This window comes from Nonomuraea montanisoli (assembly GCF_013363975.1).
Lineage (GTDB): Bacteria > Actinomycetota > Actinomycetes > Streptosporangiales > Streptosporangiaceae > Nonomuraea > Nonomuraea montanisoli.
The window spans coordinates 629,216-686,039 of sequence record NZ_JABWGN010000002.1; the positions used below are offsets into that span (position 1 = coordinate 629,216).

At 73.8% G+C, this 56,824-nt stretch carries 52 protein-coding genes (2 of these 52 cut by a window edge); 35 read left to right on the forward strand and 17 right to left on the reverse strand.

Annotated features, from left to right (window positions below):
- The 3 genes from cutA to HTZ77_RS06340 all read left to right on the forward strand — a co-directional run.
- A protein-coding gene (cutA, locus tag HTZ77_RS06330; protein WP_175588454.1) for an aerobic carbon-monoxide dehydrogenase large subunit crosses the window boundary here: on the forward strand, nt 1-372 show its 3' portion. 1,992 nt of this gene lie to the left of the window's left edge; the window shows 372 of its 2,364 coding nt (coding positions 1,993-2,364); its start codon lies off the left edge, out of view; the stop codon is at nt 370-372.
- A 97-nt stretch (nt 373-469) separates the two neighbouring features.
- On the forward strand, nt 470-1,627 hold the full coding sequence (locus HTZ77_RS06335) for a leucine-rich repeat domain-containing protein (RefSeq protein WP_175588455.1): 1,158 nt from the start codon (nt 470-472) through the stop codon (nt 1,625-1,627).
- A gap of 106 nt (nt 1,628-1,733) precedes the next feature.
- The gene (locus tag HTZ77_RS06340; RefSeq protein WP_175588456.1) at nt 1,734-2,210 is read left to right on the forward strand and encodes a hypothetical protein; all 477 of its coding nucleotides are present in this window, start codon (nt 1,734-1,736) and stop codon (nt 2,208-2,210) included.
- A 35-nt stretch (nt 2,211-2,245) separates the two neighbouring features.
- Here the strand turns inward: HTZ77_RS06340 and cydB are convergent, their stop codons facing one another.
- Together cydB and HTZ77_RS06350 are read right to left on the reverse strand one after the other, a co-directional pair.
- Nucleotides 2,246-3,142 (reverse strand): cytochrome d ubiquinol oxidase subunit II, encoded by an 897-nt coding sequence (gene cydB, locus HTZ77_RS06345; RefSeq protein WP_175588457.1) that lies wholly within the window; start codon nt 3,140-3,142, stop codon nt 2,246-2,248.
- Between the two features lie 10 nt (nt 3,143-3,152).
- Nucleotides 3,153-4,499: a cytochrome ubiquinol oxidase subunit I gene (locus HTZ77_RS06350; protein WP_175588458.1), complete on the reverse strand. Its 1,347-nt coding sequence runs from the start codon at nt 4,497-4,499 to the stop codon at nt 3,153-3,155.
- Between the two features lie 268 nt (nt 4,500-4,767).
- On the opposite strand from HTZ77_RS06350, the gene HTZ77_RS06355 reads away from it, so the two are divergent.
- From HTZ77_RS06355 to HTZ77_RS06365, 3 genes are all read left to right on the forward strand, one after another.
- Complete coding sequence (locus HTZ77_RS06355; RefSeq protein WP_175588459.1) at nt 4,768-5,493, forward strand: SRPBCC family protein; 726 nt, start codon at nt 4,768-4,770, stop codon at nt 5,491-5,493.
- A gap of 156 nt (nt 5,494-5,649) precedes the next feature.
- The gene (locus HTZ77_RS06360; RefSeq protein WP_235994340.1) at nt 5,650-6,486 is read left to right on the forward strand and encodes a hypothetical protein; all 837 of its coding nucleotides are present in this window, start codon (nt 5,650-5,652) and stop codon (nt 6,484-6,486) included.
- Between the two features lie 53 nt (nt 6,487-6,539).
- Nucleotides 6,540-7,208, forward strand: coding sequence for a DsbA family oxidoreductase (locus HTZ77_RS06365; protein WP_175588461.1), 669 nt, complete (start codon nt 6,540-6,542; stop codon nt 7,206-7,208).
- A 13-nt stretch (nt 7,209-7,221) separates the two neighbouring features.
- Here HTZ77_RS06365 and HTZ77_RS06370 read toward each other — a convergent pair whose 3' ends face one another.
- Entirely contained in the window at nt 7,222-7,857 is a 636-nt protein-coding gene (locus tag HTZ77_RS06370; protein ID WP_328808446.1) for a thymidine kinase, read from the reverse strand.
- Between the two features lie 112 nt (nt 7,858-7,969).
- On the opposite strand from HTZ77_RS06370, the gene HTZ77_RS06375 reads away from it, so the two are divergent.
- From HTZ77_RS06375 to HTZ77_RS06385, 3 genes are read left to right on the forward strand one after another with little or no spacing between them, the layout of a single operon-like run.
- Complete coding sequence (locus tag HTZ77_RS06375) at nt 7,970-9,973, forward strand: hydantoinase/oxoprolinase family protein (protein WP_175588463.1); 2,004 nt, start codon at nt 7,970-7,972, stop codon at nt 9,971-9,973.
- Nucleotides 9,966-11,774, forward strand: coding sequence for a hydantoinase B/oxoprolinase family protein (locus HTZ77_RS06380; RefSeq protein WP_175588464.1), 1,809 nt, complete (start codon nt 9,966-9,968; stop codon nt 11,772-11,774). Before HTZ77_RS06375 ends, HTZ77_RS06380 begins: the two co-directional genes overlap by 8 nt.
- The gene (locus HTZ77_RS06385; protein ID WP_328808447.1) at nt 11,771-12,325 is read left to right on the forward strand and encodes an NUDIX hydrolase; all 555 of its coding nucleotides are present in this window, start codon (nt 11,771-11,773) and stop codon (nt 12,323-12,325) included. The genes HTZ77_RS06380 and HTZ77_RS06385 overlap by 4 nt, the downstream gene beginning before the upstream one ends.
- A 33-nt stretch (nt 12,326-12,358) precedes the next feature.
- Here HTZ77_RS06385 and HTZ77_RS06390 read toward each other — a convergent pair whose 3' ends face one another.
- Complete coding sequence (locus HTZ77_RS06390; RefSeq protein WP_175588465.1) at nt 12,359-12,889, reverse strand: uridine kinase family protein; 531 nt, start codon at nt 12,887-12,889, stop codon at nt 12,359-12,361.
- A gap of 76 nt (nt 12,890-12,965) precedes the next feature.
- Between HTZ77_RS06390 and HTZ77_RS06395 the strand changes: the two genes are divergently transcribed.
- The gene (locus HTZ77_RS06395; RefSeq protein ID WP_175588466.1) at nt 12,966-14,201 is read left to right on the forward strand and encodes a CaiB/BaiF CoA transferase family protein; all 1,236 of its coding nucleotides are present in this window, start codon (nt 12,966-12,968) and stop codon (nt 14,199-14,201) included.
- A 70-nt stretch (nt 14,202-14,271) separates the two neighbouring features.
- Complete coding sequence (locus tag HTZ77_RS06400) at nt 14,272-15,762, forward strand: carboxyl transferase domain-containing protein (protein ID WP_175588467.1); 1,491 nt, start codon at nt 14,272-14,274, stop codon at nt 15,760-15,762.
- A 199-nt stretch (nt 15,763-15,961) separates the two neighbouring features.
- Here HTZ77_RS06400 and HTZ77_RS06405 read toward each other — a convergent pair whose 3' ends face one another.
- Both HTZ77_RS06405 and HTZ77_RS06410 read right to left on the reverse strand, forming a co-directional pair.
- A complete protein-coding gene (locus tag HTZ77_RS06405) occupies nt 15,962-16,357 on the reverse strand; it encodes a hypothetical protein (RefSeq protein WP_175588468.1) in 396 nt (131 codons plus the stop codon).
- Nucleotides 16,354-16,800, reverse strand: coding sequence for a hypothetical protein (locus HTZ77_RS06410; RefSeq protein WP_328808448.1), 447 nt, complete (start codon nt 16,798-16,800; stop codon nt 16,354-16,356). The genes HTZ77_RS06405 and HTZ77_RS06410 overlap by 4 nt, the downstream gene beginning before the upstream one ends.
- A gap of 138 nt (nt 16,801-16,938) precedes the next feature.
- Between HTZ77_RS06410 and HTZ77_RS48050 the strand changes: the two genes are divergently transcribed.
- Nucleotides 16,939-17,385 carry a helix-turn-helix domain-containing protein gene (locus HTZ77_RS48050; protein ID WP_328808449.1) on the forward strand — a complete coding sequence of 149 codons (447 nt, stop codon included), beginning with the start codon at nt 16,939-16,941 and terminating at the stop codon, nt 17,383-17,385.
- Nucleotides 17,285-18,046 carry an RNA-guided endonuclease InsQ/TnpB family protein gene (locus tag HTZ77_RS06415; RefSeq protein WP_328808450.1) on the forward strand — a complete coding sequence of 254 codons (762 nt, stop codon included), beginning with the start codon at nt 17,285-17,287 and terminating at the stop codon, nt 18,044-18,046. The genes HTZ77_RS48050 and HTZ77_RS06415 overlap by 101 nt, the downstream gene beginning before the upstream one ends.
- Here the strand turns inward: HTZ77_RS06415 and HTZ77_RS06420 are convergent.
- From HTZ77_RS06420 to HTZ77_RS06430, 3 genes are read right to left on the reverse strand one after another with little or no spacing between them, the layout of a single operon-like run.
- A complete protein-coding gene (locus HTZ77_RS06420; protein WP_175588469.1) occupies nt 18,043-18,846 on the reverse strand; it encodes a carbon-nitrogen hydrolase family protein in 804 nt (267 codons plus the stop codon). The two genes, HTZ77_RS06415 and HTZ77_RS06420, sit on opposite strands and share 4 nt — an antisense overlap.
- Nucleotides 18,806-19,741 (reverse strand): DUF418 domain-containing protein, encoded by a 936-nt coding sequence (locus HTZ77_RS48055; RefSeq protein WP_205302108.1) that lies wholly within the window; start codon nt 19,739-19,741, stop codon nt 18,806-18,808. The genes HTZ77_RS06420 and HTZ77_RS48055 overlap by 41 nt, the downstream gene beginning before the upstream one ends.
- 25 nt (nt 19,742-19,766) lie before the next feature.
- Nucleotides 19,767-21,620: an alpha/beta hydrolase gene (locus HTZ77_RS06430; RefSeq protein ID WP_175588470.1), complete on the reverse strand. Its 1,854-nt coding sequence runs from the start codon at nt 21,618-21,620 to the stop codon at nt 19,767-19,769.
- Between the two features lie 154 nt (nt 21,621-21,774).
- Here HTZ77_RS06430 and HTZ77_RS06435 point away from each other — a divergent pair, with 154 nt between their 5' ends.
- Nucleotides 21,775-22,941 (forward strand): pyridoxal phosphate-dependent aminotransferase, encoded by a 1,167-nt coding sequence (locus HTZ77_RS06435; RefSeq protein WP_175588471.1) that lies wholly within the window; start codon nt 21,775-21,777, stop codon nt 22,939-22,941.
- A 6-nt stretch (nt 22,942-22,947) separates the two neighbouring features.
- Here HTZ77_RS06435 and HTZ77_RS06440 read toward each other — a convergent pair whose 3' ends face one another.
- Nucleotides 22,948-24,105 (reverse strand): FUSC family protein, encoded by a 1,158-nt coding sequence (locus HTZ77_RS06440; RefSeq protein WP_328808451.1) that lies wholly within the window; start codon nt 24,103-24,105, stop codon nt 22,948-22,950.
- 124 nt (nt 24,106-24,229) lie between these two features.
- Between HTZ77_RS06440 and HTZ77_RS48060 the strand changes: the two genes are divergently transcribed.
- Nucleotides 24,230-24,787: a TetR/AcrR family transcriptional regulator gene (locus HTZ77_RS48060; protein WP_175588472.1), complete on the forward strand. Its 558-nt coding sequence runs from the start codon at nt 24,230-24,232 to the stop codon at nt 24,785-24,787.
- A gap of 90 nt (nt 24,788-24,877) precedes the next feature.
- On the opposite strand, the gene HTZ77_RS06450 is transcribed toward HTZ77_RS48060, so the two are convergent.
- Entirely contained in the window at nt 24,878-25,546 is a 669-nt protein-coding gene (locus HTZ77_RS06450; RefSeq protein ID WP_205302109.1) for an alpha/beta fold hydrolase, read from the reverse strand.
- 227 nt (nt 25,547-25,773) lie between these two features.
- Here HTZ77_RS06450 and bar point away from each other — a divergent pair, with 227 nt between their 5' ends.
- Entirely contained in the window at nt 25,774-26,868 is a 1,095-nt protein-coding gene (gene bar, locus HTZ77_RS06455; RefSeq protein ID WP_175588474.1) for a barbiturase, read from the forward strand.
- Nucleotides 26,869-26,896: 28 nt separating this feature from the next.
- Here bar and HTZ77_RS06460 read toward each other — a convergent pair whose 3' ends face one another.
- The 3 genes from HTZ77_RS06460 to HTZ77_RS48070 all read right to left on the reverse strand — a co-directional run bounded on the left by HTZ77_RS06460 (nt 26,897) and on the right by HTZ77_RS48070 (nt 29,994).
- Nucleotides 26,897-27,325, reverse strand: a complete 429-nt coding sequence (locus HTZ77_RS06460; protein WP_175588475.1) for a response regulator — start codon at nt 27,323-27,325, stop codon at nt 26,897-26,899.
- A gap of 66 nt (nt 27,326-27,391) precedes the next feature.
- Complete coding sequence (locus tag HTZ77_RS48065; protein WP_175588476.1) at nt 27,392-28,096, reverse strand: response regulator; 705 nt, start codon at nt 28,094-28,096, stop codon at nt 27,392-27,394.
- Complete coding sequence (locus tag HTZ77_RS48070) at nt 28,093-29,994, reverse strand: sensor histidine kinase (protein WP_175588477.1); 1,902 nt, start codon at nt 29,992-29,994, stop codon at nt 28,093-28,095. The genes HTZ77_RS48065 and HTZ77_RS48070 overlap by 4 nt, the downstream gene beginning before the upstream one ends.
- Before the next feature lie 169 nt (nt 29,995-30,163).
- Between HTZ77_RS48070 and HTZ77_RS06475 the strand changes: the two genes are divergently transcribed.
- The 6 genes from HTZ77_RS06475 to HTZ77_RS06500 all read left to right on the forward strand — a co-directional run bounded on the left by HTZ77_RS06475 (nt 30,164) and on the right by HTZ77_RS06500 (nt 38,726).
- Nucleotides 30,164-31,180, forward strand: a complete 1,017-nt coding sequence (locus tag HTZ77_RS06475; RefSeq protein WP_175588478.1) for an SPFH domain-containing protein — start codon at nt 30,164-30,166, stop codon at nt 31,178-31,180.
- 455 nt (nt 31,181-31,635) lie between these two features.
- Nucleotides 31,636-32,109, forward strand: a complete 474-nt coding sequence (locus HTZ77_RS06480; protein ID WP_175588479.1) for a hypothetical protein — start codon at nt 31,636-31,638, stop codon at nt 32,107-32,109.
- Nucleotides 32,106-32,717 carry a hypothetical protein gene (locus HTZ77_RS06485; protein WP_175588480.1) on the forward strand — a complete coding sequence of 204 codons (612 nt, stop codon included), beginning with the start codon at nt 32,106-32,108 and terminating at the stop codon, nt 32,715-32,717. The genes HTZ77_RS06480 and HTZ77_RS06485 overlap by 4 nt, the downstream gene beginning before the upstream one ends.
- Nucleotides 32,718-32,725: 8 nt before the next feature.
- Nucleotides 32,726-34,462: a ThiF family adenylyltransferase gene (locus tag HTZ77_RS06490; RefSeq protein ID WP_235994428.1), complete on the forward strand. Its 1,737-nt coding sequence runs from the start codon at nt 32,726-32,728 to the stop codon at nt 34,460-34,462.
- Nucleotides 34,463-35,730: 1,268 nt separating this feature from the next.
- Nucleotides 35,731-37,989, forward strand: coding sequence for an ATP-binding protein (locus tag HTZ77_RS06495; RefSeq protein WP_175588482.1), 2,259 nt, complete (start codon nt 35,731-35,733; stop codon nt 37,987-37,989).
- Nucleotides 37,986-38,726 carry a hypothetical protein gene (locus tag HTZ77_RS06500; RefSeq protein ID WP_175588483.1) on the forward strand — a complete coding sequence of 247 codons (741 nt, stop codon included), beginning with the start codon at nt 37,986-37,988 and terminating at the stop codon, nt 38,724-38,726. The genes HTZ77_RS06495 and HTZ77_RS06500 overlap by 4 nt, the downstream gene beginning before the upstream one ends.
- 347 nt (nt 38,727-39,073) lie before the next feature.
- Here HTZ77_RS06500 and HTZ77_RS06505 read toward each other — a convergent pair whose 3' ends face one another.
- A complete protein-coding gene (locus HTZ77_RS06505; RefSeq protein WP_235994342.1) occupies nt 39,074-39,784 on the reverse strand; it encodes a B3/B4 domain-containing protein in 711 nt (236 codons plus the stop codon).
- Between the two features lie 476 nt (nt 39,785-40,260).
- On the opposite strand from HTZ77_RS06505, the gene HTZ77_RS06510 reads away from it, so the two are divergent.
- The 6 genes from HTZ77_RS06510 (at nt 40,261) to HTZ77_RS06535 (ending at nt 45,319) form a co-directional block, all read left to right on the forward strand.
- Complete coding sequence (locus HTZ77_RS06510; protein WP_175588484.1) at nt 40,261-40,803, forward strand: SseB family protein; 543 nt, start codon at nt 40,261-40,263, stop codon at nt 40,801-40,803.
- 168 nt (nt 40,804-40,971) lie between these two features.
- Nucleotides 40,972-41,745, forward strand: a complete 774-nt coding sequence (locus HTZ77_RS48075) for a prepilin peptidase (protein WP_175588485.1) — start codon at nt 40,972-40,974, stop codon at nt 41,743-41,745.
- Nucleotides 41,746-41,792: 47 nt separating this feature from the next.
- Nucleotides 41,793-42,974 (forward strand): chorismate synthase, encoded by a 1,182-nt coding sequence (gene aroC, locus HTZ77_RS06520; RefSeq protein ID WP_175588486.1) that lies wholly within the window; start codon nt 41,793-41,795, stop codon nt 42,972-42,974.
- Nucleotides 42,971-43,471, forward strand: a complete 501-nt coding sequence (locus tag HTZ77_RS06525) for a shikimate kinase (RefSeq protein WP_328808452.1) — start codon at nt 42,971-42,973, stop codon at nt 43,469-43,471. The genes aroC and HTZ77_RS06525 overlap by 4 nt, the downstream gene beginning before the upstream one ends.
- On the forward strand, nt 43,468-44,544 hold the full coding sequence (gene aroB, locus HTZ77_RS06530; RefSeq protein WP_175588487.1) for a 3-dehydroquinate synthase: 1,077 nt from the start codon (nt 43,468-43,470) through the stop codon (nt 44,542-44,544). The genes HTZ77_RS06525 and aroB overlap by 4 nt, the downstream gene beginning before the upstream one ends.
- Before the next feature lie 7 nt (nt 44,545-44,551).
- Entirely contained in the window at nt 44,552-45,319 is a 768-nt protein-coding gene (locus HTZ77_RS06535; RefSeq protein ID WP_175588488.1) for an SGNH/GDSL hydrolase family protein, read from the forward strand.
- Between the two features lie 251 nt (nt 45,320-45,570).
- On the opposite strand, the gene HTZ77_RS06540 is transcribed toward HTZ77_RS06535, so the two are convergent.
- Complete coding sequence (locus tag HTZ77_RS06540; protein WP_175588489.1) at nt 45,571-47,619, reverse strand: ATP-dependent DNA helicase; 2,049 nt, start codon at nt 47,617-47,619, stop codon at nt 45,571-45,573.
- 229 nt (nt 47,620-47,848) lie between these two features.
- Between HTZ77_RS06540 and HTZ77_RS06545 the strand changes: the two genes are divergently transcribed.
- Nucleotides 47,849-49,264, forward strand: coding sequence for a chromosomal replication initiator protein DnaA (locus HTZ77_RS06545; RefSeq protein ID WP_175588490.1), 1,416 nt, complete (start codon nt 47,849-47,851; stop codon nt 49,262-49,264).
- Nucleotides 49,265-49,456: 192 nt separating this feature from the next.
- On the forward strand, nt 49,457-51,031 hold the full coding sequence (locus HTZ77_RS06550; protein ID WP_175588491.1) for a Na+/H+ antiporter: 1,575 nt from the start codon (nt 49,457-49,459) through the stop codon (nt 51,029-51,031).
- 9 nt (nt 51,032-51,040) lie between these two features.
- Here HTZ77_RS06550 and HTZ77_RS06555 read toward each other — a convergent pair whose 3' ends face one another.
- Nucleotides 51,041-51,298, reverse strand: a complete 258-nt coding sequence (locus tag HTZ77_RS06555; protein WP_175588492.1) for a ubiquitin carboxyl-terminal hydrolase 14 — start codon at nt 51,296-51,298, stop codon at nt 51,041-51,043.
- A 122-nt stretch (nt 51,299-51,420) separates the two neighbouring features.
- Between HTZ77_RS06555 and HTZ77_RS06560 the strand changes: the two genes are divergently transcribed.
- From HTZ77_RS06560 to HTZ77_RS06580, 5 genes are all read left to right on the forward strand, one after another.
- Nucleotides 51,421-52,182 (forward strand): ABC transporter ATP-binding protein, encoded by a 762-nt coding sequence (locus HTZ77_RS06560; RefSeq protein ID WP_175588493.1) that lies wholly within the window; start codon nt 51,421-51,423, stop codon nt 52,180-52,182.
- Nucleotides 52,179-52,955, forward strand: coding sequence for an ABC transporter ATP-binding protein (locus HTZ77_RS06565; protein ID WP_175588494.1), 777 nt, complete (start codon nt 52,179-52,181; stop codon nt 52,953-52,955). Before HTZ77_RS06560 ends, HTZ77_RS06565 begins: the two co-directional genes overlap by 4 nt.
- A gap of 34 nt (nt 52,956-52,989) precedes the next feature.
- Nucleotides 52,990-54,846: an AMP-dependent synthetase/ligase gene (locus HTZ77_RS06570; RefSeq protein ID WP_175588495.1), complete on the forward strand. Its 1,857-nt coding sequence runs from the start codon at nt 52,990-52,992 to the stop codon at nt 54,844-54,846.
- Nucleotides 54,843-55,730 carry a branched-chain amino acid ABC transporter permease gene (locus HTZ77_RS06575; RefSeq protein ID WP_175588496.1) on the forward strand — a complete coding sequence of 296 codons (888 nt, stop codon included), beginning with the start codon at nt 54,843-54,845 and terminating at the stop codon, nt 55,728-55,730. The genes HTZ77_RS06570 and HTZ77_RS06575 overlap by 4 nt, the downstream gene beginning before the upstream one ends.
- A gap of 62 nt (nt 55,731-55,792) precedes the next feature.
- Nucleotides 55,793-56,824, forward strand: partial view of a branched-chain amino acid ABC transporter permease gene (locus tag HTZ77_RS06580; RefSeq protein ID WP_175588497.1) — the 5' portion only. Its footprint extends 69 nt past the window's final position; 1,032 of the gene's 1,101 nt are visible here — the first part of the coding sequence; the start codon lies at nt 55,793-55,795; the stop codon falls past the right edge of the window.

Sequence of the window (56,824 nt, forward strand, 5' to 3'; positions counted from 1 at the left end):
ATCCACGACTGCGGGCGGCTGGTCAACCCGATGATCGTCGAGGGGCAGATCCACGGGGGCGTCGCGCAGGGAGTCGGCGGGGCGCTGTACGAGCGCATGGTGTACGACGGCGACGGGCAACTGCTCAACGCCTCGTTCATGGACTTCCTCATGCCGTACGCCACGGAGATCCCCCGGATCGAGACCGGGCACCTGGAGACGCCGTCGCCGCTGAACCCCCTGGGCGTGAAGGGCGCGGGGGAGGCGGGGGTCATCCCGGTGTCGGCGGTCATCGCCTCGGCCGTCGAGGACGCCGAGGGCTTCCCCGTGGACCGGATGCCGATCTCACCGTCGGAGCTGTTCGACCTGCGGCGCCGGCACGCGGGCGACTGACGGCCGCGCACGGGCCGGCGCGGGCGACCCCGGCGTTGCCGGTGAGGGGCCGGAGGCCGCCGCGGGGACGTCCGGCCGCGTGAGATGATCGGCCGTCATGACGACGCAGGCCGGGCATGGCACGCCCGCACGGGACGACAGCGGCGCGGGGGAGACCCCGCTGACGGGGCCGGATCTGACGGGGCCGGACGACGACGGCGCGTTGATCGGGCTGCGCGCCCCCGGAGCGGGGCTGACCGAGATCCCTGCCACGGCCGGCGACCTGGCCCGGGTGCGCGTGCTCGACCTGGCGTGGAACGAGCTGTCCGAGCTGCCCGGCTGGGTCGGCGGCCTGACGCGCCTGCGCGAGCTGAGGCTCGACGGCAACCACCTGACCTCCGTGCCCGCCCTGACCGGCCTGGCCGGGCTGCGCGCGCTGCACCTCGACGGCAACCGGCTGACCGCCGTCCCGGACTGCCCGCCCGGCCTGGAGACGCTGTTCCTGTACGGCAACGCCGTCGAAGCCCTCCCGGAACGCTTCGGCGGGCGGCTGCGGCACCTGTCGGTGGGCGGCAACCGGCTGACCGCCCTCCCGGCGGGACTGTGGGAGGAGACCGGGCTGGAGTCGCTCAACGTGGCCGAGAACCGGCTCACCGAGATCCCGCCCGCCATCGGCCGGCTGACCCGGCTGCGCATGCTGGACCTCGGCCACAACCACCTCACCTCGCTCCCGTCCGAGCTGGGCGACCTGCCCCTGACCGACTACCTCTACCTCAGCGACAACCGGCTCACCGAGGCGCCCGCCTGGCTCGGCCGGCTCGACCGGCTCGCCTACCTGGGCCTCACCGACAACCGGCTGACCCGCCTGCCCGAGGAGATCGGCGGGATGGCGGCGCTGGTGGAGCTGCGGCTGTACGGCAACCGGCTGGAGGAGCTGCCCCGCTCCATCGGACGGCTGGGACGGCTGCGCGAGCTGCACCTGCGCGGCAACCGGCTGACCGCCCTGCCCCCGGCGGTCGGCGGCCTCGCCGGGCTGCGCCATCTCGACCTGCGCGACAACCACCTCGCCGGGCTGCCGGAGGAGATCGGCCAGCTCGACCGGCTCGCCACGCTCGACCTGCGCAACAACCGCCTGAGAAGCCTGCCGGACGGCCTCGCCGCGCTGCCCGCGCTGGAGAAGCTCGACCTGCGCTGGAACAAGCTCGACCCGGAGGGGGACGGCGAGCCGGAGCCGCTGCGCCGGTTGAGGGAACGCGGCTGCGTCATCCTGAGGTGAGCCCGCCGCGCCCCCGCCGCGGCGAGGGCGCGGTGGGGGCACGGCGGGGGCGATTTCTGTGCGGAACAGGCTGAACCATCCCCGCAAAGGGTGCGTATCTCGGCACATGACGACACTTCCACGTCTGGCCGCCTCTGCGCTGCTGGTCGGACTCGTCGCCGCCTGCTCGCCCGGCGGGGCCGGGGACGGCGGCCGGCTCGCCGCCGGGGCCCAGCAGGGCGGCGCCCAGGCCGCCGCGCCCGCGAAGATCTACACAGTGGAGCAGCTCGCGGCCAAGGTCGGCTGCAAGCCCAAGATGCAGGTCGACGCCTCCGACATCCGCACCGGCTACTGCAAGACCAAGGTCGGCGAGTTCTTCGTCAACACCTTCAGCACCGAGGAGGGCAAGGACGAGTGGATGGACCGGGCGCCTGAGTACAACCCGCACCTGGTCGGGCCCCGGTGGACCGTGCTGTCCAGCCTCAAGGTGCTGCGCGCGCTGCAGAAGCCGCTCAACGGCGACCTGCACCTCAAGGACCACCGCACCAAGTCGCCGTCGCCGTCGCCGCCGGCGCAGGACGACGGCGGCGACAGCGGCTACTGACGGGTGAGGCCGGTGCCGGGCCCGCGGCCGTGAGGTCAGCGCGGCAGGGCGACCCGCTTGCGGAACACCCAGTACGTCCACGCCTGGTAGGCGAGCACGAACGGCAGCGTGATGAGGCCGATCCAGGTCAGCATGGTCAGGGTGTAGGGGGCGGAGGCGGCCTCGGCCAGCGTGAGGCCGGGCAGCGGCGCCTGCTTGAGGCGGAGGAACACCGCCGCGGAGGTCAGCGCGATGCCCGCCGCCGTGGCCGTGAACGCCCAGCCCTCGCGCCGTCGCCAGATCAGCGCGGCCGCCGCCGCCAGCGCCGCCATGGCCGCCAGCGCCGGCACCGTGGCCGCGCCGGACACCGAGGCCAGCGTGGACAGGGCCACCACGGCCAGCGGCAGCGCCACCGCGCCCGTCGCCAGCGCCGCGACGCGGGCCCGCCGGCGTACCCGGCCCTCGGTGCGCAGCGCCAGGAAGACCGCGCCGTGCAGCAGGCTCAGCACCAGCGTGAACGCCCCGCCCAGCAGTGCCGGGAGCGCGCCGTCGAGCAGCAGGTCGGCGAAGATCGCGCCCCACAGGAACGCGGGCAGCGCGCTGCCGACCACGATGCCGAGGTCGCACCACGCCGGGTTGGCGACCTTGCCGCGCCACTCCAGCCCGACGCCGCGTACGATGAGCCCGGCCAGCACGAGCACCACCGGCAGGTAGAACGAGCTGAGCAGCCCGGAGTACCAGGCGGGGAAGGCGGCGAACATCGCCCCCACCGCGGTGATCAGCCACACCTCGTTGCCGTCCCACACGGGGCCGATCGTCTGCAGGCTCTGCCGCTGCTCGTCGTCGTCGCCGCCCACGAACGGCGCCAGCATGCCGACCCCGAAGTCGAAGCCCTCCAGCACGAAGTAGCCGGTCCACAGGAAGGCGATGACCAGGAACCACAGGTCGATCACGGTCTTCTCCTCAGTACATCAGGGACGGTTCGAGCCGCTCGGCGGGGACCTCGGCGGGCGCGGGCTCCTCGGGGCCCCGGCGGACGTGCCGCACGAGCAGGACGGCCTCGGCCACGGCGAGCCCGCCGTACAGGAGGGTGAACAGCGTCAGCGACAGGGCGACCTCGGTGAGGCTCACGCCGGGCGAGACGCTGGCGGCGGTCAGCAGCTCGCCCGCGACCGTCCACGGCTGGCGGCCGATCTCGCTGAACAGCCAGCCCGCGATCACCGCGAGCAGCGGCAGCGGCAGCGCGAGCACGAACAGCCGGGCCAGGAGGCGGGGCATCGGGCGCCGGCGCCGGGTCAGCCACAGGCCGAGCACCGACAGCCCCACGGTGCTCAGGCCGAAGGCGAGCATCACCCGGTAGGACCAGAACACCACGCTCTGGTCGGGGCGGTAGTCGCCGGGGCCGAACTTCTCCTCCAGCCTGCGCTGGACGTCCTCGGTGCCCTGGACGGTCGCGTCGAAGTCGCCGGCCGACAGGAAGCTGAGCACCTTGGGGATCTCGATCCCCGGCACGAGGGTGAACCCGGCGCCCGCGGTGTCGCGCTCCAGGCCCTCGGCGGAGGCCAGCTTCATCGGCTGCTGCTCGTAGGCGAGCTTGCCGGACAGGTCGCCGCTGCCCGCCACGACGAGCCCGGCCACCGCGGTCATGACGAGCGCGGCCCGTGCCGCCCCGCGCCACATGCCGTCGCGGGTGCGCAGCAGCCACCAGCAGCTCACCGCCAGCACGAAGCCGCCCGCCACGATGAACGCCGCCCCGATCACGTGGGGCACCTGGGCGAGCGCGGTGGAGTTGGTCAGCACGGCCCACAGGTCGGTCATGCGGGCCCGGCCGTCGACCACCTCGTAGCCCACCGGGTGCTTCATCCAGGCGTTGGCCGCGAGGATGAAGTACGCCGACAGGTTGGAGCCGATGGCGGCGGCCCAGATGCACGCCAGGTGCACCCGCTTGGGCAGCCGTTCCCAGCCGAAGATCCACAACCCCAGGAACGTGGACTCCATGAAGAACGCCAGCAGCGCCTCCATGGCCAGCGGCGCGCCGAACACGTCGCCGACGAAGGTGGAGTACTCACTCCAGTTCATGCCGAACTGGAACTCCTGCACGATGCCGGTCACCACGCCCATGGCGAAGTTGATCAGGAAGAGCTTCCCGAAGAACTTGGTCAGCCGCAGGTAGTGCTCCTTGCCCGTGCGGTGCCAGGCGGTCTGCGATCCCGCCACGAACACGCCCAGGCCGATCGTCAGCGGCACGAACAGAAAGTGGTAGACGGTGGTCACCCCGAACTGCCACCGCGCTAGATCAAGTGCGTCCATCTTCCCCTCGCCGGTCCCGGCGCTCTACAGGCTGTAGTACATCTACTTAAAGTAGTACTACAAGCTGTAGAGCAACGTGCTGCGATCTTCGTCACAGCGCGTTCTCCTCTCGGTGTCTTCGAGGATGTCGCAGCAGGCAGGGGCTCCGCGTCAGCCCGTGGGCTGATTCCCGGCTAACCCCCGCGACGGACCCCGGCAGCGCGACGCGTACAGGTGTCTGGCAGGTCTTGCCCTTATCCCGGGGGAGGTCCGTGCTTAGGGTGGCGATGTGAAGGTCGCAGGTAGCGCCGTGATCGGCGTCGAGAGAGATCGGGTGTGGGCCGCGCTGCGGGACCCGGCGGTGCTGGTGCGCACCATCCCGGGCTGCGAGCGGCTGGAGGAGAGCGGGCCCGACACGTACCGGATGACGGTGAACGCGGGCGTGGCCTCGGTCAGGGGCGTCTACCAGGGCGAGGTGGCGCTCGCCGACCCGCTCGCGCCGGAGAGCTTCGTGCTGCGGGCGCGCGGGCAGGGCGCCCCGGGGACGGTCGACGCCACGGTGCAGGTACGGCTGAGCGAGGTGGACGGGGGCACCCGGGTCGACTACGACGCCGACGCCGTGGTGGGCGGCATGATCGGCGGAGTGGGGCAGCGCATGCTGGGCTCGGTGGCGCGCCGCACGGCGGGGGAGTTCTTCGCGGCGGTCGACCGGCTCCTGCGCGGCCCCGCCGAGCCGCCCGCCGCCGAGCCGCCCGCCGCGGAGGTGCCCGCCGGGGAGCTGTCCGGGGGCAGGCCGCCCGCCGGGGTGCCGTCCGTGACCGGGCCGTTTGCCGGTGAGGCATTCGCCGGGGTGCCGGCTGTCTACGAGCGGCCCGCGGGGGAGCGCGCCGCCGGGGCCCGCACGGAGACGCGGCCGTGGGTGATGCTGGCGTCGTTCGGGACGGGCGCCGGGGTGGCGCTGACGGGCGTCGCGATCGGCTGGCTCCTCGCCCGCTCGGGGCGCCGCCACCACTGACCCGGCGGCGGGCGCGGAGAATCGGAGCGCGGGGGCCTGCGGGTATGGGGGGTTTCGGCTCTCGCGGAAAAGGATCTCCGGGCGTAGCGTGGCGGTATGCGGCAGGCACATGCTGAAGACGCGAGGACCGAGGCCAGGAGAGTCGTAAGCAACCTGTTGGGCGCGGAGCGCCCCACGGCCGAGGCGCTGGTCGCCGACGCCCGCGCCGAGCTCGGTGACGAGCGCACCGGCCGCTGTCTCGACCTCGCGCTGGGCGCCGGCCTGACGAGGAGGTCGGCCGAACTGGCCGCCGTCGCCGCGCTGCTGGTCGGCACGCGCGACCTGGGCGCGCAGTGGTGGGGACGGCCACGCGGCGGCAAGCTCCCGCCGCCGGACGAGGTGCTCGGCACCGCTGTGGCGATCGAGCCGTGGACCGACCTGACCGCCCTGGAGATGCTGGCCGCGTGGATGGCGGACGACGCCGCCGACGCGGTCTGGGGACCACCCGTCGCCGAGGTGGACCTGAACTCGTGGCAGGCCGAGGACCGGTTCGACCTCCCCGGCGGGGTGCGGCCGGGAGACCGGCTGGTCGTGCACTTCGACGCCGGCGGGCGGCTGGACGCGGTGGTCACGCGCCGGCCCGACGACGAGCTGGGCTCCAACCTCGACTTCCAGTCGCTGCGCTACTCCCGTCCGGCCGAGGCGCAGTGGAGCTGGGGCGTGGCCGCCGGGCTGGGGCCGCACCGGCTGCCCGGCGAGGATCCCGACCCGTACGCCCGGGAGGTCGACGCGGACGCGGCCCGGATCCTGCGCGACTGGGCCGTGCGGCACGGGGCCACGCTGGAGCAGGCGGGCGAGCCGTGGCGGACGGTCGGCGACGTGGTCGCGGCCATCGAGCGGGCCGACTGGATGTGGCGCAGCGGCGAGTGGTTCGGCTGGTGGCGCGGGGCGTCGGCGCTGGTGGACGACTCGGCGTACCTGCCGTTCCGGCTGGAGGAGCTGGCCTCCGGCTGAGCTCTGGGACGAGCTCCGGAATGACCGCGCCCGCGGGGCGGTTGGCGATGTGCATGAAGGTGGAAATATTCTCCGACGTCGCCTGCCCGTGGTGCTACATCGGCCACACCCGCTTCGCCCGCGCGGCCGAGCGCTTCCGTGCCCGCGGCGGCACGCTGGAGATCACGATGCGGCCGTTCCAGCTCAACCCCGACGCCCCCGCCGAGGGCGAGCCGCTGCTCGGCGCGCTGGCGCGCAAGTTCGGCCCGAACGCGGCCCAGATGACCGGCCGCGTCACGGAGGTGGCCGCCGGCGACGGCCTGGAGCTGCGCTTCGACGACGCGGTCAGCGCCAACACCTTCGAGGCGCACCGGCTGGTCGAGCTGGCCACCCGCCAGGGCCGCGGCGAGGAGATGGCCGAGCGGCTGTTCCGCGCCCACTTCACCGAGGGACTCAACGTCGGCGATCCCGACGTGCTCGCCAAGCTGGCCGCCGAGGCCGGGGTGCAGGACACCGGCGAGGGCGCCGACGAGGTGCGGGAGCAGCTCTCCCGGGCCGCCGGGCTCGGGATCAGCGGGGTTCCCCTCTTCCTGTTCGAGGGCACGTTCGCCGTGTCGGGCGCCCAGCCGGAGGAGACGTTCGACGCCGCCATCGCCGAGGTGGCCGAGCGGATCGGCCAGACCCCTCTCACGCTGCTCGCCGCCCCCGCCGACGGCTGCGACGACGGCTCCTGCGCCGTCTGACCCGGCGGGCCTGTTACGCGGTGCCCTCACCCAGCAGGCCGGAGCGGTGGTGGCGGCGGCAGAGCACCTGGTAGCGGACCGGCGAGCGGTCCGTGTCGCCGATCACCACCTGCTCGCCGGTCCGCACCAGCTCGCCGCCCACGATCCGCCCGTTGAGCAGACCGGGCCGCCCGCACCAGCACAGCACCTCGACCTGGAGCCGGCACACCTCGTCGGCCAGCTCGAACAGCCGCTGCGCCGCCGGGAACATCACCGACCGGAAGTCCGAGGCGAGCCCGAACGCGTACACGTCCACCCCGTGGTCGTCGACCAGGTCGGCGAGCTGCTCGATCTGCGCGACCGTGTAGAAGCACGCCTCGTCGCAGATGAGATAGTCGACGGAGTCGTACGCGGTGACCAGCGTGACGAGGTCCAGGGAGTCCTCGACCTCGATCGCCTCCAGGCCGAGCCCTATCCTGCTGGTGACCTGGGGTCCGCCGGACCGGTCGTGCTTGGTGAGCACGAGGCCGCGCCTGCCCTGGCGGCTGTGGTTGTAGTTCATCTGCAGGGCCAGCGTGGACTTGCCGCAGTCCATGGGGCCGAAGAAGAACTTGAGCACCGCGTCGCGGGCACCAGGAGGAACGGGGGACAAGGCAGACAGGTCGGTCACGGGGTGACACCTTAGCGGGCTTGGCGTGCTCCCTGACCTCATGGGAGATTTCTCCCCTGAACCTCAGGAGGAAGCGTGGTCACAGACAGGGGCCGGCCGGTGCGGGGGCGGCATGCGTAACGTGCGCATCGGCGTCGACACCGGCGGGACCTTCACCGACGTCGTGGCGGTGGACGAGGGCACCGGTGAGATCGTCACCACGAAGACGCCCTCCACGCCGGCCAACCCGGCCGACGGCTTCGTCACGGGCGTGCGCAAGCTGGGCGAGCTGGACGTGACCTCGGTGGTCCACGGCACCACGGTGGCCACCAACCAGCTCCTGGAGGAGCGCGTCGAGGGGCTCGGGTTCGTCACGACCGAGGGCTTCGAGTTCGTCCTGGAGATCGGCCGGCAGAGCGTGCCCGACGGCTACGGCAACTCCTACTTCTGGGTCAAGCCGCCGCGCATCGTCCCCGTGCACCTGGTGCGGACCGTCGGCGGGCGGCTCGACCACACGGGCGCCGAGGTGCGCCCGTTCGCCGAGGAGCAGGCCGTCGAGGTGGCCCGCTGGTTCCGGGCCCGCGGCGTCACCGCGATCGGCGTCTGCTTCCTGCACTCCTACGCCAACCCGGAGCACGAGCGGCGCATGCGCGAGGTGCTGGCCCGCGAGCATCCCGACGCGGTCGTGTCGATCTCCAGCGACGTGCTGCGCGAGTACCGCGAGTACGAGCGGTCGGTCACCACCCTGGTGGACGCCGCGGTCAAGCCGGTCATGCGCCGCTACATCGCCGACCTGTCGCAGCGCCTCGGCATGCCGTTCTCGGTGATGAAGTCCAACGGCGGCTTGCTGTCGGCCCGCGAGGTCGTCCACCAGCCGATCAGCACCGTGCTGTCGGGGCCGGCCGCGGGCGCGCTCGGCGCCGCGATGCTGGCCGCCAACGCCGGGCACCCGTCGGTGATCACGCTGGACGGCGGCGGCACCTCCACGGACGTCGCCGTGGTGATCGACGGCGAGCCGTCCGTCACCACCGAGGGCACGGTCGGCCGCTTCCCGGTCAAGATCCCGATGATCGACATCGTGACCGTCGGCGCGGGCGGCGGCTCGATCGCGTGGATCTCGCCCGAGGGCACGCTGAAGGTCGGCCCCCGCTCGGCCGGCGCCGATCCCGGGCCGCTCTGCTACGGCCGGGGCGGCACGGAGGTGACGGTCACCGACGCGCACGTCTTCCTCGGCCGCGTCCCGCCGCACCTGCTCGGCGGCGAGATCCCGCTGGACGCGGACGCGGCCCGGAGCGGCGTCGAGGCCCTGGCCGGCAAGCTCGGCCTCAGCCCCGAGCGCACCGCGACCGGCATCCTGGAGATCAGCGCCTTCAACCAAGCCAACGCGATCCGGCAGATCACGGTCAAGCGCGGGCTCGACGTGCGCGACTTCCCGCTCGTGACGTTCGGCGGGTCGGGCCCGCTGCTGGCGTGCCGGCTCATCGACATCCTGGGCCTGCCCGCCGTGATCGTGCCGCCCGAGCCGGGCAACGTCTCCGCGTTCGGGCTGCTCACGGTGGACGTCAAGAACGACTACGTGCGCACGCACGTCACCCGCGACCTGTCGCCGCAGGCCGCGGCGCGGATCTTCGGCGAGCTGGAGGGCGAGGCGGCGGAGGCCCTGGAACGCGAGGGCTTCGACGAGCCGGTCCACGCCCGCAGCGCCGATCTGCGCTACTACGGCCAGGCGTACGAGGTGCGCGTCCCGGCCCCGCCGGGGCCCATCGACGAGGCGTGGCGCGCGCAGGTCGTCGAGCGCTTCCACGACGCCCACGAACGCCTGTACGGCTACGCCTACCGCGACGACCCGCGCCAGGGCGTCGAGTGGGTCAACCTGCGGGTGTCCGGCATCGGGCCGATCGCCCGGCCGCCGATCCGGCGCCGGCCGTACCCGGAGACCGAGGCGGTGAGCGCGACGCGGAAGGTGCGCTTCGAGGACGAGCACGACACGCCGATCCTGCGGCGGGCCGCGCTGGAGGAAGGGGCCGTGGTCGAGGGCCCGGCGGTGATCGAGGAGTACGGCTCGACCATTCCCGTCCATCCGGGGTTCACCGCGACGGTGGACGCGTACGGCAACGTGGAGGTGCGGCGTGGCTGACCCGATCCTCGTCGAGATCGTCGAGGGCACGCTCGCGTCGGTGGAGAGGGAGGTCGAGACCGCGATCGCCCGCACCGCCCGCTCGCCGATGATCCGCGACGCCCACGACTTCCGCGCGGGCATCCACGACGTGCGGCTGCGCAAGCTGACGGGCCGCTCCTACAGCGCGCTCGTCCAGCCCGTCGTGCGCGACTTCCCGGTCGGGACGATGCGGCCCGGCGACGTCTACTTCCACAACGACGTCTACCTGTCCGAGGGCGGCATCGGCCACCTGCCCGACCTGTGCGTGACCGTCCCGGTCTTCCACGAGGGCGAGGTGGTGGCGTTCGTGCAGGCGTTCGGCCATCACGACGACATCGGCGGCGCCGTGCCCGGCTCGATGCCCTCCCACGCGCGCAGCGTGTACGAGGAGGGGCTGATGGTCCCGCCGATCAAGCTGCGTGACCAGGGCGTGCCGAACGAGGCCGCGCTGCGCATCATGACCCGCAACTCGCGCATGCCCGACTCGCTGGCGGGCGACCTCGACGCCGAGTGCTCGGCCTGCCTCATGGGCGCGCGCCGCCTGGGCGAGCTGTTCGACCGGTACGGCCGGGCCGCCGTCGAGGAGTGCTTCGACGCGATCATCGACAAGACGACCGAGACGTTCCGCCGGGAGCTGCTGTCGAAGGTCCCCGAGGGCGTGTACGTGTGGGAGGACTACGCCGAGCACGACGGCGTGGACGAGCCGCGCCTGCACACCCAGCGGATCACGCTGACGGTGGACCACGCCGCGCGATCACCGCTCACGATCGACTTCACCGGCACGTCGCCGCAGGCCAAGGGGCCGATCAACCACGCGGGCGACTACGCCGACGGCGTCTTCCTCAAGAAGTGGCTCGCGCCGGTGCTGCGCAACCTCGCCGACACGCCGGAGCGGATGGCCGAGCTGGACGTCAACGAGGGCGTCGTCCCCCTCATCACGATGATCTTCCCGGAGAAGGGCACGCTGCTGACGCCGGTGTTCCCGGCGCCGACCAACGCCCGCACGTTCGTCATCCTGCGCCTGCTCGGCGTGCTGGCCGGGGTGCTGGCCAAGGCCACCGGGGGCCGCATGCCGGCCGACCAGGAGACGATCCGCTACACCGGCGTGCACGGCGCCGACGCCGACGGCGTGCCGTACCTCATGCGCGAGGTGCTGGGCGGCGGCTCCGGCGGGCGGTGGTACGCCGACGGGGAGGACACCATCCACGTGGTGCCCGACTCGCGCAACATCCCGGTCGAGTTCGCCGAGGCGCGCTGGCCGTTCCGGGTCGAGCGGCTGGCGCTGGCCTGCGACTCGGGCGGCCCTGGCCTGTTCCGGGGCGGGCTCGGCTACGACAAGCACATCCGGATGCTGCGCGACGCCTCGTACATGTCGATCGCCGACCGGTCGATCCTGTCGTGCTGGGGCGTCAACGGCGGGCTGGCCGGGCGGCCGTTCCGGGTGGAGATCGCCGGCAAGGAGATGGACGGGCTGGTCGACGACCACCCGGTGCAGGCGGGCGAGGTGATCCGCATCCGTACGACGGGGGGCGGCGGCTGGGGCTCGCCCTACGACCGCGACCCGCGGGCGGTGGCGGCGGACGTGCGCGACGGCAAGGTGTCGATCGCCGGCGCGCTCGGCGACTACGGTGTGGTGCTGGACGGCGACCGCATCGACGAGGAGGGCACGGCCCAGTTGCGCGCGAACCTGCGGCCCCCGGCGGGCCGCTTCTTCGACCGAGGTCCCGGATACGCGCGGCTGTCGGGCGGCCGCACCCACGCGGAGGTGGACGACCTGTGAGCGGCGCCGAAGGCCCCACGATCCGGCAGATCACCACCAAGGTCGTCTACTCCAACCCGTGGATGACGGTCCGCGAGGACGAGGTGGAGCGGCCCGACGGCTCGCGCGGCCTGTACTCCTACATCGACAAGCCGGACTTCGTGCTGGTCATGCCGTGGGAGAACGGCGGCTTCCACCTCGTGGAGGAGTACCGCTACCCGGTGCGCCGGCGCACGTGGAGCTTCCCGCAGGGCTCGGCCCAGGCGAGCACGCTGGAGGAGGAGGCCCGGCTGGAGCTGGCGGAGGAGACGGGGCTGCGTGCCGCGCACTGGCGCTGGCTCGGCGCGCTGGACAACGCCCACGGGGTGGCCACCCAGCAGATGCACGCGTACCTGGCGACCGGCCTCGAACCGGGGCCGCACCGCCGGGAGCACACCGAGCAGGACATGCGTCAGCGGTGGGTGAGCCGGGCGGAGTTCGAGAAGATGGTCCGCGCGGGCGAGATCACCGACTCGGGGTCGGTGGCGGCGTACACGCTGCTGCTCATGAACGGCGGCCTCTCCGACTCCTGATCTACTTTGTAAAGGCGCCCGGGCGGGCGCCGCTCAGGTGTGGTGGACGAGGTCGGCGCGCTCGCGGGTGCCGTCCTCGGCGAACCACGCCTCCTCGGCCTTGAACCAGGCGTGCCACGCCTGCTCCAGGCCGGGCCCGTCGCGGTCGAGCACCCGCCGCAGCCGTACGTCCGGCGGCGCCTCGACCCAGACGGTGAACGCGGTGAGCGGGGCGGCGGAGCGGCGGGCGGTGCCGACGCCCTCGATCACGAGCACGGGGGCGACGGGCACGGTGACGGTCTCGGCGTAGGCGCCCCGCGTCCAGTCGTAGCGGCGGTAGGCGCCGGGCCGTCCGTCGGCCAGCGGGCGCAGCACGCTCTCCTCCAGGGCCGCGAACCAGGGGCCCGGCCCCTCCTCCCACGGCACGGGGAAGTCGTCGCTGTGGACGACCTGGCAGTCGAGCGCGGCGGCGAGCCGCCCGGCGTACGTGGTCTTGCCCGACCCGGCCGGGCCGTCTACGGCGACCAGCCGGACCGGCCCGCACGACGGTTCGAGCGCCCGGATGCGGCGGGCCAGGGATTGCACGCACCCAGGGTAGGTGACGCGGGGGGAATGGGGGGAGAATGACGGTTCACCCCCGGAACGTGTGCTGGAGGATGACGTGCTCGGACCTCTCGACGACATCGTGGTCCTGGACCTGTCCAGGGCCCTGGCGGGTCCGCACGCCGCGCAGATGCTGGGGGACCTGGGCGCCAAGGTGATCAAGGTCGAGCATCCGGAGGGTGGGGACGAGTCGCGGCACTGGGGCCCGCCCTTCGTCGGCCCTGATCACGATATTTCGACCTATTTCCTGGCGGCGAACCGGAACAAGGAGTCCATCACCGTCGATCTCAAGTCGGCGGAGGGCAGGCGGCTCGTCGAGCGGCTCGTCCGGCAGAGCGACGTGCTGGTGGAGAACTTCCGCACCGGCGTGCTGGACCGGCTCGGCTTCCCGGTGGAGCGCCTGCACGAGCTGAACCCACGCCTGGTCATCCTGTCGATCACCGGGTTCGGGCACGACGGGCCGGAGGGCGGCCGGCCGGGCTACGACCAGATCGCCCAGGGCGAGGCGGGCCTGATGTCGCTGACGGGCCCCTCGCCGGACGAGCCTTACCGGGTGGGCGCCTCGATCGCCGACCTGCTCGCCGGCATCCACGGCGCGTACGGCGTGGCGGCGGCCCTGTACGAGCGGGAGCGGACCGGCCGGGGCCGGGTGGTGCGCACGTCGCTGCTGGCGGCGGTGACCGGGGTGCACTCCTACCACGGCACGGCGTGGACGGTCGGCGGCACGGTGCCGGCGGCGGGCGGCAACCACCACGCCACCATCACCCCGTACGGCTCGTTCCGCTGCGCGGACGGCATGCTGCAGATCGCGGCGGCGAACGAGGGCCAGTGGCGCAAGGTGGCCGCGCTGCTGGGCATCGACGCGGAGCAGCCGCGCTACGCCTCCAACCGGGAGCGGCGGGCCCACCGCGACGAGCTGGTGGAGGACATGGAGCGGGCGCTGGCCGCCCACGAGCGGGGGCACTGGCTGGCGCTGCTGGCCGACGCGGGGGTGCCGGCGGGGGCGATCAGGTCGCTGGACGAGGTCTACACCTGGGACCAGACCCGCTCGCAGGGGCTGGTGGTGGAGGTGGAGCATCCGGTGCTGGGCCGGATCGAGCTGCCGGGGCCGCCGCTGCGCTTCGAGCGGCCGGCGTCCGGTGGGCCGGAGAAGGCAGCGTCCGGTGGGCCGGAGAAGGCAGCGTCCGGTGGGCCGGAGCAGGCAGAACGCGACGAGCCGAGGCACACGGCGCCGCCGCTGCTGGGCCAGGACGGCGCGGCGGTGCTCGCCTGGCTCGAAGAGCGCGAGAGATGACGGCCGCGCCGGGGCACCGGCCGGCCCGTTCGTGCGTCAACATTGCAGCAGTGCTTGACACGAAGGAGCCATGGTGAGCCGTCCGGACGCGCGCACGCTGATCGACACGGTCCTGGACAAGGGGTCGTGGACGTCGTGGGACGTGCCGCCGGTCGACCCGGCCGCCCCGGGGTCGTCCTACGCCGAGGAGCTGGCCGCCGCGCGGGCCAAGTCGGGCTACGACGAGTCGGTGATCACCGGTGCGGGGCTGCTGGACGGGCGGCGGGTCGCGGTGGTGGCGAGCGAGTTCTCGTTCATGGCGGGCTCGATCGGGGTGGCGGCGGCTGAGCGGATCACCGCGGCGGTGGAGCGGGCGGCGCGGGAGCGGCTGCCGCTGCTGGCGGCGCCGGCCTCGGGCGGCACCAGGATGCAGGAGGGCGCGGTCGCGTTCGTGCAGATGGTGAAGATCACCGCGGCGGTGCAGGCGCACCGGACGGCGGGTCTGCCGCACGTGGTGTATCTGCGGCATCCGACGACGGGCGGGGTGTTCGCCTCGTGGGGGTCGCTGGGGCATGTGACGGCGGCCGAGCCGGGGGCGCTGATCGGGTTCCTCGGGCCGAGGGTGTTCGAGGCGCTGCACGGCTACCCGTTCCCGGAGGGGGTGCAGCTCGCGGAGAACCTGTTCCGGCACGGCCTGGTGGACGCGGTGGTGCCGGCGGAGGACGCGCGGGAGCTGGCGGTGCGGGCGTTGTCGGTGCTGTGCGCCGACACCTCGGGGCTGCGGCCGGGGGAGCCGCCGGAGGAGGACCTGCGTCCGGTGGAGGCGTGGGAGGCGATCAGCAGGTCGCGCCGGGACGACCGGCCGGGTGTGCGGTCGCTGCTGAAGCTGGCCGCGCGGGACGTGACGCCGTTGAACGGCACGGGCGCGGGGGAGAACGATCCGGGGCTGCTGCTGGCGCTGGCCAGGTTCGGCGGGGCGCCGGCGGTGGTGCTGGGGCAGGACCGGCGCAGCCAGCGTTCGAGTGCGCCGCTCGGCCCGGCGGGGCTGCGGATCGCGCGGCGCGGCATGCGGCTGGCGGCGGAGCTGGGGCTGCCGCTGGTGACGGTGATCGACACGGCGGGGGCGGCGCTGTCGAAGGCGGCCGAGGAGGGCGGCCTGGCGGGGGAGATCGCCCGGTGCCTGGCGGACATGGTGTCGCTGGACGCGCCGACGGTGTGCCTGCTGCTGGGGGAGGGCGCGGGGGGAGCGGCGCTGGCGCTGCTGCCGGCCGACCGGGTGCTGTGCGCGCAGCACGCGTGGCTGTCGCCGCTGCCGCCGGAGGGCGCCTCGGCGATCCTCTACCGGTCGGTTGACTTCGCCCCGGAGATCGCGCAGGCGCAGGGGGTACGGGCGACGGACCTGCGCCGCGCGGGGATCGTGGACCGGGTGATCCCGGAGCGGCCGGACGCGGCCTACGAGCATCGGGCGTTCTGCGAGCGGGTGGGGCGGGCGCTGGAGCACGAGATCGCCGGGCTGCTGGTGCGGCCGGTGGAGGACCGGCTGGCGACCCGCCTGGCCCGCTACCGCAACCTGGGCCTCTGACCCGGCCCGCGCCCCCGGCCGGTGACCGGGGGCGCGGTGCGCGCCGGCGCGCGGGCCGGTCAGGGGACCGGGACGCGCTGGGGCGTGGGCGGTGTCAGGGGACGGGGGCGCGCTGGGGCGTGGGCGGTGTCAGGGGACGGGGACGCGCTGGGGCGTGGGCGGTGTCAGGGGACGGGGACGCGCTGGGGCGTGGGCGGTGTCAGGGGACGGGGACGCGTTCCACGCGGATGGAGAAGACCTCCTCGCGGGGCACCACGACCTCGTAGGCGCCGTGGTCGACCATCCAGTAGCCGAGGGCCTCGGCCTTCATGCCGCTGTGGCCGAGGTAGGCGATGTGCAGGCCGTCGTCGTCCTCGTCGAGCACGACGCAGGGCTCGCCGCCGAACGCGCCGACGGTGCGGATGAGGACGAGCCACTCCAGCTCGTCGCGGCGCACCTCGCGCCGCCAGTAGCCGGAGGCCGCCTCGAAGCCGTCGAGCTCGTCCTCGCTGAACAGGACGACCTGGTCGCTGTCGGGGCCCAGGGCGGCGGGCAGGGTGTGCTCGCCGAAGCGGGCGATGAACCCGGATGCCACGGGGGTGAGCTCGTCGTTCATGCGGCGGGCCGCCAGGTGAGGCCGTCGTAGGCGGCGAACGGTCGCTCGCCGTCGTCGGTGAGGTGCACGATCTCGGCTCCGGCGGGGATCGGCATGGGGATGGTGTGGAACTGCGGCACCACGTGGTGGGTGGAGGTGGTGAACCCGTTGCCGGCGAACGGCGGCACGTCACTCCAGTCGCCGCCCATGTGCGGGCCGTACGGGACCACGTAGGTGTCGACGTCTCGCGCGCACCACCGCATCACGTACAGCTCGGGCACGTCGGCGGTGAGCTCGGACCCGTCGAAGGACAGGTCGAGCCCGAGGTAGAGGTCGCGGGGCGTGGTCAGTCGCGCGCAGTCCTGCACGCGGTAGACGTACCCGGAGATCACCGTGCGCTTGCCCGACAGATAGGGGACGAGCAGACGCGGTGGGACCACCTTCTGCATGTGCGTTCTGCTCACGTCTCCACCTTATCGAAGGTCAGCACGTCGCCCCTGCCTTCAGCCCCTATGAATACGAGGATTGCACCATCTCGATCTTGTCCTGCCCGATAAAAATGTCGAGTCGTCGAAGGTGGTCGAGCAGCGATGGGGGGCGGAATGCTGACGGGGCGTCGTTATCGCTTGGAGCTCACCGTAGAGCAGGCCGCCTACGCTGAACGAGTGGCCGGAATGTGCCGGATGGTCTGGAACACTGCCTTGGAGCAGCGACACGCATACCGGCGACGGGGAGCGTCCATCGGCTATGCCGCGCAGTGTGCCCAACTGGTCGAGGCCAAGGCGGAGTTCGCTTGGCTGAGCGAGGCGCCCGCCCATGTGCTTCAGCAGGCCCTCAAGGATCTGGATCAGGCGATACGCATTCATGGGACATGGAAGGTGCGTTGGCGTTCGGCTCGCCGGTGGAAACCCTCGTTCCGATTTCCCTCGCCCGAGCGACCAGTGGTACGTGAGTTTCCTTGTCGAAGACGGACGGAGCACGCCACCAGCCCATCCTGGTCCCGCGGTGGGGATCGACAGGGGGATCAAGGTGGCCGTCACGACCAGTGATGGTCACTTCTACGATCGGACCTTCTTGACGTCTGGGGAAGCGAAGCGCTGTCGCCGGTCACAACAACGACTGGCTCGCGCTGAATCGGGAAGCGAACGGCGCAAGCGCGCGAAGAACGCGTTGATGATCGTCATGAGGCGGGTGCGTGCGCGTCGTACTGACTTCAACGCCCAGACCGCACATGTACTCACCCTGGGGTACGGCACCATCGTCCTGGAAGATCTGCGCGTCAGGCGTATGACTGCTTCGGCGAAGGGTGACCTCGACCGGCCGGGCACGAGGGTGGCGCAGAAGTCTGGTCTGAACCGAGCCGTTCTGGACAAGAGCTGGTACGGGTTGGAGCTTGCACTGATCAGCGCTGCGCGATATTCGGGGACACACATCGTCAAGGTCCCGGCGGCTTATACCTCTCAGAAGTGTTCGGCCTGCGGGAACGTGGACCCGGCGGCGCGCGAGAGCCAAGCGCGATATCGGTGCACCTCCTGCCACACGGTCATGCGTGCTGATGTGAACGCTGCCATCAACATCAAGAACGCGGCAGGGCTTGCCGTGTCAGGACGTGGAGACTTCGGGAGTGCCCAGTCTGTGAAGCGTCAACCACCCCTACCGTCGACAGGGCTTAATTCCTCGTCGACGACACGGGGAATCCTGGTCCCTTAGGACGGGGAGGAGGCCAACCCTAGAACGCGATGTTCGAGGCAGGGGAGTGTGGCGCGTGCCGCGGCGGTGGTCTCGGGGTCGATCGTGACGAGCTGGACGCCGGGGGCGGTGCCGAGGTCGGCGCGGGCGACGCCGAGGGGGTCGACGAGCATGCTGCGGCCGACGCCGAACCCGTCGGACGACTCGGCGGGGTTGGGCGCCTGGCCGACGGCGACGGTCCACATGGTGTTCTCCAGGGCGCGGGCGCGGACCAGGGTGACCCAGTGGTCCTCCTTGAGCGGGCCCGAGCCCCAGGCGGCGATGACGGCGAACAGGTCGGCGCCGCGGTCGACCAGTGCCCTGGTCAGTTCGGGGAAGCGCAGGTCGTAGCAGGTGACGAGGCCGACGCGCAGCCCGGCCAGCTCGGTGACGACCGGCTCGGAGCCGGGGGCGACGAGTTCGGACTCGCGGGCGCCGAAGGAGTCGAACAGGTGGATCTTGCGGTAGGTGGCCGTGAGGCGGCCGTCGGCGTCGAGCGCCACGGCGGTGTTGTGGACGCGGCCGCCGTCGCCGCCGGGCTCGAACACCCCGGCGATGACGGCGGTGCGGTGCTCGCGCGCGGCCTCGGCCAGGCCGGTGACGAACGGCCCGTCGAGCGGTTCGGCCAGCTCGGTGATGCGCCTGCCGTAGCGGGTGAGCGTGGCCTCCGGGAAGACGGCCAGGTCGGCGCCCTCGGCGCGGGCCAGCGCCTCGCGCACCCGCTTGAGGTTGGCTCCCGGGTCAGGGGAGACGGGGATCTGGCACAGCGCGATGGTGGTCACGGCCCGACTCTAGCCGGTTGGGCACCGGGCGGAACCAGGTCAGGCACCGCCAGATCCACTCCAGCGGGCCGTACCGGTAGCGGGCGAGCCACCAGCGGCCGAACAGGGCCTGGGCGGTGACGGTGAGGGCGGCGACGGCGACGACCGACCAGCGGGTGGGGTCGGCGTGGACGAGGGGGGAGGTGAGCACGACCACGGCGGTGCCGGTGAGGTAGTTGGTGAGCGCCATCCGGCCGAGCGGCTCCAGCACGCCGGACAGGCGGGCGCCCGGGCGGGTGCGCGGGAGGAGGATGATGCCTGCGGTGTACGCGGCGGCCCCGGCCAGGGCGGCGGCGAGGTAGGCGGTCCACCAGCCGGTGTACACCCAGGCGGCGGCGAGCAGCGAGGAGGCGAGGGCGCCCGCGAGCAGCACGGGAAGGAGGATCCGGGGGGACGGGCGGAGCTGCATGAGCGCCATGCCCAGCAGGAACAGGCCGGGGATGAGCAGGACGCCGTTGCCGATGAGGGTGGCCCACGTGATCGCGCCGAGGGCGAGGACGAGGATCGGCGCACCGGCGGACAGGAACGAGGCGGGCAGCAGCAACGCCAGGCCGTAGAAGGCGTAGTCGGTCAGCACCTCGCCCTCGTAGAAGGTGTGCTGGGCGAGGCCGAGGCAGAACAGCCAGAGCAGGCGGGCCGCCAGCCTCACCCGGCCGGCGCGCTGGCGGAAGAGCACGAAGCTCATGCCGAACAGCAGCGAGAAGATCGGGTAGAACCGGCTCTGGAACAGGAACTCGATCGCGGTGTCGACGCCGGTGCGCGGCTTGTGGGGGCCGTGCTGCCAGGTGTTGACGAGCATGATCCCGGCCACCGCGAAGCCGCGGAGGGCGTCGAGGGCGCGGATGCGGGGGGTCACGGCGGCCAGGACGAATCACCTCATGTCACAGGAACCAGGCGAACCACCATACGAGGAATCCCGCGCCGGTGAGAGCCGCTCCGGCCCGCCACCAGGTCCGGCGCAGGGCGAGGTCCGCGAGGGTGAGCGCGACCGCGCCGGCCGCGAGCCAGCCGTACACCTTGACGGCCGACGGCAGGCCGACGGCGAGCGCGGTCTCGTTCCCGCTGATCAGCCCGTACGCGGACTGGGCGAGCAGGCCGACGGCGGCGGCCCCGGCCAGGCCGGCGAACGCGGCGAGGGCCCGGCCGCGCAGCGCGCCCGCGACGAGCTGGACGAGCGCGACGAGCGCGAAGAGGGCGAGCGGCGCGGCGAGCCAGGGGGCGCGGGAGATCGCGTACGGGGCTCCGGTCACGTGCAGGTCGCCGGCCGCCAGCCGGGGCGGGAGGCCGCCGCCCGGCACCGCGCAGCCGGTGCTCGCGGCGGAGGCGGGCGTCCGGGCGGGCCCGGGGGAGGCGGTCGCGTCGGAAGTGCTCGTGGCGGGGGTGGTTCCGTCGGGCGTGCTCGTGGCGGGGGAGGCGGCCGTGGGGGCTTCGACGAAGGCGGCCATCAGCCGGCGGGCGCACGCGTTGGACAGGAACACCGCGTGCCCGGTGCCGTCGAACTCCACGAAGCGGGCGTCCGGCAGCGCCTCGGCGGCGGGGCGGCTGGTGCGGGGCGGGGTGGTGGGGTCGTACCGGCCGCCCACCACGAGGACGGGAGCCTTGGTGGTGGCGGCCGACGGCTTGGTGGCGGGCAGTTTCCAGGCGTCGCAGACGGCCTTGTCCATCTCCACGGTGAACAGCCGGGACGGGGTGGCGTAGGTGTTGGCCGGGATCTCGTCCTGGCACTGCACCGCCTCGTACAGGCCGAGCTCGTGGGAGACGAGCCCGTCGCCCACGGCGTCGGCGAGGGGCCGCAGCGGCTCGTCGCGCCCGGCGGCGAGCGCGGCGACCAGCGGCGCCGAGACGGCGATCACGCCGCTCTCGTGCAACGCCTCGGCCATGACGGTCGCCACGTCGTCGCCGTCGAGGCGGGCCACGACCTCGGTGCCGCGCAGCGGGTCCACGGTGGTGACGCGCGCGGGCGCGGCGTCCAGCCGCCTGACCGCGGCGTCGAAGCGGTCCTTCAGGCCGAGGTGGGCGAGGGTGTCGTCGAGGTTGCGCCGGGCGTCGTCGTACCAGGCGACGCTCTGCGGGAGGAACGAGTCGAGCAGCACGGAGCGCGTGCCCCCGGGGTCGGCCGCGGCGGCGTCCACCATGACGCGGGTGGAGTAGCTGACGCCGAACAGGTTCCAGGAGGGGTAGCCGAGCGCGGCGCGCAGGGCGACGACGTCGGCGGCGATCTCCTTGGTGGTGTAGCCGCGCAGGTCGACGCCCTGCTGTTCGAGCCGGGCGCGGCACCTCGTGGCGGCCCCGGCGGTGTCGTCGGCGGCGGTGGTGAGGCGGCCGAGCACGGCCTGCGCCAGTTCGGGGCAGCCGAGCCGCGGCCAGGAGTACCTGCCGCCGCGCTGCTCGATCGTCACCACGTCGCGGTCGGGGAACATCTGGCTGAGGAAGCCGGTGAGCTGCAACGACGCCGAGCCGGGGCCGCCGCTCATGTAGACGACGGGGTCGGGCTTGCGGGCGGGGTCGGTGGAGCGGTGGACGGCGTACCCCACCTTGATCGTCTGGCCGGGCGCGTCGCGGCGCTGGGGCGCCACGAGGAACCCGCACGTGGTGCCCGGCGGCATGGCGACCGGGCACGGCCCGGCCTCCAGCCCCGCGCTGGGGCCGGGCGGGAGCGTGGGCGTGGGTGTGGGCGCGGGGGGGGTCGGGGGCGTGACGGTCAGGGCGAGGGCGAGCAGGACCCGGGTGATCACGAGGTCGAGACTAGAGCAGCCGCCGCCGGGTGCGCGTGGCTCGGCGGAATGAGGTCGCGGGACTCGGCGGAATGAGGTCGCGGGACTCGGCGGAATGAGGTCGCGGGACTCGGCGCGCCTCGGTGGGCGGGGGCCTGCGCACTAAGGTGGTCACGTGACGGAAGCACTGGTCTCGCGGATGCGCGCCTTCGGTACGACGATCTTCGCCGAGATGAGCGCGCTGGCGCTGCGCACCGGCTCGATCAACCTGGGGCAGGGGTTCCCCGACACCGACGGGCCGGCGGCGATGCTGGAGGAGGCGGTGCGGGCGATCAGGTCCGGCGCCAACCAGTATCCTCCGGGGCCCGGCGTGCCGGAGCTGCGGCAGGCCGTCTCCGAGCACCGGGCCGCCCGCTACGGCCTCGACTACGCCGCCGACGGTGAGGTGCTGGTGACGGTCGGCGCGACCGAGGCGGTCGCGGCCACGATCCTGGCGCTGTGCGAGCCGGGCGACGAGGTGATCGCGTTCGAGCCGTACTACGACTCCTACGCCGCCTCGATCGCGCTGGCGCAGGCGCGGCTGGCCGCGGTGACGCTGCGCCCCGTGGAGGGCCGGTTCACCTTCGACCCGGACGAGTTGCGCGCCGCCGTCACCCCGCGGACCCGCGCGATCCTGGTCAACTCGCCGCACAACCCGACGGGCACCGTGTTCACGCGCGAGGAGCTGACGGTCATCGCGGAGCTGTGCCGGGAGCGCGGGCTGGTCGCGATCACCGACGAGGTGTACGAGCACCTGACGTTCGACGGGGTGGAGCACGTGCCGCTGGCCACGTTGCCCGGCATGCGCGAGCGCACGGTGATGATCTCCTCGGCGGGCAAGACGTTCTCCGTCACGGGCTGGAAGACGGGCTGGGTGTGCGCGCCCGCCGAGCTGGTGCGGGCGGTCTCGACGGTCAAGCAGTTCCTGACGTTCACGGCGGGCGCGCCGTGGCAGCTCGCGGTGGCCCACGGCCTGCGGCACGAGTCGGCGTGGGTGGAGGAGTTGCGCGGCGGGTTGCAGGACAAGCGCGACCGGCTGATGGAGGGGCTGGCGGCGGCCGGGTTCGAGGTGCTGCGGCCCTCAGGCACGTACTTCGTGCAGACCGACATCCGGCCGCTCGGCTTCACCGACGGGCTGGAGCTGACGCGCCGGCTGCCGGAGCTGGCGGGTGTGGTGGCGATCCCGACGCAGGTGTTCTACGACCATCCGGAGCGGGGGCGCCACTTCGTGCGGTTCGCGTTCTGCAAGAAGGAAGCGGTCATCGACGAGGCGGTCGCGCGGCTCAAGCGCCTGTCGGGCTGAGCCCGCTCACCCCCGGGGGCGCTTCCCGCGCTCGTGTGCGTCCTCCTGGTCGGCGTCCTGCTGCTCGGCGTCCTGCTGGTCGTCGTGGCCCGGGGCCTCGATCGGGGCCAGGGCGGCCCCGGCGGCCTTGGAGTCGGCGCCGGTGGCCAGCATCAGGTCCACCACGATCGACCGGACCTGCGCCAGGATGACGTCGGCCGAGAACCCGAGCCGCTCGGGCCGCTGCCGCCCGGCGGTCGCGGTGAGGGCCTGCCGGGCCAGCGCGGGGTCGCGGCCGGCCGCCAGCTCCAGTTGCAGCAGCAGCGCGGCCTCCGAGACCTCGCGCAGGGAGGCGGCCAGCGAGACCGGCGGGGGGTTGTCCTCGCCCAGCGACACCAGGGTGCGGCGGGCCAGCACGCGGGCGTTGCGCAGCGCGTGGTCCATGGGCACGGCGGCCTTCTGGTAGCGGGCGAGCCGGGCGCGGCGGTGCCAGTGCAGGGGGGAGATCAGGGCGATCTCCTTGCTGGTGGTCAGCGCCTGCTGGAAGTCCTCGATGGTCGACTGGGTGCGCCGTCCCTCGGCCAGCGCCTCGGCGGCCAGGTCGGCGTCGTGGCGCTCGATGGCGTCGGCGGCCCGTTCCAGGACCGTGGACAGCGCGTCGAGCACCGCGGAGGCGTGCCTGGCGGCGAGCGTGAACGGGCTGATCGGCAGCAACGCGACGGCGGCGACGGCGATCAGCCCTCCGGTGAGCGCGTCGAGCATCCGGTCGAGGCCGCCTCCGCCGGATCCGGGCAGGAGCGTGGCGACGAGCACCGCCGACGAGCCGGACTGGGCCACGAACAGCGGTCCGCCGTTCAGCAGCACCGCCGTGCCCATGGCCAGGGCGACGACCAGGGCGATCTGCCACGGCCCGGTGCCGATCCAGGCGACCAGCAGGTCGCCCACGCCGACCCCGAGGCTGACGCCGACCACCAGCTCGATGACGCGGCGCAGCCGCTGGCCCAGGCCGACGCCGAGGCAGATGAGGACGGAGATGGGCGCGAAGAACGGCCGGGGATGGCCGAGCAGGTGGACGGCCGCCGTCCAGGCCAGCCCGGCGCCGACGGCCGACTGCGCGATCGCGGGCCCCATCAGCCCGAACGCCGCCAGCCTCTCCCGCATGTGATCGCCGAGCCTCGTTGCCACCCCTCCACCCTGGCGGATCTTTATGACATTACGGTCACACCACGCATCGTAGAAGATACCCATCCGTAACTCCCGGACTTGGTCGCGGTCCCCGCGGGTGCCTGGGGCGGCCTATCGTCGAGGCGTGGAACCCAGTCGAGGCGCGGAACCGAGGAGCCGGGAGGGCACGCGCAGGCGCATCCTCGACGCGGCCTGCCGCCTGTTCGCCGAGCACGGCTACGACGAGGTGACCATGCGCATGCTCGGCGCCGCGGCGAACGCCAACATCGCCCTCATCAACCGGTATTTCGGGTCCAAGCGGGAGCTGTTCGCCGAGGTGCTGGCGCAGCAGGGCCGCTTTCCCGGGGTGCTGGACGAGGGGGACGACCTGGCCGTGCGGCTGGCCGAGTACGTGGCCGACCGGCTGGCCGCCGAGGGCGACAGCCCGGTCATGGCCACGCTGGAGCGCTCGGCGTCCAGCCCGCAGATCCGCGAGCTGGCCCACGACCGGGTCCGCACGGCGCTCCTGGAGCCGCTGCTGGCCCGGCTCGGCGGGGAGGAGGCGGAGCTGCGGGCCTCGCTGGCGACGATGATCATCTTGGGGAGCGGCCGGTTCCGGTACCTGTTCGGCTCGATCGCGCCGGGGACGCGCGAGGAGACGGTGTCCCGGCTGACGCGGGTGTTCCGCGCCTGCCTGAGTTGAAGCGGTCACGGCCTCCCCGGCCGGACGTTCAGGGACATGCACCCCGCCGGACGTTCACCCCGCCGGACGTTCACGGACGTGCGCGGACGTTCACCCGGCCAGGAACGCGTCCACCGTGCGGTGGAACTCCCGCCGCGCCGAGATGTGGATCAGGTGCCCGGCCTCGATCGTGGCCAGCCGCGCCCCCGGGATCAGCTCGGCCAGCAGCTCCGAGCGGAACGGGCTCGCGGTCCCGCCCGACAGCACCAGCGTGGGCGCGGTGATCCGCCGCAGCCCGTCGCGCCAGGCCGGGTCGGGGTCGACGAGTTGGCGCTCGGTCTCGTGCATCATCCGCCAGTCGAACCCCGTCGAGTCGTCCTCCTCGAGGGGCGGGCGGCCCTCCAGCGGGTACGGCTGCGGCGGGTCCTCCAGCACCAGCCGCCCGACCAGGCCGGGATGGCGCATGGCCAGCAGGCAAGCGACCACGCCGCCCAGCGAGTGGCCCACGACCACGGCCGTGTCGATCCCGAGGTGGCGCAGCAGTTCGGCGACGTCGTCGGCCATGTCGGCGACGGCGTAGGAGCCGGGGTACTCGCTGGCGCCGTGGCCGCGCAGGTCGGGGGCGAGGACGTGGTGGCGGGCGGCGAAGTGCTGGGTGGTGCCGTTCCAGTCGTTGTGGTCGGCGGTGCGCCCGTGCAGCAGCACCAGAGCGGGGGAGGCGGGGTCGCCCTCCTCGCGGAAGGACAGCTTGATCCCGTTGACGGCCGCTTCGCGTATCACAGCCGAGACCCTACCGCCCGTAAGCCCAGCAACCCCCGCATGAGATGACATGTCGGTCATTGGCAGAGATTGCCCATGAAGGGGCGGGTGGGGAATGAGTAGCGTCACCAGGGATGGGCCGGCGGGTTTGGCCTGATGTTTGCGCGGGCCGGTGACGCGCCCGCCGGACGGCCGGGTATCTCGCCCCGGGGAACCGACCCGGGCAGGGGTGGAGAAAGGGCGAACCAATGCCGGATCCGATCGAAGTGCGCAAGGTGCCGATCGAGAGCGTGACCGACGCCTCCGGCCTGGCCCGGCTCCTCGACGACGGCGTCATCGAGGCGCACCGCGTGCTGGCCGTCATAGGCAAGACCGAGGGCAACGGCGGCGTCAACGACTACACCCGCATCCTGGCCGACCGCGCCTTCCGCGAGGTGCTGGCGGCCAAGGGCCACCCCGCGCCGGAGACGGTTCCCCTGGTGTGGTCCGGCGGCACCGACGGCATCCTCAGCCCGCACGCCACGATCTTCGCCACCCTCGACCCGGCCCGGGCCGTCCGGACGGACGAGCCGCGCGTGTCGGTCGGCGTGGCCATGAGCGACGTCATCCTGCCGGAGGACATCGGCCGGCCCGCCATGGTGGAGAAGGTCGCGGCCGGCGTCCGCGAGGCCATGAAGATCGCCGGCATCGACGACCCGCGCGACGTCCACTACGTCCAGACCAAGACCCCGCTGCTCACCCTGGCCACCATCACCGAGGCCAGGAGCCGCGGGCAGGACACGGCCATCGAGGAGACCGGCCCCTCCATGGACCTGTCCAACTCCACCACCGCCCTCGGCATCGCCGTCGCCCTCGGCGAGATCGAGCCGCCCCGGGCCGACCAGATCCACAAGGACCTGTCCCTGTACTCGTCGGTCGCGTCCTGCTCCTCCGGGGTCGAGCTCGACCGGGCGCAGATCGTGCTGGTCGGCAACGTCCGGGGGATCGGCGGGCGCTACCGGATCGGCCACAGCGTCATGCGGGACGCCCTGGACGCCGACGGCATCTGGGCGGCCGTCCGCGACTCCGGGATGGAGCTGCCCGACCGCCCGCACCCCTCCGACCTGGGCGACCGGCTGGTCAACGTCTTCATGAAGTGCGAGGCCGACCCGTCGGGCCGGGTGCGCGGACGGCGCAACATCATGCTGGACGACTCCGACGTCCACTGGCACCGGCAGATCAAGGCGGCCGTGGGCGGGGTGGCGGCCTCGGTGACGGGCGACCCCGCGGTGTTCGTGTCGGTCGCGGCCGTGCACCAGGGTCCCTCGGGCGGCGGCCCGGTCGCGGCCATCACCACCCACTGACCGGCCGCCCCGGCGCGTCCCGGGGGCGTCAGCGCGGGCCGCCGGACCAGCGGATGTGGGGGTCGATGACGATCTCACCGGCGTGCACCCGGCGCAGGATCGCCACCAGGTCGTCCGGGTCGCCGAGGCGTTCCTTGAGCACGTACCCGGCGCTGCCCGGCGGGTCCAGGCCGACCAGGCGGTGCACGTACCCGGCCTCGGCGCGCGAGGACAGCACGAGCAGCCCGACGGCGGGATGCCGCGACCGGATCGCCCGCGCCGTGCCGAGGCCCTCGTCGGTGTGGTCGGGCGGGAGGCTGACGTCGATGACGACGACGTCCGGACGGGCCCGCCCGACCTCGCGCAGGCCCTCCTGGTGGCCGGCGGCCGTGCCCACCACCTCGATCCCGCGCTCGGCGAAGAGCCGGACGAGGGCTTCCCGCAGGGACGGGGTGGCTTCGACGACGACGATGCGCATGCCCACCATCCCCTTCCCTCGGACCGATCTTCGTCGATCGGGTGAGGGAATCCAGCACAGTTTCCCCTACCGCTCGCTCTGGTTTCCCGCGCGCAGATAGATCAGCGTCGCCAGGACCCGGCGGTTGAGGCTGCGTTGCTCGCCCTCGTCCGCGGAGACGAGGCCGAGCTTGTGGAAGATGGTCGTCAGGTTCCGCTCGACGTTGCTCAGCGCGCAGGACAGTTTCTGCGCGATGGCCAGGTTGGACAGGCCGGTGGCGACCAGCGAGAGGATCTCCCGTTCGCGCGGGGTGAGGCGGGCCAGCGGGTCGGCGGAGGACGCCGCGCGGGCCGGTCGGGGCGTCAGGAGCTGCCGGACGAGCTGGGGGTCGATGACGATCTGGCCCTTGACGACCCGGTTCATGGCGTCGGTGATGAGCTCCATGTCGCCGAGGCTGTCCTTGGCCATGAGGCCGACCGCGCGGGGAGGCTCCTCCAGCGCCATGAGCTTCTCGGCGTGGGCGACCTTCGGCCTGGTGGCCAGGACCAGGAGGGCGACCTCCGGGTAGCGGGCGCGGATGCGCTCGGCGATGCGCAGCCCCGCGTCGGCCGGCTCGGGCTCCTTGGCCAGCCTCAGGTCCAGGGTGACGACGTCGGGGGCGTGCTCGTCGACCAGGGCCAGCGCGTGGTCGGCCGTCTCGGCGCTGCCGGCGACCTCGACGCCGAGGTGGGCGAGCGCCGTGACGAACGTGGCGCGCAGCATCGGGTCGTCCTCGACGACGATGACTCTCACTGACGGTCTCCTTCGGCGAGATGCCCCGGATCGGCGGGGGGCACGGCGGGCGGGTCCCCGGCCAGGGGTACGGCCGGCGGGTCCCCGGCCGTGGCGGGTGCGGCGGGTGGATCCCCGACCGTGCCGGGTACGGCGGGCGGGTCTTCGGCCGTGGCGGGCACGGAGGGTGGATCCCCGGAGAGCTCGGCGGGCAGGCGGGCGCGCAGGCGCGTGCCCGCGCCGCGCGGGCTGTCCAGGATCAGCTCGCCCCCGGCCGCGGCGACGCGCTCGGTCAGGCCGCGCAGGCCGCCGCCGGAGGCGTCCGCTCCGCCCTGGCCGTCGTCGGTGACCTCGACGAGCAGGTCCTCGCCGTCGGAGGTCACGCGTACGCGGATGGCGGCGCCCGGGGTGGCGTGCTTGAGGGCGTTGGTGACGCCTTCGGCGATGACGAAGTACGCGGTCGACTCCACGTCCGGCGGCCAGCGCCGGTCGGGCACCTCGTAGGTGAGCTGACCCGGATGGTTGCGGGCCAGGTCGGCGACCGTCTCGCGGAGCCCGTGGGCCACCAGCGAACGCGGGTGCAGCCCCTGGGACAGGTCGCGCAGGAGCTTGATGGCGTCGGTCAGCCTGCCCTTGGCGGTGGCGAGCTGGCCGGTCAGGGGGCTCCCTTCGGCCGCGGCCTGGCTGTGGGCCATGCCGAGCAGGGTGAGGACCACGAAGAACCCCTGCTGGGCGCCGTCGTGCAGGTCGCGCTCGATGCGCCGGCGTTCGGCCAGCTCGGCTTCCAGCAGCCTGCGCCGCGACTCCAGGACCTGCACGTAGAGCCGTACGTTCTCCATGACCAGGCCGGTGAGGGCGACCGCGCTGGTGATGGCCCGGCCGCCCTCGGCCAGGGCGGCGTCGTGCTCGATGACGCACAGCAGCTCGTCGCCGCGGGTGACGGGGGTGCGGGCACGCGCGTGGTCCCGGGTGTCCGCGGCCGGCCCGCCGGCCAGGTCGGCGAGTGCGCCGTCGCGCCGGGGCAGCAGCAGCCGCAGCGTGGGGTCGCCGACCGCCTCGGCCAGAGCCGTCTGCAGGGCGTCCATCCGGGGGGCCCGCAGCCCGCCGAGCCGGGCGGGCAGCTCGGCGACGCGCAGCTCGCTGCGCCACCGCAGCCCGGCCGAGACGAGGTAGGCGACCATGACGCCGACCGCGGCGCCGCCGAGCATGAGCACCTCGACGCCGAGCCGGAAGCCGAGGGGGCGGCCGGTGGCGCTGGACACCGAGGAGACGATGACCAGCGCGCCCACCGTGATCATCATCGCCCAGACGGGCCCCGTGTGGCGGCGCCGCAGGGCCAGCGCGGACAGCAGGCGGCGCAGCACCAGGGCGATGCCCGCCACGCCGAGCACGGCCATGATCAGGCTGCCGGCGATCGCCCACCCCGTGTTGACCTGGGGGATGTTGTAGTTCCAGCGTCCGGCGGGATGGTCGGTGAGGTAGCGGGCCACCTGGGTGCCGACGCAGGCCAGATAGCTGACGGCGACGTAGGCGCGGTCGACCGGCCCGCGCAGGCGGCCCGACGGCACGCTCAGCGCCAGGTGCGCGAAGACCCCCACGTAGAGGAACGCGAGACAGAACCCCACCGCGAACAGCACGGGGTCGTCGCTGGTGCGCAGGAACTGCAGGTAGTAGGCGGTGCCGAGCGCGATCAGCAGGACGCCGACCCGGGCTCGCCCCGCGCGGGCCCACAGGACGCCGCCGGCGACGATCAGCGCCACGCCGAACCCGTGGTAACCCACGTGGATCCATAACGCGGTCGGCGGCCCGACACCCCAGGAGGAGGCGATCGCCCAGGCCGCCGCCGCCAGGGCGACCACGGTCACGCAGACGGCGACGAGGGAGTCCGGCTTCCGCCACCCGCCGACCGCGGTCCTCACCGAGTCTCGCCACCTTCCGGCCTGTGGTTTGCAAGCCTCCCGGCCCCGGGTTTCCCCTCTGCCGGAGGGCGAGGATGCCATCTGTGAAGTGCGGGTTTGTCAGGTGCGCAAAGCTGATCATATCCATCCACACTCAGGGTGAACATCCCGTCGCCCGGAGGTGCCCGGTATGTCGCAGTACGTTCTGCCCGCGCTGGTGCAGGGGCCGTTCCCGCTCGAACAACGGCGCCTGGTGGTGGACGCCGGGCTGACGGCCGTCGTCTTCCGCAACGGGGTGCCGCGCGCGGTGTGCGGGCCGGGCCGGCACGGCCCGATGGTGGGCCTGTTCACCGGCCGCAGGCTGCCCGCCACCGGGGAGCTGTCGGTGCTGCTGTTCGACACGGCCCCGCAGACCGTGCTGATGGCGGCCGACGACGTCCGGCTGGCGGACGGGCGCGAGGTGGGGGTGACCGCGGTCGCCGTGGTGGAGCCGCGCTGGAGCGCCGACCCGGGGATCCTCCTGGAGGTCGCGGGCCGCTACGGCGTGCTCAGCTCGCGGTACGGCGAGGCGGCGGGGTTCCAGCTCGACGCCGACTTCCGGGCATGGGCCCGCGCCCTGCTGCGCCGGCGCGGGCACGACGACGTCTACGAGATCGACGACCGGCGCGACGCGCTGAACGGGGTGAGCGCGGTCCACGACCCGGCCGGTCCCGGCGAGGGCCTGCTGGTGGTGGAGCGGTTCGTCCACGTGAACATCACCCCGGACCCGGTGGTCAGGTCGATCAGGGACGTGCAGGGGGAGTCCGAGGTCGAGAACGCCCGGCTGGTGGCCAAGGCGGCCCTCCAGCCCGTCCGGGCCGCGCTGCGCGCGATCAAGGTCCGGTACGCCGACCGCATCGCGCGCGAGCACGGCATGAATCAGGCGGCGCTGGACGTGGACCTCGCCGCCGTGTACGGGGTGGTGCCGCTGTTCATGCGCGACCCGAAGGCCGGGACCGCGATCGAGGAACTGCGCTGGCAGGTGCTGAAGGGGCTGCTCGGCGAGTACGCGGACACGATCCCGTTCGCCGCCGAGGCGCTCGGCGTCACCCCCACCGAACTGCTCCAGGAACTCGCGCGGGGACGGGTGCCCGGCCCCGCCACGGCGGATCCGCCGGCCTTCACCGATGAGGTCGGACGGCTCGACGACAGGAGGCGTCCCGCATGAGCCCGAATCCCGGCAAGCCGGTCGAGAACCCCGAGGACGAGACCCGTACCCGCCCTCCCGGCGGGGACGCCGGGCCGGAGGCGCCGGACGCGCGTGGCGGCGGTCCGGGCAGCGGCGGCGGGCACCGCCAGGGAGGGGGCCGCCGGCCGGGCACCCGGCCGGACCCTCATGACGGCATCCCTGTCGATCAGCGTGTCCGCTTCGGCCCGCAGGAGAATCTGCGTCCCCCGTCTGGTGAGCACCCCCAGTCTGGTGAGAGGCGAGGCGAGGGCCGTAACCAGGGGCAGGGGGGTGGCCAGGGGCAGGGGGGCGGTCATGGTCATGGTCACGGTCACGGTCACGAGAGGCAGGGTGGAGGACGCGGTGGTGAGCGGGGCACGGGTTCGGGCGCCGCGCCCGGTGACGGCCGGAGCGGAGGGCGGCGTGGAGAGGGCGCGCACCGTACACCCGACTGGGTGGGGGACCCGGCGATCTGGCGCATCGACCGCGAGGCGCAGGACGCCCTGCGGGAGCAGCGGTCCCAGCAGGACGCGGCCCAACAGCGGCAGCAGACCGGCCGGCCGCCCGCCGACGCAGGGACCCCGCACGGGCATCGCCCGCCCTCGCAGCTGAGGTCGATCGACGCGGCCGACGGCGATCCGGCGTACCAGGAGCCCCAGGGGCGCGGTCGTGGAGGCGGAGACGGCTCCGCGCAGAAGCCGACGGAGCCGAAGGCGGCGGAGCAGGCGCACGCCGGACACGCCGGAAATATCGGGCACGCCGGACACGCCGGGCACGCCGCGGAGCCGCCGCGGCCCTCGTCGCACGAGTCCACGCAGCACCGCACCGACTTCCACGGCATCGTCAGCGGCCCCATCCCCCGGGACTCGCCCGGCTCCCACGACCACCGGCCCGGCACGGACTCCGGAACAGGGGGACAGCGTCCATGAGCGGAAACCCCGGCAACCCCAGCGACCTGAACGAGCTGCGCGACATCATCCGGCAGGCCCAGAGCCTGGGCGCCCCGTACCCGCAGGACCCGGCGGCACGGATCACCGTGGGACGCGACGGGAAGATCTACCGCGGCGACCAGGCGGGCGACGAACCCGTGTCGAAGGTCCACCACGGCACCTTCGCCGCCCCGTCGCGCCGGGCCGAGCGGCGGCTGGCCGAGGACCAGCGGTTCGCGCGCACCCACATGCCGGAGGGGACCGTCTACATCGACGAGCCCGACGTGCGCGGGTGGGCGTACTCGATCGTCACCGAGCTCGACGAGCGCTACACGCTCTTCGCGTTCTTCGACGGGCGCGAATACCGCGTCAAGCTCGTCGAACCGGCCCTGGAGCAGCTCGTACGGCGCAACGTCGTGAGCGCGCACGACGGGCACCTCTACCCCGACGGGACGATCTGCCTGTCGGAGGCGCGCGGCGCGGGCCAGCCGACGCTGGAGGAGGCGTACTCCAAGTCCGTGCTGTGGGCGCTGGGCATGGGGTTCGTCCGCAACGGCTACCGGTTCCCGTTCGCGGCCGAGGGCCCGTTCGCGGCCGAGGGACGGTGAGGGCCGTGATGCGGGTCAGGATCACCGACCACGCGCTGCGGGCGATCGTCACCCGGATCGGCGGGGTGCCCCCGGAGGCGGGCGGCGCGCTGTTCGGGCCGCCGGGCACCGACCTGGTCACCGGCCTGCTGCCGGACGAACGGGCGACCGCCACGGACGTCAGGTACCACACGAGCGCCTGGCTCATCGAGCAGGCCGCCCGCACGCAGCGGGACGGCGCCGCGCGCTTCAAGGGGATCGTCCACTCCCACCCGGCCGACCTGCCGGAACCCTCCGGCCAGGACCGGCGCGAGTTCGGCCGCTCCCTCGGCCTCAACCCGCACCTGGGCAGGTTCCTCGCGCCGATCGTGACCCACGACGACCGGCCGCCGGCCGCCCACGAACTGGTCAGCGGCGGCGTGCGGGTGTCGTGGTACGGCGCGGTGAGCGCGGAGGGCCGGGTCGAGGTGCTGCCGATGCATCCGCTCGTGCTGCCCGTCGCCGAGTCCCTGGCCCGCGCCGGGGCGCGGGAGGAGGGGGAGCCGGAGGTGCTCACCGTGGACGGCGCGCCGGTGATCGCCGTCCCGGTCCGGTTCGAGGCGCTGCCCTCGGTGTCGGTGGCGCTGTTCGGGGCGGACTTCCCCGCCGTGCCTCCGGTGCTGGTCACGCACGGCTCGCCCGTGGCTCTGACCTGGGATCTGGCGGCTCCGGCCGCCGACCGGCTGGCGCGGGCCGTCAGCGGGGCACGGCGTCCGGGCCGTCCTCCTTCGGCGGTCCGCACGCGCCTGCTGGCGGCGAGGGAACGGGCGGCCGCGCCCGTGCGGCGACGGCGCGCCACGGGGCTGTTCGCGCGCAGCGCCGGGCTCGTCTCACCGGCGCTCGCCGACCGGCACGTCGTGGTGGCCGGGGCCGGATCGGTCGGCGCGTACGTCGCGGAGTGCCTGGTCCGCTCGGGCGTCGGCCGGCTGACGGTGGTCGACCCCGAGCGGGTCGCCCCGGAGAACCTGGGACGCAGCCCGTACACGGTGGGCGACGTCGGACGGCCGAAGGTGTCGGCGCTCGCCTCCCGCCTGGCCACGATCAACCCCGAGCTGACCGTACGCGGCGAGCGGAGCAGCGTCCAGGCGCTCGACCCGCGGGACCTGGCGGCAACGCTGCGCGACGGCGACCTGCTGGTGGCCGCGACCGACGACAACCGCGCGCAGCGCCGCCTGGACCACCTGGCGTACTGGACCGGCGTGCCGGCGATCTTCCCCGGTCTGTACCGGGGGGCGGCGGGAGGGGAAGTGATCATGACGTATCCGGGCTCGGCGTGCTGGGGCTGCGCTACGGCGGGGGTGCGTGACCTGTCGGCCGACACGGCGCTGGCCCAGCCGACGAACTACGGCACCGGCCGCCTGCTGGCCGAGCCGGGGCTGGTCGTGGACATCCAGCACGTCTCCGCGGCGGCGGCCAAGATCGGGCTGGCGCTGCTGCACGGGTCTGGCGGGGAGACCCGGATCGAGGGGTTCCTGGCCGGTCCGCGCGAGCGCGGGCAGTCCTACGTCGCCTTCGGGACCGAGCCGGGGTACTGGCTGTTCGGGCATGTCCTGCGGGACGCGCCGGGGCAGCACGCGTTCCAGACGGTCTGGATGAGCGTCGACCGCCGGCCCGGCTGCCCGGTGTGCGGGCCTGAGGACGAGCGGACCGACCCCCTCGCCGGGGGCGCCCGGGACGTCAGCCCCGAGCGCCTGCGCCACCTCGCCGGCCGCGGGAGACGACCATGAGCCCGCCACCCCCTCCGGCCCCCCGCCTCGGCCCGGAGGACGCGGAAGCCGGGCTCGCGGGATTCGGAATCGCTGGGTCTGGGGGCGCTGGGTCCGGGTTCGCGGGGTTCGGGGGCGCGGGGACGGGACTCGTGGGGCCCGGGCGCCTGCCCGCCGCGGGCTCGGCCGTCCTGCGCGTCGTCCGGCTGCCTGCCACGGCCGCCGTCCCCGAGCCCGGGAACGAGCGGCAGACGGTCGCCGACGTCCTCCGGAGCAGGCTGACGGAGTTCCTGACCGGCATACGGCACAGGGACCCTGTCACCGTCCATGCCCGGGTGCGGCGCGACCCGGTGACGGGCACGCGGATCGAGCTCATGCTGTGGGGCCACGCGGAGACCGTCACCGGCCACGCCGCCCGCTGCCGCGACCTCCTCGCCGGCCTGGTGGACCTGGCTCCCCACCAGGTCGAACCCGCCCCCCAGGAAAGGCGGCACCACCCGTACGCCCAAGACCTGGGTCGCGCTGACCGCCCGAACCACTCGGCCCGCCCTGAGCGCACGGCCCGCCCGAACCACTCGGCCCGCCCTGAGCGCGCTGAGCGCCCGGAGCGCCCGGAGCGCCCGGAGCGCCCGGAGCTCTTGGAGCGCTTGGACCGCCCTGAGCGCCCGGGCTGCCCGGACCGCCTGGACCGCTCGGACCGCTCGGACCGCTCGGACCGCTCGGACCGCCTGGACCGCTCGGACCGCCCTGAGCGTCTGGACCGTCTGGACGGCCTTGAGCGCCCTGAGCGCTTGGAGCGCCGCGGCCCCTGGAGCCGTCCCGGCCGACTCGATTCCGCCGCCGTGCGTGATCACGACGGCGAGGACGGCGGCAGCGACGGCGAGGCCGGCGGTGGCGGTGACTGTCGCGCCGGCGCCGAGGGAAGCGGTCGTGGTGGTCACGAGCGTGGTGGTGGCGATGGCGGCCGGGGTGGCGGCGAGCGTGACCGTGGCGGTGGCCGCGAACGTGGCCGTGACCGTGAGGGCGAGTGTGGCGATGGCGGCGAATGTGGCTGTGGTGGTGGCTGCGAGCGTGGCCGTGACCGTGACGGCGGCGGTGAAGGCGAGGATTACCGTGACGGCGGCGGTGAGGGCGAGGGTGGCCGTGACGGCGAGTGGGCGTGGCGGCTCACTCCCGCCCCGGCCGGGAGGCCCCCCGGCTACGGAGCCGCGTTCTGGCCCGTAGCCGGGCTGCGATGGGCGGCCCTGCTGGACGCCGTCGAGCGGTCCGGCGGGCCCTGCGGCGTACGCGTGACCCTCGTGCCCCTCGCCCCGCCGCTGTCCGCGCTGCCCGTGCTGCGCCGGGCGATCCGGCGCGCCGACGGACGGCGTCCCGCCCCCACGGACGACCACGGCGACCGGGGCGACCGAGGCGACCGCGGAGAGCGGGACCGCACCGCCGGGGGGAGCGGGACGGCGGCGCTCGACCTCCTGGAGAGCACGCCGGTGGTCTTCCACGCGACCCTGACGGTCACCGCGGACGATCCCGCCGTGGCCGCGGAGCTGGCGGCGGCACTCGGCGCTCCAGGCCTGACCCCGGGGCCGGTGGAGACGTCAGGTGCTCGGGGCCTGACCCCGGGGCCGGTGGAGACGTCAGGTGCTCGGGGCCTGACCCCGAGGTCGGTGGAGACGCCAGGCGCGCGGGGCCTGACCCCGGGGCCGGTTGAGGCGTCGGGCGTGCCGGTCCTGCCCCCGAGGCCGATGAAGGTGTCAAGCGTGCCGGGGGTGATCCCGGGGCAGGGGAAGGCGTCCGGCGCTCCGGGTCTGATCCCGGAGCCGGTGGAAACGCTGGGCGTACCGGGTTGGCCTGGGGATCCGGTGGCGGCCCTGCCCCCTGCCGGCATGCTGGAGGCGATCCGGACAGGCGCGATCGTCGCGCCGCGGACCGCCGCGGATCTGCTGCCGCTGACGGACCTGCCGATGGACGCCGTCACCGTCCACGCGCGGCGACCGGCGGTCGTCGCCCGGTTCGCCCCACGGACGGGGGCGGCCGGCGTGTGGCTGGGCCGTTCGGCCGGCGGGCGCCCCTACCGGCTGCGGGTCCCCGACCTGAACCAGCACCTCCTGGTCACCGGCCTGGTCGGGTTCGGCAAGACCACCACGGTGATGACGCTGCTGCGGCGGCTGTGGCGCGAGCACGCGATCCCCTTCCTGGTCATCGACCCGGAGAAGACCGAATACCTCCCCCTGGGAGCCGTCACGCTGAGCCTGGGACGCGACGGTACGCAGATCAACCCGCTGGCCGTACCCGAAGGCGTGGACAGGGCGGCGTTCGCCGACACCGTGGCCGAATGCCTGGACGCCGCCACGGGCCTGTCGGCGACCTGGCCGTTCGCGGCGGCGGCGCTGCGCAACGCCGTCACGGACCTCTACCACGGCGACGGCCCGCCCACCGTGGCCACGTTCTACCGGGCGGTGGTGGAGCAGGCCGGCGCACACGGCGGCGCCGGGGAGCAGGCCGCCAATTTGCGCGCCTCGCTCGGCCAGCGCGTGCAGAGCCTCGTGGCCGGCGCGGGCGGCGACGCCCTGGCGGGCGGCCCCGGCGCGGGGCTGGACTGGGAGCGGCTGCTGTCGGCGCCCGCGGTCGTCACCCTCGCCGGCTTCGGCGACCGGACGGCCCGGCAGCTCGCGTTCGGCCTGCTGCTGGCCGGCATGGTCGCCTACCGGCGCGCCAACCCCCTGCCCCGCTTCGGCCACCTGGCCGTCCTGGAGGAGGCGCACCTGCTGCTGGGGAACGGCCCGGCCGCCGGGCACGGCCAGGGCGCCGTGCCGGCCGCCGCGGAGGCGACCGCGACGGCGATCGCGACGCAGCGCTCGTACGGCCAGGGGTTCGTGCTGGTGACCCAGAGCCCGCGGCAGCTTCCCGGCGAGGTGACGCGGCTGTTCCCGAACCGGCTCACGCACCGGCTGGCCGAGGACCCCGGGGAGGGCGCCCTGGGGCGGGTGGCGGAGCAGGTGCCGATGCTGGGCAGGGGCGAGGCGTTCGTCGTGGACGCGGGCGGCCATCCCGCCCCGGTGTGGGTCGAGGTGGTCCCCGAACCCGCGAGCGCCGCGTACGACTCCGCGAGCGCCGCGTACGACTCCGCGAGCGCCGCGTACGACTCCGCGGACTCCGCGTACGACCTCGCCGGTCCTGGGCCGTCTGCCGGGAACAACCCCGTGCTCCGCACGGGGCCTCCTGAGCGGATCTGGTGCCAGGCGTGCCCACACCCGTGCGCGGCCCGGCACTGGCTGCGCCTGGCGCCGGAGGTCGAGAGCGGGCTGGCCGACGTGCCGGAGGAACGGCAGGCCGAGGCGGCGATGGGCACGCTGGAACGCCTCCTCGCCCGCGACCGGACGCGGCGGACGTACGTGGAGCTGCACGCCGGGGTCTACTGCGTCATCGCGCGGGCGCTGACCCGGGTCCGCGCGAGCGACCGCGGTCGCGCGGCGGCCGCCCCGCGGGAGGCGCGGCGCGTCGCCGACCGGGTGGCGGAGGACACACGACGAGGGGCGGAGCAGGACACATGACGGCCAACGAGGACCTGGAGAAGATCCGGCGGGCGGTCACCGGCCGAGCCGGACCGGCGTCCCCGTACGCGGAGACCCCGCACGCGGGGGGACCGGCGGCTCCGCAAACGCCGGGAACGCCTGACCCGTACGAACCAGGACCGCCGGCGGCGCCCGGCGGGAAGACGGCGGCGGGAAAGGGCAAGAAGAAGGGCGGCCCGTCGCCGCTGCCGCCAGATGCGACGCCCGCCCGGCGCCCCGAGCCCGAGCCCGAGCCGTCCGAGCGCCGCTCCGGAGGGGGCGTGCTGTTCACCATCCTCCTCCTGGTGGCCACAGTGTTCGCCGTCAACTACGTGACCGAGTCCGACCTGTCCCGCCTGGACCTGCCCTCCTGGCTGTCGGGCCCCTCGGCCGGCACCGGCACGGGTCAGGGGACATCGGGCGGATCCGGCTCGTACGCCGAGCGGGGAACGCCGAAACTCAAGATCAGTCCGAGGAGTGGCTCCGTGCGTACGACGATCACGGTCACGGGGTCGGGGTTCATTCGCGACGGGCAGGTGAGGCTGATCTTCCACGCGCACCTCATGGGCACGGCCAGGACCGATGGCAAGGGCCGCTTCAAGGCGCGGATGCGCATTCCCGACGCGGACTTCTACGGACACTTCCCCGGCCAGACGTTCTCCATCAGCACCACCGAGTGGACGCGCGACGGGACCTATCAGAGAAACGGCCCCAGGGTCGGGTTCCACCTCACCTGACCGGGGCCGCCGGCCGGTGCGTGCACGGTGTGCCGGCCGGTGGGGGGATCCGTCCGCCGCCGACGTCCGGTGTCCGGCGTCCGGCGTTCGGCGCGCGGTCGCCGTCACGACCGGGCGACCGGGCGCGGATGCCGTCACAGTGGGGGGCGGTCCGGTGCGGTCGCTGCCACGGCCGCACCGGGACGGCGGCGGATGGACCCCCTGTCACGGACGGACATACGGCTCGGCCTCCCACCGCCGGAGCCGGCTGCTTTCAGAGCTGGGCGCCCTCCGGCTGGGCGCCTCCAGGCAGGATGCCTTCAGAGCCGGGTGCCCGCAGGGGCGGGTGTCTTCAGGCCGAGTGTCCTTCAGAAGCTGAAGCGGCGGGCGGACGGCGTCAGCACGGCCGTCTTCGAGGCGGCGCCCCAGACGGCGTCCAGCTCACCCGCCAGCGTCTCCACGAGCCGCGCCACGTCGCGCGCCGCCGTCTCGTGCAGGGCCTCCGCGACCACGAGCACGGAACGCGTCGTGTCACGCACGGCCGAGAGGCCGCTCTGCCGGTTCGTCCAGCGCCGGGCGTGGGCCCGGCCGGCGCCGTCGGCGAAGATCACTTCACCGGGCGCGGGATGCTCGGTCTCGCCGGAGAAGGTCAGGTACGTCTCGTCGCCCCTGGAGTGCCGCACCTCCAGGAAGTCCGTGACGTGCTCGACGTCGAACACCGCCACCGGGATCGCGTACGCCACCGACACCGCATTGCACAGGTCGATCAGTGGGTGGATGCGCGGCAGCGATCCCTCCTTGCGCAGCCGCCGCAGCAGCGACTCCGAGGCGCAGCGATACTGGGTCGGCTTGAGGCCCATCCGCCCGAACGTCCGCCGCCACGCCTGGATCTCCGGCAGCTCGCCCTCCGGCGAACCCTCCAGCCGCCCGGCCGCCGTCGCCGAGAACTCCGCCACCCGGGCGTCCACGGAGACGTCCGGCCGGATCCCCTCCGCGTACAGCACCGCCGGAGCCAGCTCCGGGAAGTCGCGCCAGATCGTGTCCGCGTGCTCGAACCGCACGGTCACCTCCAAGATCAAGAGAATCCAGCCTACCGGGAGGCGCCCGCCGCCCCAACGGCCGACACCCGCACACCGCCCCGGCCGGACGGGCGCGTTCGAGAGGACGGCTGTATCCAGGGGGCCGCGTGTTCAAGAGGGCCGCCGTATTAAGGGGGCTGCATGTTCAAGGGGCGCGCCGTATTCAGGGGCGGAGCGTTCAAGGGGGTGGCGCGTTCAGGCGGCCGCCCCGCCGTGTTCAGCAGGGCGGTCGTGTTCCGGAGGACGGCCGTGTTCCGGAGGGCGGCCGTGAGAGGGCGGTCGTGTTCCGGGGGCGGCCGTGTTCGGGAGGAGGAGCACTTGGGGGAGGCGCGCCTTCGGGCGGAGGAGCGCCTTCGGGTGAGGCCGCGTCTTCCGGGCGGAGGAGCGCCTTCACCGTGTGTGAGGGAAGGAGGGGCGGGCCAGGGAGGATGGGCGTGTTCGGGAGGGGGCGGAAGGCGGCGGTAGTGTCGGGAGCTGTGCCGAGCATCCCGCAACCTCTCGACCCGGACGACGACGGCCGCGCCGCGCCCGCCCTGGCCGCCGCCCTCGCCTCCTACCAGCAGGGTACGGCCGGTCCCGGCGACGTGCTGGCCGCTCTCACCGGGGCCCGGCTCCTCGTGCCCGTCGTGGCTCTGCTGACCGAGTCCGAGGTGGGCGAGCACGGGCTGCGCCAGGAGAAGGAGAGCGAGATGGCGCTGCCCAAGCTCGTCGGCAAGGACGGCAGGGAGGCGGTGCTGGCGTTCACGGGCACGGACGCGCTGACCCGGTGGCGCCCGGACGCCCGGCCCGTGCAGGCGACCACCCCGCAGGTATGCCAGGCGGCGGCCCATGAGCGGGCCGCGGCCGTGGTGGTGGACGTGGCGGGGCCGGTGCCGTTCGTGATCGAGGGCGAGGTGCTGGAGGCGCTGGCCGCGGTCGCCTCGGGCACGCTGGACCAGATGCCGGGGGCGACGGTCGCCCGCATGCGGCCCGCTCCCGCGCCCCGGCGCCGCCGCTGGTTCTCCCGCAAGGCCACCTGACGATCCGATCTCCGCCCGGCGACCAACCCCACCCGTGAACCAGCCCTCCGCCCCCGGGGTCAACCTCACCCGGCGAACCGTCCCTCCGCCCGTGTCCCGGGTGGCGGGGGGCGGCCGGGTGTGTGAAGAAGGCCGCGCGGAGCGGTGTCGTCGCACTAGGGTCGCCCTGTGGCGGGAGTGGTGGCACTGGCGGCGCTGGTCGGTCTCCTCGCCGGCCCCTACGTCCGCACCCTGGCGAGCGGCTTCGGCCCCGCCCCCGACGCCACACCCCCGGACACCCGCATCACACCCACGGACGCGCACGACACGCCTCCGGACGCGCAGATCGCGCCTCCAGACACGCGCACCACGCCCGCGGACAACCGCACCACGCCCCCGGACGTCACGCCTCCGGACACCCGCGCCGAAGCCAGGAGGGCGTTCGCGCGAACCCTGCGCACCAGACCCCTCCCCGCCTGGCCGCCGTACCTGGAGGTCGTCACCGCCGCCGTCGCCGCGCTGGTCACCTGGCGCGCCGGCCTGCCCTACCTCTGCCTCGCGCCGGTCGGCACCGCCCTGGCCGTGATCGACTGGCGCACCTCACGGCTGCCGGACGCGATCACCCTGCCCTCGTACCCGCTGCTGGCGCTCTGCCTGCTGCCCACCGGCGAGCTGCCGCGCGCCCTGCTGGGCGCGGCGGCGCTGGCGGCCGTCTACGGCGCGCTGTGGCTGGCCAGGCCCGCCGCCATGGGGTTCGGCGACGTCAAGCTGGCCGGGCTCATCGGCATGGCCGCCGCCGCGCGGGGCTGGGAGGCGTGGGTCGTGGCCGCCGTCGCCGGGCAGCTCCTCGCCGCCCTGTACGCCCTCGCGCTGCTCCTGACCCGGCGGGCGAGCCGGGACACCCAGTTCCCGCTCGGGCCCTTCATGCTGCTCGGCGCTCTGGCCGCCGTGTGTCTCGCCTGATGAACGTTCGGCCATCCCACCGGCCGGGACATGGAAGACTTGTACGCATGTTGCGCTGGTTGACCGCCGGAGAGTCCCACGGGCCGGAGCTCGTTGCCATCATGGAGGGCCTGCCGGCCGGGGTCGAGGTGACCACGGCCGCCATCGACGAGGCGCTGCGCCGCCGCCGTCTCGGCTACGGCCGCGGCGCCCGGATGAAGTTCGAGCAGGACCAGGTGACGATCGTCGGCGGCGTCCGCCACGGCCGCACCATGGGCAGCCCGGTCGCCGTGCGCGTCGGCAACACCGAGTGGCCCAAGTGGGAGAAGGTCATGGCCGCCGACCCGGTCGACCCGGCCGAGCTGGAGGGGCTGGCGCGCAACGCGCCGCGCTCGCGGCCCCGGCCCGGTCACGCCGACCTCGCGGGCATGCAGAAGTACGGGTTCGACGACGCGCGGCAGGTCCTCGACCGGGCCAGCGCCCGCGAGACGGCGGCCCGGGTGGCGCTCGGCGAGGTGGCCCGGCGCTTCCTGAAGCAGGCGCTCGGCGTCGACATCGTCAGCCACGTGGTCTCCATCGGCTCGGCCGTCACCCCCACCGAGGTGCTGCCCGGCCCCGGCGACCTGGAACGCGTCGACGCCGACCCGGTGCGCTGCTCCGACCCCGAGGGCAGCGCCGCCATGGTCGCCGTCATCGACCAGGCGCACAAGGACGGCGACACGCTCGGCGGCGTCGTCGAGGTGCTCGCCTACGGCCTGCCGCCCGGCCTCGGCAGCTACACCCACTGGGACCGCCGCCTCGACTCCCGGCTGGCCGGAGCCCTCATGGGCATCCAGGCGATCAAGGGCGTGGCCGTCGGCGACGGGTTCGAGACCGCCCGCCGGCCCGGCTCCCGCGCCCACGACGAGATCGAGTACACCACCGCGAACGGCGTCAAGCGCATCACCAACCGCGCGGGCGGCATCGAGGGCGGCATGACCAACGGCGAGATCCTGCGGGTCAGCGCCGCCATGAAGCCCATCTCGACCGTGCCGCGGGCGCTGGCCACGATCGACGTCAGGACCGGCGAGGCCGCCAAGGCCCACCACGAGCGCTCCGACGTGTGCGCCGTCCCGGCCGCGGGCGTCGTGGCCGAGGCGATGGTCGCGCTCGTGCTGGCCGACGCCGCGCTCGAGAAGTTCGGCGGCGACTCCGTCGAGGAAGTCGCCCGCAACCTGTCCGGCTACCTCTCCTCCATGGTGATCAAGTGATCAGAGCCGTGCTCATCGGACCGCCCGGGTCCGGCAAGACCACCCTCGGCCGCCTGCTCGCCGCGCGCTTCGGCGTCGCCTTCCGCGACACCGACGCCGACGTGGAGGCCGTCGCCGGCAAGCCCGTCTCCGACATCTTCGTCGAGGACGGCGAGGAGCGCTTCCGCGAGCTGGAGCGCGAGGCCGTGCGCCGGGCCCTGGCCGAGCACGACGGCGTGCTGTCGCTCGGCGGCGGCGCCGTGCTCGACGAGGGGACGCAGGCGCTGCTGGCCGGTCAGCCCGTCGTCTACCTCCAGGTGGGGCTGGCCGACGCGGTGCAGCGGGTCGGCCTCGCCTCGGCCCGGCCGCTGCTCGTGCTCAACCCGCGCAGCCGGCTCAAGAAGCTCATGGAGGAGCGGCGGCCGATCTACGAGCGGCTCGCCGTCCTGACCGTCGTCACCGACCAGCGCCCCCCGGAGGAGCTGGCCGACGAGATCGTGAAGGGGCTGGCGTCATGACCGCGACCAGGATCACCGTACGCGGTGACAGCCCGTACGACGTGGTGGTCGGCGCGGGCGTGCTGGGCGAGCTGCCGGCGCTGCTCAAGCCGGGAGTGCGCACGGTCGCCGTCGTCCACCCGGCCGGGCTGCCGGAGATCGCCCGCCCGGTGTGCGCGTCGCTGTCCGACGCCGGGTACGACGTGGTCGCGCTGCCCGTGCCCGACGGCGAGCAGGCCAAGACCGTCGAGGTCGCGGCGCAGCTGTGGTCGGCGTTCGGCCGCTACGGCGTGACCCGGTCCGACGCCGTGGTGGGCGTCGGCGGCGGGGCCACGACCGACCTGGCGGGGTTCGTGGCGGGCACGTGGCTGCGCGGCGTCCAGGTGGTGCTGGTGCCGACGACGCTGCTGGCCATGGTCGACGCCGCCGTCGGCGGCAAGAACGGCATCGACACGCCCGAGGGCAAGAACCTCGTCGGCACGTTCCTGCCGCCCGCCGGCGTGCTGTGCGACCTGACGACGCTGGCCAGCATGCCGCGCGCCGACTACGTGGCCGGCCTGGCGGAGATCATCAAGGGCGGGTTCATCGCCGACCCGGTCATCCTCGACCTCGTCGAGCAGGACCCGGCCGACGCCACCCGGCCCGAGGGCCGTCACACGCGCGAGCTGATCGAGCGCAAGATCCAGGTCAAGGCCGACGTCGTGGGCGCCGACCTGCGCGAGGCCGGGCTGCGCGAGATCCTCAACTACGGCCACACCCTCGGCCACGCCATCGAACGCGCCGAGCACTACCAGATGCGCCACGGCGAGGCCATCGCCATCGGCATGGTCTACGCGGCCGAGCTGTCCCGCCTCGACGGCCGGATCGGCGCCGACCTCGTCGAGCGCACCCGGTCCGTCCTCACCGCCGTCGGCCTGCCCACCGGCTACCGCGCCGGCGCCTGGCCGCGCCTGCGCGACCACATGCGACTGGACAAGAAGAACCGCGGCGCCAAGCAGCGTTTCGTGGTCCTCGACGGGCTGGCCAAGCCGGGCCGTCTGGAGGACCCGTCGGAGGAGCTGCTCGAAGCCGCCTACCAGGAGATCTCCCGCTGACATCGTCATGAGACATCACGGTTCCTTCGTCGCGCTCGGCGACAGCTTCACCGAGGGGCTCAACGACCCCGGTCCCGACGGCCGCTTCCGCGGCTGGGCCGACCGGGTCGCCGAGCGCCTGGCCGAGGACAACCCCTCCTTCCGCTACGCCAACCTCGCGGTGCGCGGCAAACTGCTCGACCAGATCGTCGAGGAGCAGGTGCCGCTGGCCGTCGAGATGGCGCCCGACCTGGTGAGCCTGTGCGCCGGGGGCAACGACCTGCTGCGGCCGGGCAGCGACCCCGACGTCATGGCCAAGACGCTCGCCCGGGCCGTGCGCGAACTGCGGGCGTGCGGGGCCGACGTGCTGCTGTTCACGGGCGTCGATCCGCGCGACACGCCGCTGATGCGACGCCTTCGCGGCCGCTTCGCGATCTTCTACCTGCACATCCGCTCGATCGCCGACCTGTACGGGTGCAAGCTGGTCGACCAGTGGTCGATGCAGGGGCTGCGCGACTGGCGGGCCTGGAGCGAGGACCGGCTGCACATGAACGAGGACGGCCACCGGCTGGTCGCGGCCCGCGTGCTCGACGTGCTGGACGTGCCGTTCGACGACTGGCGCAAGGTGTGGCCGGAGCGCACCACCGACCCCCGGGCGCGGCGGCGTGAGGACGCGCAGTGGGTGCGCGAGTACCTGGTGCCGTGGGTGGGGCGCCGTCTGCGCGGCACCTCCTCGGGCGACGGCCTCGACCCCAAGCGCCCCGATCTCGCCCCCTGGGCCCCCGACATCCCCTGACGTCCTCCCCGCGGTCCCCGGCCGTCCTCCCGACATCCCCTGACGTCTTCCTAGAGGTCCCCGGACGTCCTCGTGACGTGCCCGGACGTCCCCACCCGGGCCGCCGCACCGGGGCTGAGGACTTGCCGGGCCCGCGAGTACGGCACTCCGCGGGTGGCGCGCTCGCGCACAGGGGGCGCCCAAGGATCTCCTGCGCCCGGGCACAGACGGAGCGCGCCCCTGAGTCAGGGCCAGACCGCGTGCCCCCGAGCTCAGGACGGCTCGGTGACCAGTCGCTTGAGGGCGGCGCGGGGGACGGCCGGGTCGGTGGTGCGCCAGAACGGCGGCAGCGACCCGAGCAGGAAACCGCTGTAGCGGGCCGTGGCCAGCCGGGGGTCGAGCACCGCGATGACGCCCTTGTCGTGCTGCGAGCGCAGCAGCCGGCCCGTGCCCTGGGCGAGCAGGAGCGCGGCGTGGGTGGCGGCGACCGACATGAACCCGTTGCCGCCCTTGGCCGCCACGTGGCGCTGCCGGGCGGAGGTCAGCGGGTCGTCCGGGCGCGGGAACGGCACCCGGTCGATGATCACCAGCCGCAGCGACGGCCCCGGCACGTCCACGCCCTGCCACAGCGACAGCGTGCCGAACAGGCAGGTCGGCTCGTCCTCGGCGAACTGCTTGACCAGCAACATCGTGGAGTCGTCGCCCTGGCACAGCAGCGGCACGTCCAGCCGGTCGCGCAGTGCCTCGGTGGCGGCCTTGGCGGCCCGCATCGAGGAGAACAGGCCCAGCGTCCGCCCGCCGGCCGCCTCGATCAGCTCGGTGATCTCGTCGAGGTACGCCTGGGGGAGCCCGTCGCGGCCCGGCTGGGGCAGGTGCTTGGCGACGTACAGGATGCCCGCGCGCTGGTGGTCGAACGGCGAGCCCACGTCGATGCCCTGCCACTCGCCGGCCTTGACGGGCTCGGCGGCGGAGTCGTCGGCGCCGGGGCCGCTCGCGCTCGGGCCGGTCAGGCCCCACTGGCGGGCCATGCCGTCGAAGGTGCCGCCGAGGGCCAGCGTGGCCGAGGTGAGCACCACCGTGCGGTCGCCGAACAACCGCTCGCGCAGCATGCCCGCCACGCCCAGCGGCGCGACGCGCAGCGCGGGCGGGCGCCGGTCGCTGCCCGCGTCGAGCCAGACCACCTCGGCCCGGTCGGCCTCCGTGGCGTGGCCGTAGGCCTCCAGCATGCGCACGGCTGTGTCGTGCACCTCGTCCAGCGCCGTGAACGCGGCCTTGCGCTGGCCGGCGCGGTCGGGGTCGTCCTTGTCGGCGCCGCGCGGCCCGAGCGCGGTGACGCAGCGCGCCGCGCTGTCGCGCACCAGCGCCAGCGTCATCCCGAGCACCTGCGGCAGCTCGTCGACGCGGCCCGCGGGCGCGGCGGCCAGCAGCGCCTTGAGGTCCTCGCCGGCCTCCATGAGCTGGTCGGCGATCGGCTGCTCGATGAGCCGCGCCACCCGTCGTACGGCCAGCATGACCGACGTCTCCGACAGCTCCCCGGTCACCACGGACGTCACCCGGTCGACCAGCTCGTGGGCCTCGTCGACCACGACCGTGTCGTGCTCGGGCAGCACCGGCAGCTCGCCCATGGCGTCGATGGCCAGCAGCGCGTGGTTGGTGACGACGACGTCCACCTCGCCGGCGCGGGCGCGGGCCATCTCGGCGAAGCATTCGGCGCCGCTGGGGCAGCGGCTGGCGCCCAGGCACTCCTGCGCGCTGACGGAGAACTGCCGCCACGCCTGCTCACTGACACCCGGGACCAGCTCGTCGCGGTCGCCGGTCTCGGTCTCCTCGGCCCACTCCTGGATGCGCTGGACCATGCGGCCCGTGGCGCTGACCTCGCGCGGGTCGAAGAGCTGGTCCTGCTCGTCCTCCTCGGGCCAGCCGGCGGTGGCCTTGTAGCGGCACAGGTAGTTGCGCCGGCCCTTGAGGATGGCGTACGTCGGCTCGTGCGGCAGCTCCTTGGCCAGCGCCTCGGACAGGCGCGGCAGGTCACGGTCGACGAGCTGGCGCTGCAGCGCGATGGTCGCCGTGGAGATCACCACGGGCTTGTCGGTGTCCATGGCGTGCCGGATGGAGGGGACCAGGTAGGCCAGCGACTTGCCGGTGCCCGTGCCGGCCTGGACCGCGAGGTGCTCCTTGCGGTCGATGGCCCGCTGGACGGCGCTGACCATGGTGATCTGGCCCTGCCGCTCGCTCCCTCCGAGAGCGTTGACCGCGATGCTGAGCAGTTCGTCCACTGCAGGGAGATGGGAGTCCGGCACGGCAGTAAACGCTACCCGCATTCGCGGGTCCCCGGCGCCGAACGCGGTGTGATCGGCCATGCGCATCCCGGCGTTCGCGGGACACACCCGGCGGCCCGCATGGCACACTGAACGACCGGGACTCCAACTGGTCTTCCTACTGTGACCGGATGGGTCCAGGATGGGGATGGTAAATCCGGTAAATCCGGTTAAGTAGAGTTACCCGGGGTTGAGTGGACGAATAAGGGCTGGTTATCGCAGGATGTCCCCTATGTCGGAAGTTGTCCCGTTGCCGTCGTTCGGCGAAGTGTTCTTCGATGCCCGGGGGCAGGAGCGGTGTCTCCGGGTCACCTGGCACGAGGGCACCCTCGTTCTCAGCCTCTGGCGGGGAGAGATGTGCACCGCCAGCTTCCGCATGCCGATGGACGACGTCGGACGTCTCCTCGACACCCTCGACGACGGCTTCGCGGAGGCCGCCGGTGAGCAGCCGGCCGTGCCCGCCCAGCAGGACCCGGGCACCGAGGTGATCCCCGGCACCGGCCAGTACCAGCGGCCCCAGAACCTCACGCCCCCGCCGGTCCCGCAGCAGCCCGAGGAACGCCCCACGGCCACCCTGTCGCCCACCGACGTGCTGGTCGCGCGCGGCACCCCGCCGCGCCAGGACAAGCTGGTGGCCTCCTACAGCGAGCCGCCCGCCCAGCGCGACCCCTACGCCGACGCCTCGGCCGGTCAGTACGGCGACTCCTCCCCGTACGCGGACACCTCGGCCGGCCGGCGCGACGCCTACGGCGACCCCTCCACCCAGCAGTACGGCGACACCCAGCAGTACGGCGACGCCCAGCAGTACGGCGACCCGTCCGCAGGGCAGTACGGTGACTCCTCCCCGTACGCCGACACCTCCGCGGGCCAGTACGGCGAGCGGCCGCCCTTCAGCGGCCCCCAGTACGCCGACCCCGGCGCCGGCCGCTCCCATGCCGGCCAGCAGTACGCCGAGCCGCTGCGACAGGACCCGTTCACCGGCCCCCAGTACGTGGACGACACCCCGAGCGGCCCGCAGTACAGCCTCGACCCCGACCCCTTCTCCGGCCCGCACCCGGTCGCCGGCGAGCCCCGCTACCAGCTTCCCCGCGAGCGGCAGGCGCCGCCGCACTCCACCGACCCGCTCGGCTTCCCCTCGCAGGCGTCCGACCCGTTCGGCGGGCGGGGGCAGGACCGGCGCGGCCGCGACCGCTACGCCCACGACGACCTCGGCTACCAGCAGCAGAGCCGCGCCGCCGCGCCCGAGGCCGACCCCGGGGCGGCCGGCCTCGGCACGCCCATGCACGGCATCCCCGGCGCCGGGCGTCCCCGCTCCATGCCGCAGCGCGCCGCCGCCCGCCGCGCCGACCCGGAGCCGTACCAGCAGCAGGAGCCGTACCAGAGCGGCGACTCCTACCGGGTGCGCGACGGCTACGCCTCCATGGACCAGCCGGCCCGCGACTACTCCGGCCAGGACTACCCGGCCTACCCCCCGCCCGCCAACCCGGTGGACCCGCTGCTCGCGCTCGGCACCCCCGAGCAGGGCCAGGCGTACCGGCACGACGACCCGCTCTCGCGCCCGTACGTCGGTGACCCCATGTTCTCCACGGGCGAGCGCCTGCGCCCGGACCAGCAGTACGACGACCGGGACGACCGCCGCGACTGGTGAACCCGGCTGGAGGCACCTGACCCCGTCGCGGGCGGGCACGGCATGATGGAGGCGACGCGTTCCCCCGGCGGGGAGGCCGTCCCGGCGGTGCGGACGGGCCCGTCCCCGCACTGAGCGGGGGCCGCGTCCCACCCGTTGCCGAGGAGGGCCCGAAGTGTCCCATCGTCCCGCGACCTCCCCTGGGCGCGCCCGGTGAACGCGACCACGGGACTCCAACTGCTCCTCGTGGCCGGCGGCGCCGTGGCCGTGGCGGCCGTGGCCCGCCGCAGGGGCTGGCCGGCGCCGCTGCTGCTCGTGGCGGCCGGGCTGATCGTGTCGCCGGTGGTCCCGGCCATCCCGCTCGACCCCGAGCTGGTGCTGTTCGTGTTCCTGCCGCCGCTGCTCTACTCGGCCGCGCTGGACAGCTCCTACCTGCGGCTGCGCGACGTGTGGCGGCCGGTGGCGCTGCTGTCGGTGGGCCTGGTGCTGGTCACGACGGCCGCCGTCGGCATGGCCGTCCACCTGCTGCTGCCCGAGCTGCCGCTGGCGGCGGCGTTCGCGCTGGGCGCGATCGTCGCGCCGCCCGACGCGGTGGCGGCGATCGCCGTGGGCCGGCGGCTGGGCCTGCCGCGCCGGACGCTGACGATCCTCGTCGGCGAGAGCCTGTTCAACGACGCGACTGCCCTGACCGCCTACCGGGTCGCCATCGGGGCGGCCACGGGCGCCACCGTGGACCTCGCGATGGCGGCCGGCGAGTTCGTGTACGCGGCGGCGGCCGGCGTGGGCATCGGCCTGGCGCTGGCGCTGGCCTTCGCCTGGGTGTTCCGGCACACCCGCGACTCGCTGGTCGAGAACACGCTCATGCTGCTCATCCCGTTCGCCGCCTACCTAGCGGCCGAGTCGGTCCACGCCTCGGGCGTGATCTCCGTCGTCATCGTCGGCCTCTATCTGGGCAACCAGATGCACCTGCGCGGGTTCGGCACGCGGCTGGTGTCGGCGTCGGTGTGGAAGGTGACCGACTTCTTCCTGGAGACGATCGTGTTCGCGCTGATCGGCCTCCAGCTCGTGACGGTGGTGCGGGGCGTCGGCGGGTACGGCGCGGCGGAGCTGGCGCTGTACGCGGGGGTGGTGTTCCTGGTGACGGTGCTGGTGCGCTTCGCCTGGATGTTCCCCGCGGCGTACGTGCCGAGACTGCTGCGGCGCGGCGACGACAGACCCGCCCCCGCGCAGGTGGTGATCGTGAGCTGGGCCGGCATGCGGGGCGTGGTGTCGCTGGCCGCCGCGTTCGCCATCCCGGACGACGTGCCGGGCCGGCCCATGCTGCTGTTCCTGACGTTCACCACCGTGATCGGCACGCTGCTGGTGCAGGGGCTGTCGTTCCCCGCGCTCATCAGGCGGCTGCGCGTGTCGAGCGAGGAGGAGCGCTACCAGGATCTCCTGGCCGAGGCGAACGCCCAGCAGGCGGCGCTCACCGCGGGCCTGGAGCGGCTCGACCGGGCCGTGGAGGCCGAGGGCGGCGAGCCGGACGAGATCCAGAAGCAGGTCATCGACCAGCTCAAGGAGAAGTCGTGGCGGCGCTCGCTCACCGCCTGGGAGCGCCTGGGCGGCGGCACCGCCCAGGGCGGCGCCGAGACGCCCAGCGCGCTCTACCGCCGCCTGCGGCGCGACATGCTGCGCGCCGAGCGCGAGGTGTTCGTCCGGCTGCGCGACGAGCGCAGCCTCGACGACGAGGTGATGCGCGAGGTGATGGCCCAGCTCGACTTCGAGGAGGCCATCCTGGACCGCTAGCCGCCGGGGCTAGCCCATCGCGTTGTCGACGTAGCACCACTTCCACTGCTCGCCCGGCTCGTACGACTGGACGACCGGGTGGGCGACCTCGTGGAAGTGCTGCGTCGCGTGCTTGCCCGGCGAGGAGTCGCAGCAGCCGATGTGCCCGCACTCCAGGCAGCGCCGCAGGTGCACCCACCGGCCGCCCACCGCCAGGCACTCCTCGCAGCCGTCCGGGGTGCGGGGCGCGGGGTCCGCCGCCTGCGAAAGATGTTCACAAGTTGCCATAGGCGAAATCCTAGGACTCCACCCGCGGATCGGTGCCGCCGCACCCCTTGCTGACCGCGGGGTCGCAGGGGAGATTGTGCACATCGGGGATGTGACCTGGACCACTGTCCCGAGGAGCCCGGGTGCTGGAGGTGCGCAATCTCGAGGTCGTCTACGACGACGTGATGCTGGTGCTGCGCGGTGTGAGCCTGACCGTGCCGCCCGGCTCGATCGTGGCGCTGCTCGGCGCGAACGGCGCCGGCAAGACCACCCTGTTACGCGCCGTGTCGGGGCTGCTCGGCGTCCACGACGGCGAGGTGGTCAAGGGATCGGTCCTGCTGGAGGGCGAGCCGGTCCACCACCTGCGGCCGGCGCAGATCGTCCGGCGGGGCGTCAGCCAGGTCATGGAGGGCCGCCGCATCCTGGGCGAGCTCACCGTCGAGGAGAACCTGCGGGCCGGCGGTCACACCGCCCGCGTCTCCCACCTGGACCGGGTCTACGACCTGTTCCCGCTGCTGCGCGAGCGGCGGGCGGCCACCGCCGGTTACCTGTCGGGCGGCGAGCAGCAGATGCTGGCGATCGGCCGCGCGCTCATGGCGGGCCCCCGCTGCCTGCTGCTGGACGAGCCGAGCCTGGGCCTGGCCCCGGCGCTGGTGGCGCAGGTGCGCGACCTGGTCGCCGAGATCAACCGGCAGGGCACCACGGTGCTGCTGGTGGAGCAGAACGCCCGGATGGCGCTGTCCATCGCGACCCACGGCTACGTCATGGAGACCGGGAGGATCGTCATGGACCGGCCGGCCGGCGAGCTGCTGGCCGACGACGACATCAAGGAGTTCTACCTCGGGACGGTCCGCTCCTTCCGCGACGTCAAGCACTACCGGCGCAGGAAGAGGTGGCTGTCATGAGCGGCCAGGAGCCGGTGCTCCAGGTCGAGGACGTCCGGCTGGGCTTCGCCGGGGTCACGGCCATCGACGGCGTCACCTTCGACGTGCGCCCGTCCGAGCTGCTGGCGGTCATCGGGCCGAACGGCGCCGGCAAGACGTCGGTGTTCAACGTGCTGTCCGGCGTCTACCGGCCGCAGCGGGGCCGGGTCACGTTCCTCGGCCAGGACCTGCTGGCGCTGCCGCCGCACCGGATCGCCGCGCTGGGCCTGGCGCGCACGTTCCAGAACGTCGAGCTGTTCCACAACCTGACCGTCCTGGACAACCTCATGCTCGGGCGCCACCACCACTTCCGTTACGGCGCCGCGGCGGCCGTCCTGTGGTTCGGCCGGGCGCGCCGGGCCGAGCTGGCGGCCCGCGAGCGGGTGGAGGAGATCGTCGACTTCCTGGAGCTGGAGCGGTGGCGGCGCCACCCGGTGCGGCTGCTGCCGTACGGGATCCAGAAGCGGGTGGAACTGGGCCGGGCCCTGGCCATGGAGCCGCGCCTGCTGCTGCTCGACGAGCCGGTGGCCGGGATGAACGTGGAGGAGACCGAGGACATGGCGCGCTTCGTCCTGGACGTGCGCGACGAGCTCGGCGTGCCGATCGTGATGGTGGAGCACGACATGGGCCTGGTGATGGACCTGGCCGACCGGGTGCTGGTGCTCGACTTCGGCCGGCCCGTGGCCCTCGGCACCCCGGCCGAGGTGCGCGGCGACCCCGCCGTGATCCGGGCGTACCTGGGAGGTGCCGCGTGACGGCGGGGACCTGCGCCGGCCCGGGAGGCGCCGCATGACGGTCACCGACGCCACGGCGCCCGGCACGACGACCACGATCGTGACCCGGGTACGTGAGCGCGCCCGCACCGCCCCCGGTGCGGTCGCGATGCGCCACAAGGACCTCGGTGTGTGGCGCGAGGTCACCTGGGCCGGCTACTGGGACCGGGCGGAACTGGTGGCGCACGCGCTGCTCGCCCTCGGCGTCGAGCCGGGCGACCGGGTGGCCGTCCACTCCGAGAACCGGCCCGAGTGGCTCTACGCCGACCTCGGCACCGTCGCCGTGCGCGGCGTCACCGTCGGCCTCTACCCGACCAACCCGGCCGACGAGGTGGCCTACCTCCTCGCCGACTCCGGCGCCCGCATCCTGATCGCCGAGGACCAGGAGCAGGCGGACAAGGCGCTGGCCGTCCTCGACCGCTGCCCGGACCTGCGGCACGTCGTCCACCTGGAGCCGCGCGGCATCCGCGGCCGCTACGCCGACCCGCGCCTCATGGCCTGGCCCGAGCTGCTCGCCCTGGGCGCGCGGCACCGCGCCGGGCATCCCGGAGCGGTCGCGGCGCGCATGGCCGACGCCGGCCCCGGCGACGTGATGACGCTCATCTACACCTCCGGCACGACCGGGCCGCCCAAGGGCGTCATGCTCACGGTCGGCAACGTGGAGTTCGCGGTGGAGACGCTGGTGACGGGCGGCGGCTTCACCTGGCCGCCGCCCTCCGAACGCGACCTGGTCCTGTCGTACCTGCCGCTGTGCCACGTGGCCGAGCGGGCGTTCACGGTCTGGTTCAACGCGGCCTCCGGCGTGCAGGTGAACTTCGCCGAGTCCATCGACACCGTGCAGGCCAACCTGCGCGAGGTGCAGCCGACGATCCTGTTCGGCGTGCCGCGCATCTGGGAGAAGGTGCTCGCCCAGATCGACATCCGGCGCGCCTCGGCCACCCCGCTCAAGCGGGCCGTCACCGGCTTCTGGCTGCGGGTGGCCGACCGGCTGGGCGACACGCTGGCGCGCACCGGCGGACGCCACACCTTCGCCACCCGGCTGGCGTACGCGGCCGGGTGGCTGTGCTGCTACCGGGCGCTGCGCGAACGCTTCGGCATGCGCCACGTCCGCTACGCCGCCTCCGGCGCCGCGCCCATCGCGCCGGCCGTGCTGAAGTTCTTCATGGGCATCGGCGTGCCCATGCACGAGCTGTACGGCATGAGCGAGAACACCGCCATCGCCACGGCCAACCGGCCCGGCCGGGTGCGGCTCGGCACGGTCGGCGAGCCGCATCCCGGCGTGGAGCTGCGCATCGACGAGGCCACCGGGGAGATCCTGACCCGGCACCCCGGCACGTTCGCCGGCTACTGGGGCCGGCCCGAGGCCACCGCGGCCGTCCTCGACCCGGACGGCTGGCTGCACACCGGCGACGTGGGCGAGCTGGTGGACGGCACGCACGTGCGGATCACCGACCGACTGAAGGACATCATCATCACCGCGGGCGGCAAGAACGTCGCGCCCAGCGAGATCGAGAACGCGCTGAAGGCGTCGCCGTACGTCAAGGAGGCCGTCGTCGTCGGCGACCGGCGGCCCTACCTGGTCGCGCTCGTCGGCATCGAGCCCGACACGGTGGGGGAGTGGGCGCGGCGGCGCGGCATCCCCTACACCACCTACCGCGACCTGTCGGAGCGGCCCGAGACCCGGGAGCTGGTCCAGGGCGTCGTGGACGCGGTCAACGCCCGCCTGGCCCGCGCCGAGCAGGTCAAGCGCTTCGCGTTCCTGCCCAAGGAGCTCGACCACGAGGACGGCGAGCTGACCGCCACCCAGAAGGTGCGGCGCGCCGCCGTCGCCGAGCTGTTCGAGGAGCTGGTCGAAGGGATGTACGCGCGGTGAAGGGGCTGCTGGAGGCCGTCATCAGGGGGCTGGGCAACGGCTCGGTGTACGCGCTGCTCGCGCTCGGCTTCGTGATCATCTACAAGGCGACCCGGGTGATCAGCTTCGCCCAGCCGGCGCTGATGCTGGCCGGCGGCGTGGCCGTCAGCCACCTGGCCGGGACGACGGGGTTCTACGCGGCCGTGCCGCTGGCCGCGCTGCTGGTCGCCGGGGTGGCGCTGGGCGTGGAGCGCGCGGCGATCCGGCCGATGGTGGGGCGGCCCGCGTTCGTGGTGGCGATCATCACGCTGGGCGTGGACGTGGTCGTGCGGGTGGTGGTCAACGCCTTCATCGGCCGCGACGTCCGCCAGGTGGGCGACCCGTGGGGGTTCGCGCAGGTCGAGCTGGGGCCGCTGGTCGTGCAGCAGCGCTGGCTCGCGATGCTCGCGGTGACGGCGGCGCTCGTCGCCCTGCTGTTCGCCTTCTTCCGGTACACCCGCTACGGGCTGGCGATGCGCGCCGCGGCCCACGACCAGGAGACGGCGCTCGCGCAGGGCATCTCGGTGGGCGCGGTGTTCGCGCTGTCGTGGGCGATCGCCGGGTTCCTGGCCGCCGTCGCGGGCGCGTTCGCGGGCACGGGGCAGGGCATCGAGCAGTCGACCTGGGTGATCGCGCTCAAGGCGCTGCCCGCGATCATCGTGGGCGGCCTGGACTCGCTCGGCGGCGCCGTGGCCGGGGGGCTGGTCGTCGGGGTGGTGGAGTCGCTGTTCCAGTCGTACCAGGGCGAGTACGCGCCGTGGCTGGGACAGAACTTCGCCGTCGTCTCGCCGTACGTGGTGATGCTGGTGGTCCTGCTGGTGAGGCCGTACGGCCTGTTCGGCACCCGGGAGGTCGAGCGCGTGTGACGGATCCGCGATCCTTGACGATTTCCGGCGTTCCTGACATACCGACCGGACGGTCTCGCCGGGTGCGGGGCCGGCCGCTGCTGCACACCTCCTACGCCCAGGACATGGCGCTGCTCGACACGCCGGCCAAGCGGCTGTGGGCGGCGCTGCTGGTGGCGCTGGCCTTCGCGCTGCCGGTGGTGCTCGCCGACCGGTCGCTGGAGGTGCTGTCCGGGGCGTACGCGCTGGCCATCGGCGCGATCGGGCTCAACATCGTCACCGGGTACGCCGGGCAGGTGTCGCTCGGCCATGCCTTCTTCGTGGCCGTCGGCGCCTACACCGCGGCCGCGCTGTCGGCGCCGCCCGGCGGCAGGACCCTCGGGTTCGGCCTGACGGAGATCTGGATCTGGCTGCCCGCGGCCGGGCTCGCCGCGGCGGCGGCCGGGGTGCTCGTCGCGCCGCTCGCCACCCGGCTGCGCGGCCTCTACCTGGCCGTCGTCACGCTCGGCCTGGTCTTCCTCGGCGAGCACGTCTTCAAGGAGTGGAAGGCGCTGACCGGCGGCCCCGGCGTGGGCCGGGAGGCGGCCGTGCCCCGGCTGCTCGGCTACCCGCTGGACCAGGACGGGCCGCTCGGCACCAAGGAGCAGGTCCTCTACGTGCTGATGCTGGCGCTGCTCGTCGGCTTCGCGGTCGCGGCGCGCAACCTGGCCCGCTCGCGCGTCGGCCGCGCCTTCGCCGCGATCCGCGACCGCGACATCGCCGCGGCCGTCATCGGGGTGCCGCTGACCCGCTACAAGGTGCTGGCGTTCGGCGTCTCCTCCTTCTACGCCGGGTGCGCGGGCGGCCTGCTCTTCACGGTCTCCGGGTACGTGGAGCCGGGCTCGTTCAGCCTGCTGCTGTCGGTGCAGTTCATCGCCATGGTGCTGATCGGCGGCGTGGCCACCGTGTCGGGCTCCATCGCCGGCGCCCTGTTCATCTCCCTGCTCCAGCCGCTCACCCGGACGCTGCCCGCGCTGGTGCCGCTGGTCAGCGCCGACACCACGCGCACGCCCAACGTCTTCCAGGTCGAGACCGTGCTGTACGGCCTGCTGATCGTGCTGTTCCTGGTCTTCGAG

Excerpts from the sequence above, each read along its gene's own strand:
- HTZ77_RS06540 (WP_175588489.1), bottom strand. The coding sequence starts at position 47,619 with ATGCGGGTAGCGTTTACTGCCGTGCCGGACTCCCATCTCCCTGCAGTG.
- HTZ77_RS48050 (WP_328808449.1), top strand. The coding sequence starts at position 16,939 with ATGCTGACGGGGCGTCGTTATCGCTTGGAGCTCACCGTAGAGCAGGCC.
- HTZ77_RS06350 (WP_175588458.1), bottom strand. The coding sequence starts at position 4,499 with ATGGACGCACTTGATCTAGCGCGGTGGCAGTTCGGGGTGACCACCGTC.
- aroB (WP_175588487.1), top strand. The coding sequence starts at position 43,468 with ATGACCGCGACCAGGATCACCGTACGCGGTGACAGCCCGTACGACGTG.
- HTZ77_RS06485 (WP_175588480.1), top strand. The coding sequence starts at position 32,106 with ATGAGCGGAAACCCCGGCAACCCCAGCGACCTGAACGAGCTGCGCGAC.
- HTZ77_RS06375 (WP_175588463.1), top strand. The coding sequence starts at position 7,970 with ATGCGTAACGTGCGCATCGGCGTCGACACCGGCGGGACCTTCACCGAC.
- HTZ77_RS06400 (WP_175588467.1), top strand. The coding sequence starts at position 14,272 with ATGGTGAGCCGTCCGGACGCGCGCACGCTGATCGACACGGTCCTGGAC.
- bar (WP_175588474.1), top strand. The coding sequence starts at position 25,774 with ATGCCGGATCCGATCGAAGTGCGCAAGGTGCCGATCGAGAGCGTGACC.
- HTZ77_RS06500 (WP_175588483.1), top strand. The coding sequence starts at position 37,986 with ATGACGGCCAACGAGGACCTGGAGAAGATCCGGCGGGCGGTCACCGGC.
- HTZ77_RS06490 (WP_235994428.1), top strand. The coding sequence starts at position 32,726 with ATGCGGGTCAGGATCACCGACCACGCGCTGCGGGCGATCGTCACCCGG.
- HTZ77_RS06565 (WP_175588494.1), top strand. The coding sequence starts at position 52,179 with ATGAGCGGCCAGGAGCCGGTGCTCCAGGTCGAGGACGTCCGGCTGGGC.
- HTZ77_RS06340 (WP_175588456.1), top strand. The coding sequence starts at position 1,734 with ATGACGACACTTCCACGTCTGGCCGCCTCTGCGCTGCTGGTCGGACTC.
- aroC (WP_175588486.1), top strand. The coding sequence starts at position 41,793 with ATGTTGCGCTGGTTGACCGCCGGAGAGTCCCACGGGCCGGAGCTCGTT.
- HTZ77_RS06365 (WP_175588461.1), top strand. The coding sequence starts at position 6,540 with ATGAAGGTGGAAATATTCTCCGACGTCGCCTGCCCGTGGTGCTACATC.
- HTZ77_RS06335 (WP_175588455.1), top strand. The coding sequence starts at position 470 with ATGACGACGCAGGCCGGGCATGGCACGCCCGCACGGGACGACAGCGGC.
- HTZ77_RS06475 (WP_175588478.1), top strand. The coding sequence starts at position 30,164 with ATGTCGCAGTACGTTCTGCCCGCGCTGGTGCAGGGGCCGTTCCCGCTC.
- HTZ77_RS06545 (WP_175588490.1), top strand. The coding sequence starts at position 47,849 with ATGTCGGAAGTTGTCCCGTTGCCGTCGTTCGGCGAAGTGTTCTTCGAT.
- HTZ77_RS06460 (WP_175588475.1), bottom strand. The coding sequence starts at position 27,325 with ATGCGCATCGTCGTCGTCGAAGCCACCCCGTCCCTGCGGGAAGCCCTC.
- HTZ77_RS06535 (WP_175588488.1), top strand. The coding sequence starts at position 44,552 with ATGAGACATCACGGTTCCTTCGTCGCGCTCGGCGACAGCTTCACCGAG.
- HTZ77_RS06405 (WP_175588468.1), bottom strand. The coding sequence starts at position 16,357 with ATGAACGACGAGCTCACCCCCGTGGCATCCGGGTTCATCGCCCGCTTC.
- HTZ77_RS06555 (WP_175588492.1), bottom strand. The coding sequence starts at position 51,298 with ATGGCAACTTGTGAACATCTTTCGCAGGCGGCGGACCCCGCGCCCCGC.
- HTZ77_RS06570 (WP_175588495.1), top strand. The coding sequence starts at position 52,990 with ATGACGGTCACCGACGCCACGGCGCCCGGCACGACGACCACGATCGTG.